The organism is Actinoplanes xinjiangensis, from assembly GCF_003148685.1.
Taxonomy (GTDB): Bacteria; Actinomycetota; Actinomycetes; order Mycobacteriales; family Micromonosporaceae; genus Actinoplanes; species Actinoplanes xinjiangensis.
Genome location: NZ_QGGR01000046.1, coordinates 1 through 51,218, shown reverse-complemented (window position 1 = coordinate 51,218; position 51,218 = coordinate 1). Strand labels below are relative to the sequence as shown.

The 51,218-nt window shown below is 71.4% G+C and carries 45 protein-coding genes and 1 pseudogene; 19 read left to right on the top strand and 27 right to left on the bottom strand.

Annotated features, from left to right (window positions below; genetic code table 11):
• Positions 1-1,349, bottom strand: a 1,349-nt coding sequence (locus BC793_RS46265; protein WP_146246762.1) for a phosphoketolase family protein, incomplete at its 3' end; no start/stop codon positions are given.
• A gap of 283 nt (positions 1,350-1,632) precedes the next feature.
• Here BC793_RS46265 and BC793_RS46260 point away from each other — a divergent pair.
• The 3 genes from BC793_RS46260 to BC793_RS50045 all read left to right on the top strand — a co-directional run bounded on the left by BC793_RS46260 (position 1,633) and on the right by BC793_RS50045 (position 7,325).
• On the top strand, positions 1,633-1,977 hold the full coding sequence (locus tag BC793_RS46260) for a hypothetical protein (protein ID WP_109603021.1): 345 nt from the start codon (positions 1,633-1,635) through the stop codon (positions 1,975-1,977).
• 7 nt (positions 1,978-1,984) lie between these two features.
• Positions 1,985-5,227 carry an NACHT domain-containing protein gene (locus BC793_RS46255; RefSeq protein WP_109603020.1) on the top strand — a complete coding sequence of 1,081 codons (3,243 nt, stop codon included), beginning with the start codon at positions 1,985-1,987 and terminating at the stop codon, positions 5,225-5,227.
• 109 nt (positions 5,228-5,336) lie between these two features.
• On the top strand, positions 5,337-7,325 hold the full coding sequence (locus tag BC793_RS50045; RefSeq protein ID WP_158319569.1) for a hypothetical protein: 1,989 nt from the start codon (positions 5,337-5,339) through the stop codon (positions 7,323-7,325).
• A gap of 73 nt (positions 7,326-7,398) precedes the next feature.
• Here the strand turns inward: BC793_RS50045 and yicI are convergent, their stop codons facing one another.
• The 6 genes from yicI to BC793_RS46220 form a co-directional block, all read right to left on the bottom strand.
• Entirely contained in the window at positions 7,399-9,657 is a 2,259-nt protein-coding gene (gene yicI, locus BC793_RS46245; protein WP_109603019.1) for an alpha-xylosidase, read from the bottom strand.
• Positions 9,658-9,668: 11 nt separating this feature from the next.
• The gene (locus BC793_RS46240) at positions 9,669-10,553 is read right to left on the bottom strand and encodes a carbohydrate ABC transporter permease (RefSeq protein ID WP_109603018.1); all 885 of its coding nucleotides are present in this window, start codon (positions 10,551-10,553) and stop codon (positions 9,669-9,671) included.
• Positions 10,550-11,449 carry a carbohydrate ABC transporter permease gene (locus BC793_RS46235; protein WP_109603017.1) on the bottom strand — a complete coding sequence of 300 codons (900 nt, stop codon included), beginning with the start codon at positions 11,447-11,449 and terminating at the stop codon, positions 10,550-10,552. Before BC793_RS46235 ends, BC793_RS46240 begins: the two co-directional genes overlap by 4 nt.
• A 65-nt stretch (positions 11,450-11,514) precedes the next feature.
• Complete coding sequence (locus tag BC793_RS46230) at positions 11,515-12,822, bottom strand: extracellular solute-binding protein (protein WP_109603016.1); 1,308 nt, start codon at positions 12,820-12,822, stop codon at positions 11,515-11,517.
• A gap of 100 nt (positions 12,823-12,922) precedes the next feature.
• Positions 12,923-13,939, bottom strand: coding sequence for a LacI family DNA-binding transcriptional regulator (locus BC793_RS46225; RefSeq protein WP_109603015.1), 1,017 nt, complete (start codon positions 13,937-13,939; stop codon positions 12,923-12,925).
• 89 nt (positions 13,940-14,028) lie between these two features.
• Positions 14,029-16,929: a glycoside hydrolase family 3 protein gene (locus BC793_RS46220; RefSeq protein ID WP_109603014.1), complete on the bottom strand. Its 2,901-nt coding sequence runs from the start codon at positions 16,927-16,929 to the stop codon at positions 14,029-14,031.
• A 179-nt stretch (positions 16,930-17,108) separates the two neighbouring features.
• On the opposite strand from BC793_RS46220, the gene BC793_RS46215 reads away from it, so the two are divergent.
• Entirely contained in the window at positions 17,109-18,452 is a 1,344-nt protein-coding gene (locus tag BC793_RS46215; protein WP_109603013.1) for an FAD-dependent oxidoreductase, read from the top strand.
• Positions 18,453-18,458: 6 nt separating this feature from the next.
• Here BC793_RS46215 and BC793_RS46210 read toward each other — a convergent pair whose 3' ends face one another.
• Positions 18,459-19,019 (bottom strand): CG0192-related protein, encoded by a 561-nt coding sequence (locus tag BC793_RS46210; RefSeq protein ID WP_109603012.1) that lies wholly within the window; start codon positions 19,017-19,019, stop codon positions 18,459-18,461.
• Positions 19,020-19,076: 57 nt separating this feature from the next.
• On the opposite strand from BC793_RS46210, the gene BC793_RS46205 reads away from it, so the two are divergent.
• On the top strand, positions 19,077-19,862 hold the full coding sequence (locus BC793_RS46205) for a hypothetical protein (protein ID WP_109603011.1): 786 nt from the start codon (positions 19,077-19,079) through the stop codon (positions 19,860-19,862).
• A 154-nt stretch (positions 19,863-20,016) separates the two neighbouring features.
• Here the strand turns inward: BC793_RS46205 and BC793_RS46200 are convergent, their stop codons facing one another.
• From BC793_RS46200 to BC793_RS46190, 3 genes are read right to left on the bottom strand one after another with little or no spacing between them, the layout of a single operon-like run.
• A complete protein-coding gene (locus BC793_RS46200) occupies positions 20,017-21,174 on the bottom strand; it encodes an acyl-CoA dehydrogenase family protein (protein ID WP_109603010.1) in 1,158 nt (385 codons plus the stop codon).
• Between the two features lie 16 nt (positions 21,175-21,190).
• Positions 21,191-21,940 (bottom strand): 3-oxoacyl-ACP reductase FabG, encoded by a 750-nt coding sequence (gene fabG, locus BC793_RS46195; RefSeq protein WP_109603009.1) that lies wholly within the window; start codon positions 21,938-21,940, stop codon positions 21,191-21,193.
• 14 nt (positions 21,941-21,954) lie between these two features.
• On the bottom strand, positions 21,955-23,103 hold the full coding sequence (locus BC793_RS46190; RefSeq protein ID WP_109603008.1) for an acyl-CoA dehydrogenase family protein: 1,149 nt from the start codon (positions 23,101-23,103) through the stop codon (positions 21,955-21,957).
• An 87-nt stretch (positions 23,104-23,190) separates the two neighbouring features.
• On the opposite strand from BC793_RS46190, the gene BC793_RS46185 reads away from it, so the two are divergent.
• On the top strand, positions 23,191-23,811 hold the full coding sequence (locus BC793_RS46185; protein ID WP_109603025.1) for a TetR/AcrR family transcriptional regulator: 621 nt from the start codon (positions 23,191-23,193) through the stop codon (positions 23,809-23,811).
• A gap of 147 nt (positions 23,812-23,958) precedes the next feature.
• On the opposite strand, the gene BC793_RS46180 is transcribed toward BC793_RS46185, so the two are convergent.
• The 5 genes from BC793_RS46180 to BC793_RS46160 form a co-directional block, all read right to left on the bottom strand.
• Positions 23,959-24,921, bottom strand: a complete 963-nt coding sequence (locus BC793_RS46180; protein WP_146246761.1) for an S-4TM family putative pore-forming effector — start codon at positions 24,919-24,921, stop codon at positions 23,959-23,961.
• A 95-nt stretch (positions 24,922-25,016) separates the two neighbouring features.
• Complete coding sequence (locus tag BC793_RS46175; RefSeq protein WP_109603006.1) at positions 25,017-26,192, bottom strand: ABC transporter permease; 1,176 nt, start codon at positions 26,190-26,192, stop codon at positions 25,017-25,019.
• Entirely contained in the window at positions 26,189-26,857 is a 669-nt protein-coding gene (locus BC793_RS46170) for an ABC transporter ATP-binding protein (RefSeq protein WP_109603005.1), read from the bottom strand. The genes BC793_RS46175 and BC793_RS46170 overlap by 4 nt, the downstream gene beginning before the upstream one ends.
• Complete coding sequence (locus tag BC793_RS46165) at positions 26,854-27,909, bottom strand: efflux RND transporter periplasmic adaptor subunit (RefSeq protein WP_203896643.1); 1,056 nt, start codon at positions 27,907-27,909, stop codon at positions 26,854-26,856. The genes BC793_RS46170 and BC793_RS46165 overlap by 4 nt, the downstream gene beginning before the upstream one ends.
• Entirely contained in the window at positions 27,906-28,346 is a 441-nt protein-coding gene (locus tag BC793_RS46160; protein ID WP_109603004.1) for a hypothetical protein, read from the bottom strand. The genes BC793_RS46165 and BC793_RS46160 overlap by 4 nt, the downstream gene beginning before the upstream one ends.
• A 99-nt stretch (positions 28,347-28,445) precedes the next feature.
• Between BC793_RS46160 and BC793_RS46155 the strand changes: the two genes are divergently transcribed.
• Both BC793_RS46155 and BC793_RS46150 read left to right on the top strand, forming a co-directional pair.
• A complete protein-coding gene (locus tag BC793_RS46155; protein WP_109603003.1) occupies positions 28,446-29,102 on the top strand; it encodes a response regulator transcription factor in 657 nt (218 codons plus the stop codon).
• A complete protein-coding gene (locus BC793_RS46150; protein WP_109603002.1) occupies positions 29,099-30,283 on the top strand; it encodes a sensor histidine kinase in 1,185 nt (394 codons plus the stop codon). Before BC793_RS46155 ends, BC793_RS46150 begins: the two co-directional genes overlap by 4 nt.
• Here BC793_RS46150 and BC793_RS46145 read toward each other — a convergent pair.
• Complete coding sequence (locus tag BC793_RS46145; protein WP_109603001.1) at positions 30,222-31,235, bottom strand: LLM class flavin-dependent oxidoreductase; 1,014 nt, start codon at positions 31,233-31,235, stop codon at positions 30,222-30,224. The genes BC793_RS46150 and BC793_RS46145 overlap by 62 nt on opposite strands.
• Positions 31,236-31,371: 136 nt before the next feature.
• Here BC793_RS46145 and BC793_RS46140 point away from each other — a divergent pair, with 136 nt between their 5' ends.
• On the top strand, positions 31,372-32,235 hold the full coding sequence (locus BC793_RS46140; RefSeq protein ID WP_239170718.1) for a L,D-transpeptidase: 864 nt from the start codon (positions 31,372-31,374) through the stop codon (positions 32,233-32,235).
• A gap of 211 nt (positions 32,236-32,446) precedes the next feature.
• On the opposite strand, the pseudogene BC793_RS46135 reads toward BC793_RS46140, so the two are convergent.
• Positions 32,447-32,675: pseudogene (locus tag BC793_RS46135) on the bottom strand (helix-turn-helix domain-containing protein); the annotation flags it as partial.
• Between the two features lie 322 nt (positions 32,676-32,997).
• Between BC793_RS46135 and rho the strand changes: the two are divergent.
• On the top strand, positions 32,998-34,083 hold the full coding sequence (rho, locus tag BC793_RS46130) for a transcription termination factor Rho (protein ID WP_109602999.1): 1,086 nt from the start codon (positions 32,998-33,000) through the stop codon (positions 34,081-34,083).
• Positions 34,084-34,213: 130 nt separating this feature from the next.
• Positions 34,214-35,716: a PP2C family protein-serine/threonine phosphatase gene (locus BC793_RS46125; protein ID WP_109602998.1), complete on the top strand. Its 1,503-nt coding sequence runs from the start codon at positions 34,214-34,216 to the stop codon at positions 35,714-35,716.
• A gap of 124 nt (positions 35,717-35,840) precedes the next feature.
• On the opposite strand, the gene BC793_RS46120 is transcribed toward BC793_RS46125, so the two are convergent.
• From BC793_RS46120 to BC793_RS46095, 6 genes are all read right to left on the bottom strand, one after another.
• Positions 35,841-36,701, bottom strand: a complete 861-nt coding sequence (locus tag BC793_RS46120) for a hypothetical protein (RefSeq protein WP_146246760.1) — start codon at positions 36,699-36,701, stop codon at positions 35,841-35,843.
• A 220-nt stretch (positions 36,702-36,921) separates the two neighbouring features.
• The gene (locus tag BC793_RS46115; RefSeq protein ID WP_109602996.1) at positions 36,922-37,311 is read right to left on the bottom strand and encodes an ATP-binding protein; all 390 of its coding nucleotides are present in this window, start codon (positions 37,309-37,311) and stop codon (positions 36,922-36,924) included.
• On the bottom strand, positions 37,304-37,633 hold the full coding sequence (locus tag BC793_RS46110) for an STAS domain-containing protein (protein ID WP_109602995.1): 330 nt from the start codon (positions 37,631-37,633) through the stop codon (positions 37,304-37,306). Before BC793_RS46110 ends, BC793_RS46115 begins: the two co-directional genes overlap by 8 nt.
• Positions 37,634-37,715: 82 nt before the next feature.
• Positions 37,716-38,477, bottom strand: coding sequence for an N-formylglutamate amidohydrolase (locus BC793_RS46105; RefSeq protein WP_109602994.1), 762 nt, complete (start codon positions 38,475-38,477; stop codon positions 37,716-37,718).
• Between the two features lie 38 nt (positions 38,478-38,515).
• Entirely contained in the window at positions 38,516-39,517 is a 1,002-nt protein-coding gene (gene glnII / locus BC793_RS46100; RefSeq protein WP_109602993.1) for a glutamine synthetase, read from the bottom strand.
• 163 nt (positions 39,518-39,680) lie between these two features.
• Positions 39,681-40,511, bottom strand: a complete 831-nt coding sequence (locus BC793_RS46095; protein WP_239170717.1) for a LysR family transcriptional regulator — start codon at positions 40,509-40,511, stop codon at positions 39,681-39,683.
• Positions 40,512-40,585: 74 nt separating this feature from the next.
• Between BC793_RS46095 and BC793_RS46090 the strand changes: the two genes are divergently transcribed.
• Genes BC793_RS46090 through BC793_RS46080 form a run of 3 tightly spaced genes read left to right on the top strand, consistent with a single transcriptional unit; the run spans position 40,586 to position 43,859 of the window.
• On the top strand, positions 40,586-41,248 hold the full coding sequence (locus tag BC793_RS46090) for a type 1 glutamine amidotransferase domain-containing protein (RefSeq protein WP_109602992.1): 663 nt from the start codon (positions 40,586-40,588) through the stop codon (positions 41,246-41,248).
• A gap of 43 nt (positions 41,249-41,291) precedes the next feature.
• Positions 41,292-42,149 carry a universal stress protein gene (locus BC793_RS46085; protein WP_109602991.1) on the top strand — a complete coding sequence of 286 codons (858 nt, stop codon included), beginning with the start codon at positions 41,292-41,294 and terminating at the stop codon, positions 42,147-42,149.
• A gap of 54 nt (positions 42,150-42,203) precedes the next feature.
• Entirely contained in the window at positions 42,204-43,859 is a 1,656-nt protein-coding gene (locus tag BC793_RS46080) for a methyl-accepting chemotaxis protein (RefSeq protein ID WP_109602990.1), read from the top strand.
• Positions 43,860-44,246: 387 nt separating this feature from the next.
• Here the strand turns inward: BC793_RS46080 and BC793_RS46075 are convergent, their stop codons facing one another.
• A complete protein-coding gene (locus BC793_RS46075) occupies positions 44,247-44,714 on the bottom strand; it encodes a response regulator (protein ID WP_109602989.1) in 468 nt (155 codons plus the stop codon).
• Positions 44,715-44,878: 164 nt separating this feature from the next.
• Between BC793_RS46075 and BC793_RS46070 the strand changes: the two genes are divergently transcribed.
• Together BC793_RS46070 and BC793_RS46065 are read left to right on the top strand one after the other, a co-directional pair.
• Entirely contained in the window at positions 44,879-45,799 is a 921-nt protein-coding gene (locus tag BC793_RS46070; protein ID WP_109602988.1) for a siderophore-interacting protein, read from the top strand.
• Between the two features lie 52 nt (positions 45,800-45,851).
• Positions 45,852-46,154, top strand: coding sequence for a protealysin inhibitor emfourin (locus BC793_RS46065; protein ID WP_109602987.1), 303 nt, complete (start codon positions 45,852-45,854; stop codon positions 46,152-46,154).
• A 3-nt stretch (positions 46,155-46,157) separates the two neighbouring features.
• On the opposite strand, the gene BC793_RS46060 is transcribed toward BC793_RS46065, so the two are convergent.
• Positions 46,158-47,657, bottom strand: a complete 1,500-nt coding sequence (locus tag BC793_RS46060) for an alkaline phosphatase D family protein (protein WP_109602986.1) — start codon at positions 47,655-47,657, stop codon at positions 46,158-46,160.
• 181 nt (positions 47,658-47,838) lie between these two features.
• On the opposite strand from BC793_RS46060, the gene BC793_RS46055 reads away from it, so the two are divergent.
• From BC793_RS46055 to BC793_RS46045, 3 genes are all read left to right on the top strand, one after another.
• Positions 47,839-48,387 (top strand): hypothetical protein, encoded by a 549-nt coding sequence (locus tag BC793_RS46055; protein WP_109602985.1) that lies wholly within the window; start codon positions 47,839-47,841, stop codon positions 48,385-48,387.
• Between the two features lie 87 nt (positions 48,388-48,474).
• Positions 48,475-50,007 carry a tyrosine-protein kinase domain-containing protein gene (locus BC793_RS46050; RefSeq protein WP_109602984.1) on the top strand — a complete coding sequence of 511 codons (1,533 nt, stop codon included), beginning with the start codon at positions 48,475-48,477 and terminating at the stop codon, positions 50,005-50,007.
• A gap of 103 nt (positions 50,008-50,110) precedes the next feature.
• On the top strand, positions 50,111-50,344 hold the full coding sequence (locus BC793_RS46045) for a hypothetical protein (RefSeq protein ID WP_109602983.1): 234 nt from the start codon (positions 50,111-50,113) through the stop codon (positions 50,342-50,344).
• Positions 50,345-50,506: 162 nt separating this feature from the next.
• Here BC793_RS46045 and BC793_RS46040 read toward each other — a convergent pair whose 3' ends face one another.
• Positions 50,507-50,944, bottom strand: coding sequence for a CBS domain-containing protein (locus BC793_RS46040; RefSeq protein WP_109602982.1), 438 nt, complete (start codon positions 50,942-50,944; stop codon positions 50,507-50,509).
• Positions 50,945-51,218: the final 274 nt, after the last annotated feature.

Genomic DNA, 51,218 nt, shown 5'->3' with positions numbered 1-51,218 from the left:
ACGGCGCCGAGCCGGTTGCTGTTGGTCTCGTCGGGGCAGAACAGCCGGAAGCTGTCCGGGTTGCGCGAGTAGATGTCGCGCATCATCTCGCCGAGTTTGCGGGTCGACTCGGCGCGTCCCTGGGCGGGCTGCTTCACGTCGACCGCGTAGTCGCGGAAGTCGGGCAGGTCCAAGTCGGAGGTGAGCAGGCCGCCGTTGGCGTGCGGGGTGGCGCTCATCCGCAGATCCCCGGGCGGCGCCAGGTCGCGGATGATCTGGGCCGGTGCGCCGGAGGCGTCGAAGAGCTCTTCCGGCTTGTACGAGCGCAGCCACTTCTCCAGCTCGGCGAGGTGGTCGTCGTTGCCCTTGACCCCGGACAGCGGGACCTGGTGCGAGCGCCAGGTGCCGGTCACGGTGATGCCGTCGATCTTCTCCGGGCCGGTCCAGCCCTTCGGCGTGCGCATCACGATCAGCGGCCAGCGGGGGCGGCTGCCGTCCCACGTACCGCCGCGGGCCTCACTCTGAATGCTCCTGATCTTGCCCCACGCCTCGGCGAGGACCGCCGCGAACCGGTGGTGCATGCCCGGCAGGTCGGAGCCCTCGATCTCGATGACGTCGTAGCCGTGTCCCTCGAACAGCCTGCGCACCTCGGCCGGGTCCTTGCGGGCCAGCACCGTCGGGCCGGCGATCTTCGCGCCGTTGAGGTGCAGGATCGGCAGGACCGCGCCGTCGTGCTCCGGGTTGATGAAGGAGACGCCCTTCCAGGACCCTTCGAGGGGGCCGGTCTCGGCCTCGCCGTCGCCGACCACCGCGATGGCCAGCAGGTCCGGGTTGTCCATGACCGCACCGAACGCGTGCACCAGCACGTAGCCGAGTTCGCCGCCCTCGTGGATGCTGCCGGGCGTGGTCACGCTGACGTGGCTGGGGATGCCACCGGGGCTGGAGAACTGCCGGAGCAACCGCAGCAGACCGCCCTCGTCCAGACCGACCTTCGGGTACACCTCGGAGTAGGTGCCCTCCAGATAGCCGGCGGCGACCAGCGCCGGACCGCCGTGACCCGGGCCGGCCAGATAGATGGCCTGCTGCCCGGTCTGCTTGATCAGACGCGACACGTGGGCGTAGACGAACGACAGACCGGGGCTGGTGCCCCAGTGACCGAGCAGCCGCGGCTTGATGTGCTCCGAGGTCAGCTTCTCCCGCAGCAGCGGATTGCCCTGAAGGTAGATCTGCCCGACGGTCAGGTAGTTGTTGGCCCGCCACCAGGCGTCGAGGCTCGCGACCTCGGCATCGTCCGGAGCGGCGAGCTTCCGCACCAGTTCCTGCTGGTCGAGCGTGGCGGCCCGGTTGTCCGAAACGGCGGTCACGGTCATTCCTCTCGACGAAGTCTTTCGAGTTCCTGACTGGTCACGATCAACGTATCGACGGCGTGAACGGGCGACACGGGCCTTTCGGCCCCTCCGGACGGGACGTTACCCCCGCCGATGGTTCGCACACGCGCCCGAGAACGACGGTCACGGAGTGGCCCCTACCCCCCTGGGAAAACTTCTACCAGGATTCGGCGGCGCTCCGGGTCACCCCGGCAGAATGGCACCTGAACCCGGTGCCACCGGCCGGGACGGCCAGGGAGCCGGACGGCGTGCCAGACTCGATGTGATGACGAACCCCGGAGACCCGCACATCCACGTCGAGGGCGGACCGCTGCGCGCACGCGCAGCCGAGCGCAACCTCCTGGCGTCCATGTTCGGGCTGGTCGGTGACCTTCCGGCCGAGGTGACGACCGCCTGCGGGCTGCGGGCGCCGTTCGCCATGACCTCCGCCGAGCCGGGCTCGGTCACCTGCCTGCCGTGCCGTGAACACGCCGCCGGACAGCACCGCCACTTCGCCGACCAGGTCGCCACGCTGGGCGCCGGGCCGGGCTCGCCGCTCAGCGGCGTGGAGGCCGCCCGCGCGGCCGCCGCCCATCACGACCTGGCCCGCCGGTTCGACGCCCCTCCATGATGGGACGATGGGACGGTCACTGAGTTACGCGGACGCCGCCCGTCTCCTCGGCGGCACGGACAGCAGGGTCGTCACCGCCCTGGAGAAGACCGCCGGCTGGCTGATGCTCGGCGCCGCCCCGGCCCTGGCCGAGGTCCTGAGCTGGTTCGACGCCAAAGCCGAACTCAGCCGCCTCAGCCACCAACTGGTCCGGGACCTGTCGGAACGCCGTAGCGGCCTGTCCCGGTACGGCCGTACCGAGCGCATCGAGGCCGCCCACACGGTCATCGTGATCGCCGCGTTCTTCGAGAGCCTCGCCGAGGTCGCCCTGCCCACCGGGCTGACCAGGGCCGAGCAGGTCGCTCTCGGCGCGGGCGTCCCGGCCGGGCCGGACGGGTTCGTCACCCAGATCATGTCGGCCGGGGATCTGGTGCCGCGCCCGGAACAATCGCCCGCCGACTTCCGGCAGAGCATGGAGCGCTACTACCGGGGGCTCGCCGACGCGGTCGACAGGTTCCTCGGCGGTCTCGCCGGCACCGGTGACCTGCCCCGCGACGAACGCGACCGGATGACCCGGGCACTCCACGACGCGGCGGGCCGGGCGGTGGCCCGGTACGAGGACGCGCTGCTGCGGCTCACCACCGACTTCCCGGAGGTCGCCTACTGGGCCGACCGGCGCGAGCAGCGGAGCGCCCGGGCCGCGCTCACCGGGATCGGGACGGTGCTGGAGGCCATCCACACCGGCCGCGCGCCGGACGAACGCCGGGCCGGACTCGCCGCGGCCTACCGGGACGATCTGCGCCGGCCGCTGGTCAACGCCGGTGACGTGGCCGCCGGCATCACGGTGCCCACCCTCGACGAGGTGTACCTGCCGCCTCGTTTCCGCGTACCCGACGTGGCCCGGCCGTCCGGCTTCGGTCACGACGACTGGTGGGAGCCGTATCCGGTCCGCGACGATCTGCGTGACTTCCTGATCGGGCACCTGACGTCACCTCGGGCCACCCGCGCGCCGCTGCTGGTGCTGGGTCAGCCCGGCTCCGGCAAGTCGGTGCTCACCCGGGCGCTGGCCGCCGGGCTGCCGGCCGCCGAGTTCCTGCCGATCCGGGTGGTCCTGCGCGACACCCCGTCCCTCGACCAGATCCAGGACCAGGTGGAACACGCCATTCGGGCGGCCACCGGCGAACGGGTCGACTGGCCGGCGCTGGTCCGCTCCGCCGGGGACGCGCTGCCGGTGATCATGCTCGACGGGTTCGACGAACTGTTGCAGGCCACCGGCGTCAACCAGACCGACTACCTGGAGAGGGTGGCCGCCTTCCAGCGGCGCGAGGCCACCCAGGGCCGGCCGGTCGCGGTCATCGTCACCAGCCGCATCGCCGTCGCGAACCAGGCCCGGCCACCGCAGGCAGCCCTCGCGCTGCGCCTGGAGCCGTTCGACGATCGGCAGATCTCCGACTGGCTCGACGTGTGGAACCGGCTCAACCAGGCGGACCTGCGCCGCCGCGGACTGGTCCCGCTGGGCACGGCGACCGTTCTGGCGCACCGGCACCTGGCCGAACAGCCGCTGCTCCTGCTGATGCTGGCGCTCTACGACGCCGACCGGAACGCCCTTCAGCGCGACAGCGCCGACCTGCGCCAGGACGAACTCTATGAGCGGCTGCTGCACAGCTTCGCGCTCCGCGAGATTCACAAGCAGCGGCCCGGCCTGTCGACCCGGGACCGGGAGGCCGCCGTCGAGGACGAACTGCGCCGTCTCGCCGTGGTCGCCTTCGCGATGTTCAACCGCTCCGTCCTGTGGATCAGCGAAGCCGACCTCGAAACGGACCTGACCGGCCTGCTCGGCTCGGCGCCCCCGGCCAGGGAGGGCCTGCGCACCGCGCTGCGGCCGGCGGAGCTGACGCTCGGCCGGTTCTTCTTCATTCACCGCGCGCGGGCCACCGACCTGGAGACGTACGAGTTCCTGCACGCCACCTTCACCGAGTTCTTCGTGGCCCGGCTCACCTGGCAGGTGCTCCGCGACGTGGCCGCGCAGGCGGGCGCCGCCATCTCACCGTTCGGTCCCGCACCGGTCCACGACGACCTGCTGCGGGCACTGCTGTCCCACGAACCGCTGAGCCGCCGCTCGACCGTCATCGGGTTCCTCAGCGAGATGGCCTGGGCCGCCGGCCCCGCGACCCGGGCACCGCTGAGGGATCTGCTGCTGCGCCTCTTCCACGGGCTCGGGCACACACCACCGTCGCCGCACTACGCCGGATACCGCCCGTCCCGTCGTGGGGAGCCCGCCCGGCTGGCCGCCTACAGCGCCAACCTGCTTCTCCTGATCGCCTGCACCGGCGACCAGGTCCGCGCCGGCGACCTCTTCCCCGGTCACCGCGACGTGGTGGCGGCGTGGGGTGGCCAGGCCCTGCTGTGGCACTCGCAGCTGTCCCCCGGCAGCTGGCAGAGTTTCATCGAGCGCCTGGCCGTCGAGCGGGTGTCGACGGACGCCGGCCGGGACATCCGCGTCACCCTCTACACCGGCCGCTGGTTCCCGCCGCCGGTCGACCTGTCCTGGACCCTCGGCTGGTCGCCGGACCCCGGCGAACCGTCATGGCTGCGGATCGGTGCCGCCACCGACGAGCAGGAACGCCGTCGTACCACGAATTTCCTCTTCCAGACCGCGGGCGACATCACCCAGCACGCCCTGGACGCACTGGCGGTCACCTCCGACTGGCACCTCGACAGGTTCGTCGCCCTGCCCGGCGGCGGCATCCAGCTGCCGATGACGGCCATGTTCGCCCTGTGGGCCGACCCGGCGCTCGACACGTACCACCGCTGTCTGCGGATCGCGACCTGCGAGGCGCCCGAGTGGGCGCACCAGATCCAGCTCCGCTGCGCCGAGACCATCCTGGACAATCTGGCGATCGGGCACACCGTCCGCCCGCCGGAGGCCGTCGAGATCCTGGAACGGTTGCACGACCCGCTACCGCCGTTCTGGACCGGCCGGCTGACCTCCGGTTTCCTGCGCTGCATCCTGGAGAACCTCGGTGCCGGACGCGTCCTCGACCGTCGTCTGGCAGCGCTGGCCGGGGCGATCCTGATGCCCGACCTGGGCGGCGCCGACCCGGTGCTCGCCGCCGACACCCTGGCCCGCCTGCACGAACTCGACCTGCCATTACCGCCGCTGGCCGAGCTGTCGTCGCCGTGGAAGTTCACCACCCTCGTGCGCCGGGTCTCCAAGCGGCGCCCCGACCTGGCCCTGCGCCTGGCCCCGCTGGCGCCCCCGGACCGGTGACGGCTTCATGGACCCCGTATACGGCGCGTGGAAACCAGTGTGGAGAATCGCTGTGCACATCGTGAACTCGATGTCCCGTGAGGGGCAGGACTCGGAGTGACGTCTCCCCATGCTCGATCTTCCCCGGCCACTCCGGTGGGCGGACCGCGCCGCCTCCATGCCCTACATCAAGGGCGGCGGTGAGGCCCAACTGGACTCCCTGCGCAGCCTGCTCCTGGATGCCCGGCGGGACGGCGGGGACCCCGCCGTCGTGCAGGCCGCCGACCGCACCCGGCCCCGCGGCTTCCTCGAGCGGGGCGGCCGCGGCCGGTGGCGGGTCACGGAGGCCGGCGAGTCATGGCTGGAGACGGCGGACAACGCGTTCCTCATCGGCGTGTTCCACTCCGAGATCCGTTTCCTCGGCGAACTGCTGGAACAGCTGTCGGCGGGCGAGCTGACACACACCCAGCTCATGGACATCGCCCGAACGGAGTACGACCTGTCGTGGGGCTCGCCCGATCAGGTACGGCGGCGGACCACCTGGCTTCGCGCCGGCGGCTTCGTCGAACTGCGGTTCGACAACTATCTCCTGATCACCGGCGACGGTCGTGACCTGCTCGGCCGGTTGGAGAACCGTCCGCCCAACTCGCTGAGCGCCGAGCCGGAGCGGGCCCGTACGGTCCCGGAGATCCCGGCGGGCGCGCCCGAGATCACGGCCTTCCTCGGATCGCTCGACGAGGAGGCGCTGCGGTGCCGCCGTCGGCTCATCGGGTATTTCCCCGGCGGCTCGTCCGGGCCGGAGACCATGCGCAGGCTCGTGGCGGCTGCGGCACCGTCGGTGTCCCGGGACGAGTGGGTGGCTCTCTGCGGGGAACGGTTCGCGATCGGTGAGACGTCCGCCCTGCAGTCGCTCGCCTCGTTCCGCGGCGTCGGGCTCGTCAAACGCACCGGCCCGGACAGCGACGCGGTCACGCCGCTCGCCCAGGCGTGGCTCGACTCCGGCACCGATCTCGACGTCATCCGGATCCTGCACGGCAATATCAGGTTCTTCGGCGAGATCCTGGCCTTCCTCGACACGACCGGCTCGTCGGCCGAGTTGGCGTCGAAGGCACTCGAGTTCGACATCCCGCCGCCGGACCTCCAGCGCCGGATCGGGCTGCTGCTCGCCACCGGACTGATCGAGGAGGCGGGGGTCCGGCGGTACCGGCTCACCCCGCTCGGTCAGGCGATGGTGCGTGAGCTGCCGCTCGAACCGGACGGCGGGCCGGTTTCCCCGCCGGCCGCCGCCACGCCCGCCGCCGGCGATCAGCGTGCCGTGGAGGCGCCGTCGCCGGACGCGCTGGAGACCGAGTTGCGCGTCGCCGCTCGTGCGGCGACCGACTTCACCCGGCTCGAGCGCGCCATCGCGTCGGCGTTCTCGGTGCTGGGCTTCCAGGTCGAGCATCTCGGCGGCCAGGGGCGAACGGACGTCCGGGCGGTGGCGCCGTTGCCGGGGGCTGACCGGTTCGTCGTGATCGCGGATGCCAAGGCCTCGGCCAGGGGCCAGGTGGCGCCCTTCGACGTGGTCACCCTCCGCGAGCACAAGGAGCAGCACGGGGCGGACTTCGTGGTGGCGATCGGGGAGAGTTTCACCGACCGCAAGAACATCGAGCGGGCCCGTTCCGAGGGTGTCGGCCTGTTGAGCGTCGAGGTGCTCTGTACCGCCGTCCGGCTCGCTCGCGAAGGCGTGATCGGGGCGGCGGATCTCCGGTCGCTGCTGTCGGGCACCGGGCTGATCGACGGGACCGCGCTGCAGCAGGCCGCCGGTGCGAGGCGTCGCACCTTCAAGATCGTCAAGCTGGTGCTCGCCACACTGGCCGCGGAGGCGGTCGGCGACGACGAGGTGACCAAGGGGTCCCTGGCACCGTCGGACATCTACATCGAACTCCGCAACCAGGACGGCGCGCCGTCCCTGCAGGAGATCGAGATGGTGCTCGGTCTTCTCGCGAGCCCGCTCATCGCGACGGTGGCCGGGGTGTCGGGCAAGTACGTTCTCACCGAACACGTGACCATCGCCTCCGCCCGGATGGCGTTCCTGGGCGCGCTCGTCGCCGGGGCCGCCGTCACCGAACTCAGCTGAGCCGGGTCACCCGTGGCGGCGCCGGGCGGGGACGCCCGGCGCCGCCGGTGGGCGGGCCGGGCGTCTGCGGCTGTCAGCCCAGGGTGAGGGTGCAGCTGTCCTCGTCCGCCGCCAGGTCGGTGACGGTGTCGCCGAGCCGGACGCGCCAGGGCAGGGCGTCGCCCATCCGGCCCACCACGATGTCCGCGCCCTCGCGGGAGACGGTGAAGACCGTGTCGGCGCCGGTCGGGCCGGGGACCACGACCGCGGTCCGGCCGTCGGCCGGCTCGAACAGGTGCAGGGTCACGCCCTCGCGGTAGTCGTAGTCGGGGCGGTCCTGACGGGCGCCGACCGCCAGGACGGTTCCCGGGCGGACCAGCAGCGGGGCGGTCTCGAAGCCGTGGGTCTCGGTCACCCAGCGCGGGCCCTCGATCGTCGCGGCGGTTCCGGGGGCCGGCAGGTAGCGGGTCCATCGGCCTTCGGGGACGTAGTAGGAGACCTCGCCGCCGGCCGTGAAGACCGGGGCGACGAGCAGGTCGGGGCCGAGCATGTACTGCCGGTCCAGGTAGGTGACGGCCGGGTCGTGCGGGAACGCGACCGGCATCGGGCGCATCACCGGCAGGCCGGTGAGGTGGGCTTCGCGGGCGGCGCCGAAGATGTACGGCATGAGGCGGTACTTCAGGTGGGTGAAGGACCGCAGCACGTCGACGGCCTCCTCGTCGAACAGCCACGGCACCCGGTAGGAGGAGCTGCCGTGCAGGCGGCTGTGTGACGACAGCAGGCCGAACGCCACCCAGCGCTTGAAGACGGCCGGGTCGGGCATGCCCTCGAAACCGCCGATGTCGTGGCTCCAGAAACCGAAGCCGGACGACATCAGGGACAGGCCGCCGCGCAGGCTCTCCGCCATCGACTCGTAGGTGCTGGAGTTGTCGCCGCCCCAGTGCACCGGGAACTGCTGGCCGCCGACGGTCGCCGAGCGGGCGAACAGGACGGCCTCGCCGTCGCCCTTGGCCTCGCGCAGCACCTCGAAGACGACCTCGTTGTAGAGCTGCGTGTAGTAGTTGTGCATGCGTTCCGGGTCGGAGCCGTCGTGCCACACCACGTCGGTGGGGACACGTTCCCCGAAGTCGGACTTGAAGGCGTCGACGCCCATCTCGACGAGCGCCCGCAACTTGCCCGCATACCATTCGCGGGCGGCCGGGTTGGTGAAGTCGACGAGTGCCATGCCGGCCTGCCACAGGTCCCACTGGAAGACGTCGCCGTTCGGTCTGCGGACCAGGTAGCCGTTCGCCCGGCCTTCGGCGAAGAGCGGGGACCGCTGGGCGATGTACGGGTTGATCCACAGGCAGGTTCTGAGTCCCCGGTCGGCGAGGCGTTTGAGCATGCCCGGCGGGTCGGGGAACACCCGCGGGTCCCATTCGAAGTCGCACCAGTTGAACTCGCGCATCCAGAAGCAGTCGAAGTGGAACACCGACAGCGGCAGGTCCCGGTCGGCCATCCCGCCGACGAACTTGTTGACCGTCTCCTCGTCGTAGTCGGTGGTGAACGACGTGGTCAGCCACAGGCCGAAGGACCAGGCCGGCGGCAGCGCGGGCCGGCCGGTGAGCGCGGTGTACCTCCGGATGACGTCGGCCGGGGTGGGCCCGTAGATCACCAGGTAGGACAGGCTCTGCCCGGCGACGCTGAACTGGGTACGGGTGACCATCTCGGAGCCGACCTCGAAGGACACCTTGCCGGGGTGGTCGACGAGGACGCCGTACCCGCCGTTGGTGAAGTAGAACGGGACGTTCTTGTACGCCTGCTCGGAGCTGGTGCCGCCGTCCTCCTGCCACACGTCGACGGTCTGGCCGTTCTTGACCAGCGGCCCGAACCGCTCCCCCAGCCCGTAGACGACGTGCCCGACGCCGAGGTCGAGCTGCTCGTGGATGTAGTCGCCGTCGGGCCCGGAGACGACGCCCATGCCCTTCCAGCCGCTGCCGGTGAGACGGCGACCGTCGGCGAGGAAGTCGAGCGCCCAGTTGTCGCCGTCGGAGAACCGGGCGGTCAGCGCACCGGACGTGATCGACCGGCTGTCGACGGACACGTCACCGGGTTCGCCGGAAATCGCGAAATTCGGGGACTTGGAGCGCTCTCCCTGGAAGTGCGAGACGGTGACCCGGATGACGTCGGGCGCCGGTGCCGTGCACTCGACGGTGATCAGGGCGGAGTTCAGCGTGTCACCGCGGTGCGTGATCGGCCTGGTGGCGGCCCAGGCGGTCAGCGAGTCCGGCCCGGTCGCCGTGTCCTGCAGATGGGCGGGGTGCAGCACGGTGACGCCTGCGCGTTTACGCCAATAGCCGTCGGTGAACTTCATCGAAAAGTCCTTTACTTGATGGCGCCGGCGGCGATGCCGCGCGTGAGGGTCCGCTGGAAGATCAGGAAGAAGAGGATCGCGGGGAGGATGCCGATCAGGGCGGAGGCGCTGGTCGTGGTGGCGTCCATCATCCGGTCGCCCTGGAGGACGCCGAGGGCGACGGGAACGGTCTGGTTGTCGTTGGAGATTAGGAAGACCAGCGGCAGGAAGAACTCGTTCCACGTCCAGATGAAGAAGAACGTGAACAGCACCGCGAGGGTGGGGCCGCTGACCGGCACGACGACCCGCCACAGGGTCCGCCACTTACCGGCGCCGTCGACGGAGGCCGCGTCCAGCAACTCCCGGGGGAACTCGGTGTAGACCGAGGTGAGCAGGTACGTGCCGAACGCGCTCTGGATGACCGTGAAGATGATGATGATCGCGAACAGGCTGTCGTAGAGTCCCGCCTCCTTGGAGATGTAGTAGAGCGGGTAGACCAGCACCTCCTGCGGCAGCAGGTTCGCGACCAGGAAGAACACCAGGAACCAGACGCGGCCCTTCACCCGGCCGATGCCGAGGGCGTACGCGTTGAGGATCGACAGCACCACCCCGAGGACGGCCACGACCAGACTGATGATGAAGCTGTTCCAGAGTTTCCGGCCGAAGTTCACCCGGTTCCAGAAGTCGACGATGCCGTCCCAGTAGAGGCTGCCGGGGAACGACAGCGGTCCGTTGGCGGCGTAGTCGGCGGGGCTCTTGACCGCGTTGACGGCGATCACCAGCAGCGGCCCGACCAGGAGCAGGAGCAGGACGAGGAGCGCGGCCAGGACGAGCCAGCGGACCGGGTTGCGGTGTTTGGCGGCGTCCGGGGCGGCCGTCCCGGGCGTCTTCGTCACCGGCTGGACAACGGCGGTCATCGCAGTTCCTCCGAACGGTGCTGGAGACGGAGGAACAGGAACGCGAGGACCACGATCAGCACGGTGAGCACCGTGGAGATCGCCGATCCGTACCCGACCTGGGCCTTCTCGAAGAAGTTCTTGTAGGCGAAGTACGACGGCACGAGGGTGGCGTTGCTCGGGCCGCCCTTGGTGAGCACGAAGACCTGGCCGAAGATCTTCAGTGCGGCGATCGTCGTGGTGATCAGCACGACGTAGAACTCCGGCCTGATCATGTACACGGTGATCTTGCGGAACCGCTGCCACCAGGTCGCCCCGTCGAGGTCCGCCGCCTCGTACAGCGACGGGTCGATCCGCGACAGCCCGGACATGAACATGACGACCGGATAGCCGATCTGGAACCAGATCATCACCAGCATCACGCTGTACAGCGCGTAGTCGGGATCACCGAGCCAGTTCCGGGCCAGCCCGCCCAGCCCGACCGCTTCGAGGATCCGGTTGAGCGCGCCGTAACCCGGGTGCAGGATCCAGCTCCAGATGATGCCGGTGACCGCGACCGGGATGACCTGCGGCAGGTAGTAGCCGGAGCGGAACAGGCCGGCCCAGCGGTCACCGAACCTCTTGCCCACGTAGTCGAAGAGCACCGCGGCCAGCACCAGTCCGAGCAGCGTCGGGATGACCGCCATCGCGAACACGAGCAGCCCGATGTTGCCGAACGACTGCCAGAACAGGGTGTCGCCGAACAGCCGGGTGTAGTTGTCGAAGCCGACCCAGCGCGGGTCGCCGACACCGGTCCACTTGGTGAAGCTGACGTACACCGTCATCACCAGCGGCACCACGATCACCGCGAGCGAGGCGAGCACACCGGGAATCAGATACAGCGCGTAACCACGTTCGCGCGACGAACGTCCGGCCATGCCGGGGCCCCTTCCCTTCACGATGCGGGCGGCTGGTCACCGCCCGCATCGCGGCTGACGCAGGATCATTTGCCGAGGTCGGCCAGATTCTCGTTGTACGGCTTCGCGATCTCGTCCAGGAACGCGTCCGGCGTCTTCGAGCCGTTGATCAGGCCCTGGGTGCCCGCCACGAGGACGTCGTAGTAGCCGGGTGCCGGCCAGTCCGGGTAGAAGGCCAGGCCGTCAGCGGTGGAGATCCGGTTGAAGGTCTCGACCAGTTCCCGGTTCTTCGGGTCGGTGATCGCCGCCGGGTCGGCCGCGACCGGGACGCCACCGCTGTTGCCGAGCAGCGCCTGCACCTCGGGCTGCATGGTGATGTCGATGAAGTCGTACGCCAGCGCCTTGGCCTTGCTCTTCTCCGGCACCACCCAGAGGTTGCCGCTGGAGCCGGGGTGCAGGGTGTTGCCCGGGAAGAGGAAGGTGCCCCAGTCGAAGTCCTTGATCTCCGAGGCGAACCGGCCGTACCACCAGGAGCCGGAGATCAGGATCGGGAACTTACCCTGGGTGAAGGAGACGCCCATGTCCTCGGCCTTGATGCCGGCCGAGTCCTTGCTGATGTAGCCCTTGGCGACCCAGTCGGCGAAGGTCTGCGCGCCGTAGGTGAACTGCGGCCCCTTGAAGTCGACCTTGTTCGTGTAGAGCTGGTAGTCGTTGACGAACGCGCGGTCCGATTTCGACAGGGCCAGCTCGTAGAAGATCTGCTGGGCCGGGTATTCGGCGCCACCGACGGCGAGCGGGGTCACCTTGTTCGCCACGAAGGTGTCCATCACCTTGGTGAACTCGTCGAACGAGGTCGGGACGGCCAGTTTGTACTGGTCGAACATCTTCTTGTTGTAGTAGACGGTCACGAACTCGCCGTAGTTGGGCACGCCGAAGACCTTGCCGTTGCCCATGATGCCGTCTTCGTCGTACTTCGCCGTGGTCTGCAGGCTGGAGCTCAATTTGGAGTCCCAGCCACGCTTGGTGAACTCGTCGGAGAGGTCGGTGAGCAGGCCCTGCTTGGAGAGCAGGCCGGCGGTCGCGTTGCCCTTGTTGTATTCCAGGATGTCCGGGGCGCTGTCGGAGTTGAGGATCATCTGGGCGTTCTGCTGGATCTGCTCGAAGCCCTTCTCCTCGAACTTCACCTCGACGCCCGGGTGGCCGGCCTTGAACAACTCGATCGCCTTGTTCCAGGCGATGCCCATGGCGCTGTTGGGACCCTCGTAGTGCCAGAGGGTCAGGGTCTTGGCGTCCGCACCCTCGGTCGAGGAGTCGTCACTGCCGCACGCGGTGAGACCGAGGGTTGCTGCCAGCAAGAGCGCACCGGCCGCGAGACCGGATCGTGATCGGAGCATAACCGTTCCTCCCGAGGGGAATGAGAGCGGGAAGTCCTCGTCGTCGAAGCGCTTCGACGATCGGCCTTGTCGAGACGCTATGGAACGAGCCCGGTTCATGTCAACGGTGTGACGTGGAGATTTCGCGGCAGGAGTCCCGCTCGACCAGGCTGGGCGCCAGCAGCCTGGTGTACTCGACGCGACGGCCGTCGAGCAGCCGCATTGCCGTCTCCACCGCGAGAGTCCCGACGTCGTGCGCCGGGATGTCGATCGAGGTGAGGTGGATCGGCATCGCCGTCGCCACGTCCCGTGGGCAGACGGCGACGATGGAGACGTCGTCGGGCACCCGGCGGCCGGTGGCGTGCAGCAGGTCGAGCAGGGGCCGCAGCGCCTCCTCATTGTGCACCACCAGGGCGGTGATCCCGTCGAGTTCGGCGTCGAGGTCGGCCAGGCAGGTCCGCACGCCCGCGGCACCCGGCTCGCACGGGTGCGTCACCGTGCGCAGCTCCAGCTCCGCCGACGCCTCCAGGAAACCGGCGAGGAACCGGTCGGCGTAGGTGGTCTGCCTCCGGTACACCGCCGGGGACGGGCCGACCAGCCCGATCCTGCGGTGCCCGTGCCCGGCCAGGTGGGTGAGCGCCTCCCGGGCGGCCGCGGCGAAGTCCAGGTCGACGCAGGCGATCCCGGTGTGGTCCGACGGCAAGCCGATCAGCACCGACGGCTGCTTGAGCTTGCGCAGCGCCGGGATACGCAGGTCGTCGCGCTCCAGGTCCATCAGTATCAACGCGTCGACCATGGTGCTGTGCGCGACCCGCTCCAGCCCGGCGGTGCCCTCGTCCTTCGTCAGAAGCAGAACGTCATGGTTGTACGACCGGGCGGCGGTCACCACGGCGGTCGCGAACTGCATGATCACCGGCACGTTGACGTCCACCCGCAGGGGGGCGACCAGGGCGAGCACATTGGTCTTGCTGCTCGCCAGGGCGCGGGCGCCGGCGTGCGGGTGGAAACCCAGCTCGGCGATCGCGGCCTGCACCCGGGCGCGGGTCTCCGCCGAGATCGGGCGGCGGCCGCTCAGCACGTAGGACACCGTGCTCGGCGAAACCCCCGCCGCCTTGGCGACATCGTTGATCGTCGGCATAGTGCCTCCCCAGGTCGCCACAGCCTCGCCTTCCGCCGATCCTACTGATCAGCGGGGGTGCGCCCGGACGGGCACACCCCCGCCCGGTGTCAGCCGATCGAGAACGTGGCCAGGCGCAGACCGGGACTCGGCAGCAGGTAGACGGACTGCCGGCCGGAGAAGCGGGCGAGCGTGGCGGTGACGGTCGTGTAGTCGTACACCCCGCCGGTGCCGGTGACGGTCGCGGTGCCGAGCAGGCGCCCGGACGGTGAGCCGAGGCGCACCTGGACGGTTCCGCTGCCGGAGGCACGGGCGGTGAACGTCGTCCCGCCGCGCAGCCTCGCGTCCCGGAACGCGATCCAGTCCCCCGCCGCCGTGGCGCCGACGACGGTCCCGCGCGCTTTGGTCTCGTCGAGCAGACGCGCCCCGGAGTAGTCGTCGAAGGTCTCCGCGCGGGTCGGCCGGGACAGGTCACGGGCCGGGATGGTCTCACCCCGGACCGCCCACGTCGCGCGCTGCCGGATGTCACCGGACGACGCGCCGAGCAGGATGTCGTGGACCGCGGTCTCGACCACCCGGCGCTGCCGGGTCTGATCCCAGCGGGCCAGGTCGGACGGTTCGAGCGTGAACGTGACGGTCGTCGACTGCCCGGGGTTCAGGTGGATCTTCTGGAAGTCCCGGAGCTGTCTGATCGCCGTGGCGTCGCGGGAGGTGCGCTGATGGGTGTAGAGCTGGACCACCTCGTCACCGGCCCGCCTCCCGGCGTTGGTGATCGTGACGCTGACCCGGCCGTCCCGGACCGACGGGACACCGTAGCGGAACGTGGTGTACGACAGCCCGTGCCCGAATGCGTAGAGCGGCGTGGACCGGTTGTACAGGTAGGTCTGGCCGGTCTTGATGATGTCGTACCGGAGCAGGTCGTCCGGCAACTGCGCGGTCGAGCGCGGCCAGGTCTGGGTGAGCCTGCCGGACGGGTTGACGTCGCCGTAGAGCACGTCGGCGACGGCATGCCCCGTCTCGGCTCCGGCGTGGGTGGTCCAGAGGATGCCGGGGACGTGCCGCTGCGCCCAGTTGATCGTCTGCGGGTAGCTGCTCTGGAGCACCACGACGGTCCGCGGGTTGGCCGCCCGCACCGCCTTGATCAGGGCCTCCTGGCGGGCGCCGAGGCCGAGCCCGGTCCGGTCGTGGACCTCACGGCCGGCGACGAACGGGTCGGTGCCGACGACGACCACGGCGGTCTGCGCCTTCTTCGCGGTCGCGGCGGCCCGGGCGACCCCGTCGACCAGCACCTCTCTGGTGAACCGGGTGGCCGCCGAGGCGGTGCCCAGCGTCAGGTTGCCGTCGGCGCCCACGGTCACGTAGTCGGTGTCCGGGAACCACGACTCCTGGGTCTCGTAGCCCACGTAGTGCAGCACGACCGTACCGTCGCCCTGGTCCTCGATCTTGAACTGCTCCTGCACGAACCAGCCGGCCGGATCGGTGGCCTGGGTGACGAACGGGCCCCAGCCGTAGCCGACCAGCCGACCGTTGGCGACGCTGCGCAGGGTGGAGACGCCGTCGCCCCAGTCGACCGTGTCGAACTGGGCGGCCGTCGACGCCGTGGTCGCGGTCAGGCTGACGCTGCCGGAACCGGCGGTCACGTAACGGCCGGTCGCCACGTCCTTCAGGGCGATCCGGTCGGCGCCGGTGCCGGTGGACACCGTGGACGCGCGCTCGGTGATGCCGTCGAGGATGCTGACCCGGTACGGCAGCTGTCCGCCGTACCAGTCGCTGTAGAGCTTGTCGGCGGTGGGACCGACGACCGCGACCGAACCGCCCGGCTGGAGCGGAAGGATGCCGTTGTTCTTGAGAAGGACCGCGGCCTCCGCGGCGGTCTCGCGGGCCAGCGCGCGGTGCGCCGGGCTGTCGATCACCGAGGGCGAGATGCCGGCGTACGGGCCACCGTCCGGATCGAACTCGCCCAGCCGGAAACGGATGCTCAGTGCGTTGCCCGCCGACTCGTCGACGTCGGCCTCGGTGATCAGGCCCTGCGCGAGCGCGTCCTTGATCGCGGTGACCGTGGGCACGGCGTTGGTGTCGTCGACCGTGAAGCTGTCCAGGCCGGCCTCGAGGGTGGCGGCGTTCGCCTCGGCCTGGGTGGCGTAGTAGGCCTGCGAGCCGGTCAGGTTGGTCGGCGCCCACGCGTCGCTGACGTTGAACAGCCGCCGTCTGCTCCAGTCGCGGACCAGCGTGCCGAGGTCGGGGTCGACGGTCGCGGGCCGGCCGTTGATCAGGTTGTAGGCGGCCATCACCCCGGTCGCGGCGTCGTTGCGCAGCGCGATCTCGAACGGCTTGCGGTCGTACTCGTTGAGTACCCGCTGCGGCACGTTCGACGAGGTCCGGTCACGCAGGGTCTCGTTGTTGTAGGCGGCGTAGTGCTTGAGGGTCGGCGCGACCTTGAGATGGTCCGGGTCGTCGCCCTGCAGCCCGTCGCCGTAGGCGGTGGCGATCACGCCGGACAGCAGCGGATCCTCGGAGTAGCCCTCCTCGTTGCGGCCCCAGCGCGGGTCACGCAGCGGGTTGACCACGGGCGCCCAGGCGTTGAGGCCCCAGATCGTCGGGTCCTGCGCGTGGAAGCCGCGCAGTTCGTCACCGACGGCGTCGCCCACGCGGGTGATCAGCGCCGGGTCCCAGGTGCTGGCCAGGCCGACCGCCTGCGGGAAGACGGTCGCCGTCGCGTCCACCTTCGCCGAGTTGTTGTGGTAGTCGTTGGACCAGGCGACCCCGTGCAGGGCCTCGGTGCCGGCTTTGAAGACGTTCAGGCCCAGGCGCGGGATGGCCGGCTGGTACTGGTGCAGCAGCGAGATCCTCTCGTCCAGGGTGAGCCGGCCGAGCAGGTCGTCGAGCCGCGCGGCCAGGGGAAGGCCCGGGTCGCGGAACGGAAGTGCGGGGTCGGCCTGTGCCGCTCCCGGAGCCACGGGGAGGACCAGGACGGCGGCCGCAAGCGCGGCGAGACCGCGTCTGAGACGCATGGCAGTCTCCTTTTTCCATAAGGCATGAAGAATCGATCGAAGCGCTTCGACGATTGATGCGGAGAAACGCCCGGTGACAAGGGGTGCGGTGAGGTCACCATAGATCGGCGCTGATGGACCGGGCAACCACCGGGCGCAGCTTTCCGGAAATCCTCCGGCAACAGAGGCAGAATGACCGGATGCGATTGATCGTCATCGGCGGCGATGCGGCCGGAATGTCCGCCGCATCCCAGGCCCGGCGCCGGCTCGGCCCCGGCGAACTCGAGATCACGGCGTACGAGCGGGGCGAATACACGTCCTACTCGGCGTGCGGGATCCCGTACTGGGTCGGCGGGCTGGTCGACGGGCCGGACGGGCTCATCGCCCGCGACCCGGCCGCCCACCGGGACAACGACATCGACGTCTACACCGGACACGAGGTCACCGGCATCGACCTGAAGGCGCGGACGGTCACCGTCCACGACCGCGCGGAGAGCTTCGACCATCTCATGTACGCGGCCGGCGCCACCCCGGTCCGGCCGGCGTGGGCCGACACCCCCGCGCGGGGCGTCTTCGGCGTGCAGACCCTCGGTGACGCCGCGGCCCTGCAGAAGTGGCTGGAACCCGGGCGGGACAGCGCCGTCGTGATCGGGGCCGGATACATCGGTGTCGAGATGGCCGAGGCCCTCCAGCGCCGCGGCCTGCGCGTCACCCTGGTGGAACGGTCCGGCCAGCCGATGTCCACGGTCGACCCGGACATGGGGGCGCTCGTCGCCGACGCGATCCGCGGGCTGGGCGTCGTGTTGCGTACCGGCGTCACCGTGCAGGGCCTGGAGACCGACGGCGGGCGGGTCCGCGCGGTCGTCACCGACGACGGGGTGCTGCCCGCCGACGTCGTCGTCCTCGGGCTCGGCGTGCGGCCCAACACGGCGCTCGCCGACGCCGCCGGGCTGCCCCTCGGTGTCACCGGCGCCCTCGCCACCGACCTGCGGCAGCGGGTCACCGGCCCGGACGGCATCGTCGACGGCGTATGGGCGGCCGGCGACTGCACCCAGGTCACCCATCTGGTCAGCGGGCGGCCGTCGCACATCCCGCTCGGTACCCACGCCAACAAGCAGGGCCGGGTCGCCGGCATCAACATCGGCGGCGGGTACGCCACGTTCCCCGGCGTCATCGGCACGGCCGTCACCAAGATCTGCGACCTGGAGGTGGCCCGTACCGGGTTGTCGTCGAAGGAGGCCGAGGCGGCCGGGTTCCGGTTCGTGACGGCGACCGTCGAGTCGACCAACCGGGCCGGATACTTCCCCGGAGCGGTGCCGATGACCGTCAAGGTGATCGCCGAGAAGGACACCGGGCTGCTGCTCGGGGCCCAGATCGTCGGCAGGGCCGAGGCGGCCAAGCGGATCGACGCGTTCGCGGTCGCCGTGTGGAACCGGATGACGGTCACCGAGATGACCGCCCTCGACCTCGGTTACGCCCCGCCGTACGCCCCGGTCTGGGACCCGATCCTGATCGCCGCCCGCAAGGCGTCCGACGCCCTCTAGCTCCCTCTAGCTCAGGATCACCAGGACCGCCGGGGAGCCGTCGCCGTCCCAGGTGCCGGTCAGCGTCGCACCCATCGCCATCACCGGCCCGATCGTCCGGACCACGGTCAGGTCGCCGGACACGTCGCCCGGCTCGGCGGTACTGCCGCGCAGCCGCAGCGACGGCTCCCGGCGGACCGTCGCGCCGTCGGCGAGCACCTCCTCGGCCGCCTCGTGCCCACCGGACCGGATCGTCTCGGCGACCACCGCCCGGTAGACCGGGTCACCCTCCGCGTCGTAGACCCAGCGGGGGCCCAGCACCGAATGCTCGGTGGTGCCGACCAGCCACTCGTCGGCGCCGGGCAGCGGCGCGCCCCGGTAGGTGAGCGGCACGTGCAGCATCGGCCCGTCACCGGCCCGCACGATGAGCGTCTCGACACCGACCGCACCGGCCGGGTCGTCGAACCGGGCCGCCGCCACCCGCTCGGGCTCGACGGCCGGACCGTCGAACCAGGACCGGGTGGGCAGCCAGACCGCGAGCAGCTCGAGTTTGCCGGGAACGATCGTCGCCTTGTGCAGAATCGCCATGCCCGCAGCCTAGAACCCCACCTCGACAGCACCCGCCGGTGAGGGCAGTCTGGGCGGATGAGGGTCCTCTGGGCGATTCCGGCCACCGTGCTGCTGGCTGCCGTGCTGGTACCGGCCAACGACGGCTTCTACCTGACCTGGATCAACTACGACCCGCAGGGCGAGGGCCAGCAGTGGGAGTGGCGGTACAACCGGGAGGTCATGCGCAACACCTCCGGCTACCTGTACGGGCACCTGCTCGCCCTCCTCACCGGAATGTGGCTGGCACACCGCCACCGGTATCCCGTGGCGCTGGTGATCGCGGCGGGCACCGGGACGGCGATGGCGGCGGCCGCGTTCCTGACGGCGCGCGCGCTCGGCGGTGAACGGCTGCGGATCGGCGGGGACGGGCGGGTGCTGTGGGAGCCCGCCGTCGTCGGCGAGGTCCAGCACGGTCCGCTGCTCCTGGCGTTCCCGCTCTATGCGCTTCTCGGCGTCGGCCTCGGCGTCCTGCTCGCGGGCTGGCTCCCGTCGCGGCAGTCCCGCACGGCCGGGACGCTGGTCCTGGCCGTCGGCTGGTCGGTGGTCAGCGTGGCCGGGCTGATGCAGATCGGCCGGCTCGACTTCCCGGCGGCGTGGCTGTGGGTGGTCCCGCCGCTGGCGGCGGCCTGCGCCATCGGCATGGCGTCACTGTCGCTGAGCGCCGGGGAGGCCTCCGCGGCTCACGTCGGCGACTGGGGGGACACGGCGTCGGGCGCCCTGGTCACCGGCCTCGCGGCGTGGACCGCGGTGGTCATCGTGGCTGCCCTGGTCCACCGGCACGACACGGCGACGGTACGGGCGGAGCCGGGTCCACCGGCGTAGCCCCGCACCCGGAGGCGGGGTTGCGTGGGCCCGGTGACCGTCGCACCGGCCCGGCGGTCGCGTCGCGGTCCGGGCCACCGCGGGTGTCGCGCGGTGGCCCGGGGACTGCGTCGGCTCCGGCGGGCGTGGTGGCCCGTACCGGATGAGGTTGTTCTTAGAGGCCCATGTCCTTGGCGATGATCATCTTCATGACCTCGGACGTGCCGCCGTAGATCCGGTTGACCCGGTTGTCGGCGTAGAGGCGGGCGATCGGGTACTCGTTGATGAAGCCGTAGCCGCCGTGCAGCTGGAGGCAGCGGTCGATGACCCGGTGGGCCACCTCGGTGCAGAACAGTTTCGCCGACGCGGCCTCGGCCGCGGTCAGCTCACCGGCGTCGAGCGCCTCCAGGGCCCGGTCGGCGACCGCCTGCGCGGCGTCCACCTCGGCCTGGCAGGCGGCCAGCTCGAACTTGGTGTTCTGGAAGCTGGCGACCGTCTGGCCGAAGACCTTGCGGTCCTGCACGTACTGTTTGGCGAACCGGATCGCGGCCGCCGCCTGCGCGTACGCGCCGAAGGCGATGCTCAGGCGCTCCTTCGGCAGGTTCTTGCCGAGGTAGTAGAAGCCCTTGTTCTCCTCCCCGAGCCGGTCCTCCACCGGCACCTTCACGTCGACGAACGCCAGCTCGCCGGTGTCGGAGGTGCGCAGACCCAGCTTGTCGAGCTTGCGGCCGACCGAGTAGCCGGGCAGCGACGTGTCGACGTTCAGCAGGGTGATGCCGTAGCGGCGGTCGTCGGGCTTCGACGGCGAGGTACGGGCACAGACGATCACCCGGTCGGCGAGGACCCCGCCGGTGATGAAGGTCTTCGCGCCGTTGAGCACGTAGTGCGTGCCGTCCTCGCTCAGCTTCGCCGTGGTGCTCATGCCGGCCAGGTCACTGCCGGTGCCGGGCTCGGTCATGGCCAGCGCATACATCGTGTCGCCGGAGACGAAGTCGGGCAGCCAGCGCCGCTTCTGCTCGTCGGTGCCCAGGTCCAGAAGGTACGGCAGGCCCAGCGCGACGTGCGCCCCGGCAGCTCCGAAGGAGACGCCGGCACGCATCGTCTCCTCGGTCTGGACCGCGGCGAACTTGAAGCTGTCGATGCCGGCGCCGCCGTACTCCTCCGGCACCTCGATGCCGAACAGGCCCAGCTCGGCGAGCTGCTTGTAGAAGTCGCGCGGGACCTGACCGTCGACGAACCACTGGTCGTAGCGGGGCACGACCTCGGCCTCGATGAACGCCCGCAGCATCTGGCGGAACGACTCGTGGTCCTCGTTGAAAACAGTGCGGCGCATCTGTCGCTATTCCCTTCTAGAGACGGCGTCCGCCGTCCACATAGATCGTCTGCCCGGTGATGAAGGATGCCGCGTCACTGGCGAGGAACGCGACGACCCGGGCCACGTCCTCCGGCCGGCCGACCCGCCGCAGCGGGGTGATCTCGGCGGCCTTGGCCCGCATGTCGGCGGCGGAGATGCCGACCCGGGCGGCGGTCGCGTCGGTCATCTCGGTGACGATGAAGCCGGGCGCCACCGCGTTGACGTTGATGTTGAACGGGCCCAGCTCCATCGCGAGAGTCCTGGTCAGACCCTGAATGCCCGCCTTCGCGGCGGAGTAGTTGGCCTGGCCGCGGTTGCCCAGCGCGGACACGCTCGACGTGTTCACGATCTTGCCCGAGCGCTTGGCGACCATGTGCCGCTGAGCGGCCCGGCTGCACAGGAACGCGCCGCGCAGGTGCACGTTCATCACCACGTCCCAGTCGGCGACGGACATCTTGTGCAGCAGGTTGTCACGGAGCACCCCGGCATTGTTGACCAGCACGTCAACCCCGCCCAACTCGCCGGCGACCTTGTTGACCACCGCATCGACCTGGGACTCGTCGGCGACGTCGCAGCCGAACGCGACAGCGGTCCCGCCGGACGCCGTGATCCGGTCGACGACCTCGGCACAAGCCTGCTCGTCGAGGTCGAGCACGGCGACGGACGTGCCCTCGCGGGCGAACTGGATGGCGGTGGCGGCGCCGATACCTCTCGCTGCACCGGTGACGATGGCGACGCGACTCATTTCAACCTCCGTGGTCAGAACGCGCTGATCCCGGTCAGCGCGCGGCCGATGAGCAGTTTCTGGATCTGGCTGGTGCCCTCGTAGAGGGTCGTGACCCGGGCGTCGCGCATGGCCTTGCCGACCGGGAACTCGTCGACGTAGCCATACCCTCCGAAGATCTGGATGGCCTGATTGGCGGCCTTGACAGCGGACTCGGTGGCGAACAGCTTCGCCATCGAGGCCTCGGTGCGGTAGGGCAGACCGCGGTCGACGTGATCGGCGGCGCGCCAGACGAGCAGGCGGGCGGCGTCGGTCTCGACCGCGATGTCGGCGATCATCTCCTGGACGAGCTGGTAGCCGGCGATGGGCTTACCGAACTGGCTGCGCTCCCTGGCATACGCGACGGAGGCCTCCAGGCAGCCTCTGGCGAGCCCCACGGAGCCCGCGGCCACCGCTATGCGGCCCTTGTCCAGGGCGGCCATCGCGATCTTGAAACCTTCGCCGATCCCGCCGAGCCGCGCGTCGGCGCCCACCCGGACCCCGTCGAGGCTGATCGACGCGGTGGCCTGACCGCGCAGGCCGAGTTTGCCCTTGATCTCGGTTCTCTCCATGCCCGGCGAGTCGGTCGGGACCAGGAAGGCCGTGATCCCCTTCGGACCCGGGCCACCGGTGCGCGCGAAGATCAACGCGACTCCGGCCCACGTGCCGTTGGTGATGAAGATCTTCTCGCCGCTGATCACCCAGCCGTCGCCGTCACGGACCGCCCTGGTGATCAGGGAACCCGCGTCGGAGCCGGTGCCCGGTTCGGTCAGGCCGAAGCAGCCGAGCATCTCGCCGCCGCAGAGCTTCGGCAGCCAGGCCGACTTCTGCTCGCCGGTCCCATACGCCTGGATGCTCTTGGCGACGAGGCCGAGCGAGACCGAGACGATCCCGCGGACCGAGGTGTCCCCGCGGCCGAGTTCCTCCATCATCAGGCAGTACGTCAGGAAGTCGCCGCCCGAGCCGCCCCACTGTTCGTCGATCCCGAGGCCGAGGAAGCCCAGCTCGGCGAGCTTGCCGACGATCTTGGTGTCGACCTGCTCGGTCCGGTCCCACTCGGTGGCGTGCGGCACGACCTCGCGGTCCACCCAATCCCGGGCCAGGTCCTGGAACTGCTGCTGTTCCGCCGTCAGGCCGAGGTCCATAGCGGCTCCCGTAATTGAACGCTGTCAGGTTTCTCGGGCCATGCTAACTTAACAGCGTTAGATAAACCAAGCCCCGTGGAGGACCGCATGCCCCGGCCGACGACGCCGCTGCTCAGCCAGGCCGGCATCCGCGCGTCCGCACTGGAGATCATCGACCGGGACGGGCTCGACGGGCTGAGCATGCGCAAGCTCGCGGCCGCCCTGGGCGTCTCGGCACCCGCGCTGTACTTCCACTACCCCACCAAGGAACACCTGCTCGACGACGTGGCCAGCGAGATCATGGAGAAGGTGGACGTCTCCGCCTTCACCCACGGCTGGCGGGACGGCCTGCTCACCTGGGCGCGCTCCTACCGGGCGGCGCTCGCCGAGCATCCGAACATCGTGCCGTTCCTGGCCCGCGGCCCCGGCCAGCGCGACGCCTCCCTGCGCCGCGCCGACGCCATCCACGGCGGCCTGGTCGCCGCCGGCTGGCCGCCGCGGGAGGCCACCATGATCGGTGCGTCCACGAAGTACCTGGTGCTGGGTGCGGCGATGGGCAGCTTCTCCCGCGGGTTCGTCGACGACGTGCAGGTCTACCTGGACCGCTACCCGTCCCTGGGGGACGCCCACCGGCTGCGCGAGCACGCCGACAGCGTCGACCGGGACAGTTTCGAGTTCGCGCTGATGATGTTCGTCGACGGCCTCGCCGCCCGCCTCACCCACGGCTGACCCCGCCTTTCGGGCCGGTCCTTTTCGGGCTGGTCCTCACCGCTGTCTCACGCCCGCCGAGACAGCGGTGACAGCCAGCTGGATCTTTTCGGCTGGCGCCCACCGCTGTCTCGCGCTCGTTGAGACAGCGGTGAGAGCCAGCCGGGGTTATGGACGGCGGTAGGCGCGGATGGTGAGGCCGGCGTCGACGAGGGCGCGGCGCGTCTCGGCCAGGCCCGCGGTGAAGTCGCTGCTGTCCTGGAGGTAGTAGCGGCGGAAGAACCAGGACGGCACGCGCGGCGCCCGGCGGCGGGTCAGGAACAGCTGGTCCTGGACCTGCCGGGCCATCAGCCACAGCTCCTGGCGGGTGGCCGGCTCCTGACTCAGTGGAGCGGCGTGCAGGGAGCGCGACCGGGACCACCGCCCGACCCTGCGGCGGTCGGTGAAGATGCCGCGCTGCTCGCGGAACGTGTCCCAGCCGAGCATCAGCAGACCGAGCGACGGTACGCACCACTGCACCAGGAAGTCGGTCACGGTGGAGCCCCGGAGCATCGCGGTGAGCAGACCGAACGCCGTCCAGGCGAGGAGAGCGGCCAGGACCGCGCGGGCGTACCTGCGGCGGACCCGGCCGCCCCAGGCGAGGTTCTGCTGCTGGCGGGCGAGCACGTCGAACGGCGCCGGCAGGTTCGGCATCGCGTACGAGACCCGTAGCGAGTCCTCCGAGCCGCGGAACCGGCTGCTGAGTTTGTGCACGTCCTCGGCCGGCACCTCGTCGCCGGCGAGCACGTGGTTCCAGGGCAGGTGGAACAGCCGTACCTCGAACGTCTCCTGGAGCAGCGCGGCCCGTTGCAACTCCCGGTGCGCCCACGAGGCGAGGCCCAGCGAGTAGACAAGTGCCCAGAGCGCGCCGGCGACGGTGACCGTGATGCTCAGCGACCGGGTGAACGGGGTGGCGTTGAGCGATCCGGCCAGGACGGCGACGAGCCCGGTCACGGCCAGGGTGAGGGAGATGCCGATCCGCAGTGCGGCCAGCCGCCGTACCCGGGCATGCGACACCGCGGTCGCTCGGAGTAGGTGACAGAGCGTCGGGTCCAGTTGACGCTGCCGCACCACGGATCTGCGATCGGACATGCGCGCCACCGCCTGTCCAGCGAACTGATGTGGTACGCCAAGATTATCCCCGAAAATCAGCTACGTTCATCTATTTCTCCAGATAGCGGGTATGTTCACGGGGTCGCAAGAGCTTCCGTGGGGGCGAGGCGGGCGGCGCGTACCGCCGGGTAGAGGCCGGCCACCCCGCCGATGATCAGCGTCGTGCCCACACCGCCGCCGAGCGCCCACGACGGGATCACCCACGGCCACAGCCGATACGTGGCGTAACCGGCCGTCACCGCCGCCCCGAGCAGCACTCCCCCGGCCCCGCCGAGCGCCGACAGCAGCAGTGACTCGGCGAGGAACTGGAGGCGGATCTGCCCGCGGGTGGCGCCCAGCGCCCGCCGCAGTCCGATCTCCGGCCGCCGCTCCAGCACCGAGATGACCATCGTGTTGGCCACCCCCACCCCGCCCACCAGCAGCGCCACCGCGCCGACGCCGAGCAGCAGCCCGGCGAACGCCTGCCCGGTGGCCTGCTTGGCGGCGAGGGCGTCGGACGGGCGGGACACCTCGACCTCGTTCGGCGCCGGCGGGTTGGCAGTCGCCGCGAGCAGCCCGCGCACGGTCGCCAGGCGGGATTCCGCGGACCGGGTGTACACCGTGGTGGCGTGCCCGTCGAAGGCCAGCCACCGGGCCGCGGACGGCCAGCCCACCAGGGCCGCGCTGTCCAGCTCGGCGGCGAGCGGGACGGGGTCGAGGATGCCGGTCACGGTGAACCGGACTCCGCCGATCACGATCTGGATGTCCGGGCCGGGGGCGCCGATGCCGAGCCGTTCGGCGGCCGCGGAACCGAGCACCACCGCGGGGAAGCTGCCGGTGGCGGTGGTGAGCCAGGCGCCGTCCCGGATCGTCGCGCCGACCGTGCCGGGCAGATCCTCCCGGGCCGCGTACGCGATCATGCCCCCGGTCTGCACGGAAGGGATCTTCTCCGAGCGGTACACCTTGGCGTCGCCGATCCGGCCGATCGCCGAGACCGCCTCGATCCCGTCGATCCGCTCGATCATCGGCTCGGCCTCCAGCGGCAGCTCCGCCTCCGCGCCGAGCAGGGTCTGCCCGGGTCCGACGGTCAGCAGATTCGTGCCCAGCGCCGACAGGGTGCGGTCCAGCTCCGCACCGGACGACGAGGAGATGCCGACGACCGCGACCATCGCCGCGATCCCGATGGCGATCCCCAGGGCGGACAGGAACGCCCGCATCGGCCGGGTCCGCAGCCCGGCGCCACCCACGCGTACCACGTCGGTGAATCTCATCGGGCCACCTCCCCGGTCCGGATCCGGCCGTCGCGCATCAGGATCTGCCGGGGTACGGACGCCGCGATCTCCCGGTCGTGCGTGATGATCACGACCGTGGTACCGGCCGCGTTCAGCTCCGCCAGCAGGCGCATCACCCCGTCGCCGGAGTGGGAGTCCAGGGCCCCGGTCGGTTCGTCGGCCAGCAGCAACGGCGGGCGGCCCACGACGGCCCGCGCGATCGCCACCCGCTGGCGTTCCCCGCCGGACAGCTCGTGCGGATCGTGCCGTAACCGGTGTCCCAGGCCGACCCGTTCCAGCGCCCCGGCGGCCCGGCGGCGCCGTTCGGTCCGCCGTACCCCCTGATAGAGCAGCCCGTCGGCCACGTTGTCCAGTGCGCTCGTCCCGGCCGCCAGGTGGAACTGCTGGAAGACGAACCCGATCCGGGCGGCCCGCAGGGCGGCGAGCCGCCGGTCGGGCAGCCCGGCCACGTCGTGCCCGTCGATCCGCACGATGCCGGAGGTCGGCCGGTCCAGCGTGCCGATCAGGTGCAGGACGGTCGACTTGCCGGAACCGGACGGGCCCACGACGGCGACCATCTCGCCGGCGGAGATCGACAGGTTCACCCCGTCCAGGGCGGTCACCCCACCCGGGTACGCCTTCGTCACCTCGATCAGCTCGATCACCGCGGCGCCCCGACCGTCGTGCCCTCGGCCAGGCCGTCGCCGGTGATCTCGACCCGCCCGTCGGCGAACAGCCCGGTCCGTACCGGTACCTGCCGGGTGCCGGCACCGTCGACGACCTCGACCGCGAAGCCGCCGTCCGGTGCCGCCATCAGCGCGGCCACCGGCACGGTCAGGACGTTCCGGCGCTCGGCCGCGGTGAAGGTGACGTCCACGGCGGCGCTTCCCAGCGCGGCGGCGGTCTTCGGGTCGGTGAGCGCGATCTGGGCCTCGACCTCGGTGGTGGGCCCGTCGTCGCCGGCCCCCGGCTCGATCACCGTGGCCACCTCGGTGACCCTGCCCGCGGCCCGCCGTCCGTCCGGCAGGGTGACCGACACGGTCGCGCCCGCCTTCGCGACCGGGCCGTCGGCGACGTCCAGCCGTACCGTGATCACCCTGCTCGTTCCGGTCCAGGTGAGCAGGTCACGGCCGGGGGCGACGGACTGGCCGGCCTCGGCGATCAGCGAGTCGACCCGGACCGGGCCGGACGCGAACACCACCTGGCCCAGCCGCAGCACCCCGGTCTCCGGCAGGCCGTTGTCCTCCTGCCACTGTTCGACCGCGTCGGCGGTGGCGCCGGTGTACTCGTCGTCGGCCGTGAAGCCGTCGTAGCCGAGAGCCGCCAGGTTGCGTTCCAGCTGGGCCACGTCGCGGCCCTCGTCGCCCGGGGACAGGTCGCGGTAGGCCGGGACCGGGCCGTACATCAGCACCGCCGGGTCGTCGTCGATCCGGTGCAACGGCCGGCCACGGGTCACCTGCGCGCCGCCGGCCGGCAGCCACGTGACGGTGCCGGCGGTCCGGGCCGCGGTGGTGCGGGTGGGGCCGTACCCCAGCTCGCCGTCGGCCTCCACCGACTCCCGCAACGTGCCCCGGGTGATCGTGGTGATGGCCGGCGGCAGCCGGTCGCCGTCGTCGGTGCCGCCACCCGCTCCCGGCCGTGCCGCCAGGACCGCCGCCGCGCCCGCCGAGGCGACCGCCACCACCCCGGCGACGATCTTCACGGCCCGGCCGCTCACCGCGGGACCCGCATCAGCGACGCGCAGGCCTTCTCGGCGGCCTCGAAGTCCGGGTCCTCGGCGGCGCCCGGGTCCAGGCGCACCATGCCGCCCTCCGGGTCCGGGAACGCGTCGACGCCGTTGTCGCGCATGCACTGGGCGTACTCCCGCATCGTGGCGTCGCGGGACGGGTCGGGCGCGGCGCCGCCGGCCATTCCCTGCGGCGCCCACTCCCGGCACGCCTCCATCGCGTCCTGCACCTTCCGCTGGTCGCTGCCCGGGCCGAACTTGAGCGTCATGCCCTTGCCCGGCTCCGGGTCGGGCACGTCCAGGCCCTGCTCGCGCAGGCACTCGGCGAACCTGAGGTTGCGGGCGTCCGGGTCCGGGGAGGTGGCGGGGGCGGGTTCCGCGGCGCTTGCGCAGCCGCCGAGCACGAGGACGAGGGCCAACCACGGCATGAGTCTCTTCATGGGCCACAGCCAACGCGGGACGCTGTTTCCGCGGCGTTCGCGGAAACGCCAACACCGCGGAAACACCGCGGATGACACGATCGGCGGATGCGGATCCTGGTGGTGGAGGACGAGCGGATGCTCGCCGACGCGATCGCCGAATGGCTGCGCGAGGAGGCACACGCCGTCGACGTGGCCGGTGACGGTGCCGCCGCCCTCGAACGCATCGGCGTCAACGACTACGACGTGGTGATCCTGGACCGGGATCTGCCGCGCGTGCACGGCGACGAGGTGTGCCGGCGGATGGTCGCCGACGGCCGGGCGACCCGGGTGCTGATGCTGACCGCGGCCGCCGGGGTCGGTGACCGGGTGGCCGGGCTGTCGCTCGGCGCCGACGACTACCTGACCAAGCCGTTCGCCATGCCGGAACTGGCCGCCCGGGTTCTCGCGCTGGGCCGCCGCACCCGGCCGGGCGCCCCGCCGGTGCTGCGCCGCGCCGGGATCACCCTCGACCCGGCCCGCCGCGAGGTCACCCGCGACGGCCGGTACGTGTCGCTGTCGAAGAAGGAGTTCGCCGTGCTGTTCGAGCTGCTGCGCGCCGACGGGACCGTGGTCTCCGCCGAGCACCTGCTGGAGAAGGCGTGGGACGAGCACGCCGACCCGTTCACCGGCGCGGTCCGGCTCGCGATCCTCAAACTGCGCCGCAAGCTCGGTGACCCGCAGATCATCGACACCCTGCCCGGCGTCGGGTACCGGATCGCATGAGACTCCCCCGGCCCACGCTGCGCCTGCGGCTCACCCTGGTCTGGTTCGGGTTCTTCCTGGTCGCCGGCCTGGCCCTGCTCGGGGTCACCTACCTGCTGTTCCGCAACCAGCTGCCGTGGACGCTCACCCCGCCCGCCATCGGGGACGGCCACAACCTCAAACGCGTCATCGTCAACAACGACGTGGTGCTCACCGGCGAAGCCGCGGACCGGCTCATCGACGCCCAGGTCGCCGAGGTCAGCCGGTCCTTCTTCCAGCAGGGCGCGCTGGCCTTCCTGTTCGTGGCGATCGCCGCCGGGGCGTCCGCGTGGGTGCTCACCGGCCGGATGCTGGCCCCGCTGCACCGGGTCACCGCCACCGCCCGGCGCATCGCCGCCGAACGTGGCCTCCAGCAGCGCATCCACCTGCACGGCCCGGACGACGAGGTGAAGGAACTGGCCGACACGTTCGACGGCATGGTCGAACGTCTCGAACACGCCTTCGACTCGCAACGGCGGTTCGTCGCCAACGCCTCCCACGAGCTGCGCACCCCGCTCACCCTCAACCGGGCGCTGGTCGAGCTGGCCATGCACCGCCGGACCGCGTCACCGGACGTGATCCGGCTCGGCGAGGACCTGTTGCAGATCAACACCCGGCACGAGCGGCTGATCAACGGCCTGCTGCTGCTCGCCCGCTCCGATCAGGAGCTGCCCGCGACCGCCCCGGTCGACCTGGCCGACGTGGTGTCGCACGTGGCCGAGCAGACCGGGGCCGAGGCGCAGGCGGCCGGAGTGAAGCTCACCGTGGTCGCCGGGCCGGCCCCCACCGAGGGCGACGGCCTGCTGCTCGAACAGCTCGTCCGCAACCTGGTGGAGAACGGCATCAGACACAACGATCCGGACCCGGGCGGATGGGTACGGGTGGAGAGCGGCCCGACCGCGACGATCACCGTCAGCAATTCCGGCCCGGTGATCCCGGTCTACGACGTGGCGGCGCTCTTCGAACCGTTCCGCCGCCTCGACGGCGACCGGGTGACCTCCGCCAGGGGCGCCGGCCTGGGACTGTCGATCGTCCGGTCGGTGGCCCGCGCCCACGGCGGCACGGTCGTGGCCCACCCGCGGGACGGCGGCGGGCTCGTCGTCACCGTCCGGCTGCCGGGCTCCAGCCCAGCGCCGGACCCAGACGGGTCGCCATGTCCGTGAGGATCTGCACATAGTCGTCGTGCTCGAAGGTGAACGGGAGCGCGAACGCCACCTCGTCGATCTCCCGGAAGGCGGCGTGCCCGTTCAGCCGCTCGGCGATCTCGGCCGAGCTGCCGACGATGTCCGGGGCGAACATCATCCGGGCCGGGCCCTGCGGCGTCAGGGTGCGCGGGAGACGCTTCGCCGCATACTCCCGGTATCTGGTGACCTGGGCCGGGGAGGCGCTGTCGGTGGGGATCACCACCAGGCCCTGCGAGACCCGGGCCCGGTCACCGTCCGGGTGGTGGGCCCGGAACGCCCGGATGTGCGCGAGCTGGATCTGCTCGAAGTCCTGCGGAAGCGGTTCCTCGGCCTTCACCACACTGCTGGTCAGGAAGTTCATGCCGTGCTCGCCGGCCCACTGCGCCGAGCGCACGCTTGCGCCGCCGTACCAGAGGCGGGACGCCAGACCCGGGGAGTGCGGCTGGACCCGGTCGGAGAACTGCTCGAACCCGTCGAAACCGGCGAACGACGTGACCGGCTCACCGCGTACCGCGGCGAGGAGTCTCTCGACCCGGGTGTAGCTGAAGTCCTCCGCGTCGGCGGTGTCCGGGTAGAGGGTGTCCCTGACCCGGTCGAACCGCATCGGCGGCCCGACGCTGACCCCGGGGTTGAGGCGGCCGCCGGAGAGCAGGTCGACGGTGGCCAGGTCCTCGGCCAGGCGCAGCGGGTTCTCCCAGCCCAGCGGGATGACCGCGGTGCCCAGCTCGATGCGGCTGGTGCGCTGCGACGCGGCGGCGAGCACGGCGACCGGCGAGGAGATGCCGAACTGGAGATGCCGGTGGCGCAGCCAGGCGCTGTCGAAGCCGAGGCTCTCGCCCAGCTCGATGATCTCGAGGGTGGACTCGTGGCCGCGGCGCGGATCCGCCTCGTCGAACAGCCCGATGGTCAGGAAACCCAGCCTGCGCAGCATGTGATCACCTTAGCCCCGGCAATCCCCTCCTTGGCAGTGGGAGTTACCGGCACCACTCGGCGCACCGTCCGTCCTGCCGGTGCAGGGACGGATCGGCCGATTATCCACCCGAACGGGACACCGCTACCCTTGGCTGATGCCGATCAGCCGGAGCCGCCGAAACCTGCTGATGCTGACAGCGATGGTGCTCGTTGTCGCCGCCCTGGTGGGGTTCCGCCTGACGCGCGGCGGCGGGCCGGGCCCGGCGGATCCGGCTCAGCCGATCGTCGCCGCCGACACCCCGCGCGCGTCGGCAGAGCCGCCGGCCGCCGTGCCGCCGGCCGCGCAACCACCCGCCGACCTGCCGGTCATCGCCTACGCGAAGGGTCCCCGCGGCCTGCCCGCCGACCCGGAGCCGGAATCGGTCGTCCCGATCACCGAGGCGCTGCGGCCCGGGACGAAGACGGCGCTGTACGACGCGCCCGGCGGCCGCCCCCGCGCCTACCTGCCGCCCCGGATCAGCGGCCTGCCGGTCGTCGTCCCGATCGTCGCCCGGGAGAACGGCTGGGCCGCCGTCCTCGCGCCGTCGTCCAACCGCACGATCGGCTGGGTGCCCGAGACCGGCTGGACCCCGGAGCCCCTGCGTGACCAGATCGTCGTGAGCCTGGCCGACCGCCGGATGACGTGGCTGCGCGAGGGCGCCGAGCAGGGCCGGTGGACCGTCGCGATCGGTACCGAGCGCACGCCGACCCCGCACGGGCGCACCTTCGTGCTCGGGCGCACGGGCACGTCGGGCGCCGTCTACGCCGGGCTGGACGCGCTGGTGCTCGGCTCCGTCCCGGAGGAGCCGGAGAAACTCGCCGCCAGTCTGCGCGGTGCGCACACCGGCATCCACGCCTGGACGAACCGGTCCGCCTTCGGCCGCGAGGTGTCCAACGGCTGCGTGCGCACCCCGGCCGCCGGCATGCGTGAGCTGCTCGCACAGGTCGACCCGGGCACCCCGGTGATCGTCACAGCCTGACGGTCACCCGATCGTCGCAGCCTGACGGTCACCCGATCGTCGCAGCCTGACGGTCACCCGATCGTCGCAGCCTGACGGTCACCCGATCGTCAGAGCCTGACGGTCACCCGGGAGGAGGCGCAGACCATCCAGCGGGACGCCGCACAGCGCGGGCCGTTGGTGCGGCCGGCCGACAGGTGGGTGACGAACCGGGAGGCGGGCGCCGGAGCCTGCCGCAGCATCTCCTTGCGCACCTCGTCGAGAAGGTCCGGCATGGGCAGGCCCAGCGCCCGGCAGATCGCCGCCAGCACCTCCGACGACGCCTCCTTCGTGCCGCGCTCCACCTCCGAGAGGTACGGCAACGACACCCCGGCCGCCGCGGCCACCTCCCGCAGAGTGCGGCCCTGGCCGAGCCGTATCCGGCGCAGCACCGCCCCGATGACCCGCCGCAGCAGTGGCATCCCGGTCTCCCTCCCCGCGTGTCCGTCCGCAGCCATCATCGCTGTAATCGTCGCGCAGTGCTAAGGTAGGGCCAGTCCGATCCCGGATGCAGGCGAATTCACATCGCCCCCGGTGATCATTCTTCCCCCGGCTGTCGCGGGGCACTCACGGCTTTTCCGGCCGGCAGATCCTCGCTTCACAGCGCCACCACCGGCGTTCCCGCAACGCCTTCCACCGGCGTTCCCGCAACGCCTGTCCCGGCGCTCCCCGCGACGCCTTCACCGGTTTTCGCGACGCCCTCACCGGCGATCCGTGCCGCCTCCACCCGAATCGAGTACTCCCATGTCCGAACCCGTACCCGTCGACGCTCTCGTCGACATCACCGACGACCGCGCCCTGCTGCGCCCGCACGGCTGGGCGCCCTCCCCCGACGATCTGCCGCTGGCCCGCGGGGAGACACGCCGCCTGCGCCTGCGCCGCGGCGACCGGGTCACCGGTTTCCGGTTCCCCGACCGCACACTCCAGCTGACCTCGGTGAACAACCGTCCACCCGGCCCGCGCCCGGACTTCTACCAGGCCACGTCGGTGCACCCGCACGAGCGCCTGCGCCTGGAGACCGACCCGCACCGCCTGACCACCCGCGTGATCGACCTGCTCATGCCGATCGGCAAGGGCCAGCGCGCCATCATCGCCGCGCCGCCGAAGGCCGGCAAGACCACGATCCTGCACGACATCGCCGGCGCGATCACCCACAACCACCCCGACTGCCACCTGATGGTGCTGCTGGTCGACGAGCGCCCCGAAGAGGTGACCGACATGCGCCGTACGATCAAGGGCGAGGTCGTCGCGTCCCCCTTCGACCGCCCGCCGCACGAGCACATCGCCGTCGCCGAACTCGCCGCCGAACGCGCGAAACGCCTGGCCGAACAGGGCGAGGACGTGATCCTGCTGCTCGACTCCCTGACCCGGCTGGCCCGCGCCTACAACCTGGTCGCCCCACCGCGCGGGCGCACCCTCTCCGGCGGCCTGGACACCGGCGCCCTCCACCCGCCCAAGCGCCTGCTCGGAGCGGCCCGCGCCCTGGACGGCGGCGGCTCCGTCACGATCATCGCCTCGGCTCTCGTAGAGACCGGTTCCGCGATGGACAATCTGATCTTCGAGGAGCTGAAGAGCACCGGCAACGCCGACCTCAAACTCGACCGCACGCTCGCCGACGCCCGCGTCTTCCCGGCCGTCGACGTCGCCGCCTCCGGCACCCGCCACGACGAGGCGCTGCTGCACCCCGCCGAACTCCCGCTGGTCACCCAGCTGCGACGCGCCCTGACCAGCACCAACCCCCGCGACGCGATGCCCGGCTTCCTGCGGCGGCTGCACTCCAGCACCTCCAACGCGGCGTTCCTGCAGACCCTCAGCCGGTACGGCCAGTAGGAGCACCGGGGCCACCACGCGACGCGGGCGTCCCCTCGCGGCCCCGGCGCGTCCGCCGGGCCGGCTGCCCGCCTCCCGCTGACGGCACGGTGGCGCGCCCGTGCGAACGTTCCACCGATAGGCTGCCCGGATGGCGGTTGAGGCCGTGGTGCGGGAGCTGCTCGCCGCGATTCCGGTGGGCTGCACCTGGTTGGTGCCCGTCCGCGGGCCGGACGACACGATCGTGGATTTCCGGATCGCGGCGACCGGTGACCGGATCCGGGACGTGTTCGGCCGGGGGACGCAGCGCATCGACAGTCTGATCAGCGAGCTGTATCCGCAGTTGACCGGCGGTCCGCTGTGGAATCTGTACGTCGAGGTGATGTCGACCGGCACACCGGGCCGGATGGACGAGTTCCGGTTCGAGGAGAGCCGTTCCGGGGTGATCGCCGAGTCCCGGTTCGAGATCAGTGTCTACCGGGTGCTGGGCGGGCTGCTCGTCTGGTGGCAGCGGGTCGACGAATATCAGCGCCGGCTGGAACACACCGAGGCGCTGGGCAGTCTCGGCTGGTCCGAGTACGACCTGACGACCGGCCGCACCGACTGGTCCCCCGGGATGTATCCGATCTTCGAGCGGGATCCGGCGGACGGGCCGTTACCGCGCACCGATCAGGCGCGGGCGATGCTGCCGGAGGACCGGGGTGTCGCCGAGGCGGCCTGGCAGACCCTGGACAGCGGCGGCACCTCGGACGTGACGGTCCGGTTCGACATCGGCGGGCGGGTCAAGCACCTGCGGATCCTGTCCGATGTGGCCCACGACGCGTCCGGCACACCGGTGAAGATCTACGCGGTGGTGCAGGACGTGACGGCGCGGGTCGACTCCCGTACCGAGATCGAGTCGTTGAGCGACCGCCTGCGGACCCGGGAGATCACCGCCCTGGCCGAGCATCGCCTGGCCGGGCAGTTGCAGAACATGATCCAGCCGGTGCCGCGGTCCCCGTTCCCGCTGGCCGGCCTGGAGGCGATGGTCAGCTATCTGCCGGCGGAGAGCGCGGTGCGGGTGGGCGGCGACTGGTACCACGCGCAGACCCTGCCGGACGGCCTGGTCGCCCTGGCGATCGGCGACGTCGCCGGCCACGGTCTGGAAGCGGCCAGCGGCATGGCACACCTGCGGTTCGCCCTGGTGGCGTGGCTGTCGATCGGCATCCGCGAACCCGGCGTGCTGCTCGGCCACATGAACCGCCTGTGTGCCCAGCTCGGCATCACCGGCACCGCGCTGGTGGCGATCTACGACCCGCGGACCCGGGAGTTGCCGTGGGCCAGGGCCGGCCACCTGCCACCCCTGCTGGGCCGCGACGGCCGCAGCACCGCCCTGAAACACCCTCCGGGCCTGCTGCTCGGCGCGGAGCCGGAGACCGGCTTCCCGACGGAGAGCACCTGTCTGGAGGCCGGCGACCTGGTCCTCTTTCACACCGACGGCCTGGTCGAACGCCGCGGCGCAGGCACCGACGGCCGTTGCACGGAGATCCGTGACCACCTGTCGGCGGTCTCCGCCGACCCGGGCGCGGAGCCACTGCCGCGCCTCCACCGCCTGATGCACGCCCCAAGCCCGGACGACGACACGTGCACCCTCGCCGTCCGCGTCCTGCCTTAGACCGCGGCGAAATCCGGTGGGTACCGGCTTAAACCGCGGCGAGATCCGGTGCGTGCCGGCTTAAACCGCGGCGAGATCCGGTGCGTGCCGGCCCAAACCGCGGCAAGATTCGGTGCGTGCAGGCTTAAACCGCGGCCAGATCAGGTGCGTGCCGGGCGGCGAGGCGGGTCCAGGCCGGCGTTCCGCCGGGCAGGGGCCATGCTCGGGTACGCGCTTCCGCCCGCGTCGCCTCCCACAGGTCCGTCCCTAGCCGCTGTCCGAGAATGGTCAGCGCGGCGGCGGTACCCGGGTAGCGCCGCATCCGTGCCTCGCTCGCCAGGTACCGGTCGACGAGTGCCCGCTCCGAGGCGGCGGTCGCCTCGGGGTCGACGAGGGTGAGGGCGAGCATCGGCGGGTCCCGGCCCTCGGCGAGTGACGCGGCCAGCCGGTCGTGCCCGTCCACCACCACGTAGCCGACCAGACCGCTGACCCACCAGAGCAGCACCGGCGGTAGGGAACCGTCGTGGATCCGCTTGCGGTAGGCCTTGACCCGCCCGTCGTCCGCGGCGGACAGGGTGCGCAGGGGCAGCACCGGCCAGTCGCCGACCCAGTCGAGGTAGCCCCGGTCGGCGCCGAGCACCTCCCACCGCCACAGTCCGGATCGCAATCGCGGGACGTGCGAACTGATCAGCCATCGGCCGGCGTGCAGTGGGCCGTACCGCGAACGGGCGAGCTCTGACCGGAAGTGATGGGCCCACCGCGCCCACCATGCCGTGTCGCCACCGGCGGCGGCCCCGGCCGTGTGGGCGGCCCGCAGTGGCGCGACCGGTGACCGGTAGTGGCCGGTGCGCACGTAGTCGGCGCCGTAGTGATCGTCCTCGACCCGCGCGATGATCACCGGATCGTCGCCCTGACGGATCAGCAGCAGGCTCCGGCCGGCCGCCTCGATCCGCAGCGCCGGGCGCCCGGTCGCCGTGACGTCCAGCAGCAGGTTCGCCTCCTCCACGCCGACCATGATGGACCATCCGCGGGCGGGCCCGGCACGAATTACGCGCCCCCTCCGGGGTGAGGACCCGGAAGCCGCCCGGTGAGGACCCGGAAGCTGGCCGGTGAGGCCCGGGAGGCCGGGAAGGCCGCCCGGATGGCTGCCGGACCGGTCGGGGGCGGGTGCGGCTGGAGACCCAGGTGGCGGCGGGGCCCGTAGGTTCCGGCGGCGACCGGGGAGCTCAGAGGTTGAGGCAGATCCGCACGAGCGTGCCGCCGGGGACCGCCGTGGTGTAGACGGCGTCGCAGACCCGCTCGACGATGGCGAGGCCCCGGCCGCGGATCGCTTCGGCGCCGGGCATGGAACGGCCGAAAGGGCGGGACTGCCCCTGGTCGACGACGTCGCAGACGAGCCGGCCGTCCTCGACCCAGACCCGGATGTGGCCGCCGCCGCCGGTGTGCTGGAGCGTGTTGGTGGTGAGTTCGCTGACCGCGAGGGTGAGCACCTCGACGCGGGTCTCGGGCAGGCCGAGGGCGAGCGCCCGCTCGGTGACGAAGGCCCGGACCCGGCGCAGGTCGTCGGGGACCTCGTAGAACATGCCGTCGACGGCCTCGGCGGAGAGGTCAGACATGGCGGCGCTCCTCCGCCGGGGCGCGCAGCAGGGTGTCGAGGCCGGTGATCTCGAGGACCGAGGCGACCGGGCCGGCCGCGTTGATCACGTAGATGTGCCCGCCGGTCTGCTTGGCCGCGTGATGGGCGACGACGAGGCTGTGCACGCCGCTGGAGTCGATGAACGTGAGCCGGGCCAGGTCGACGAAGACGGCCCGGGCCCGGTGCACGGCGTCGAGCAGGACCGCGGTCAGGTGCTCCCGGGCCGCCAGGTCGCACTCGCCGGTGAGAGACACGGTGATCCGGCCGCTCGCGGCAGAGGTCCTCGCCTCGAAATTCGCCATCGATCGCCGTATCCTTCCCGGCGGCCGTCCGCCTGCACCGGCCATCATGTCATCCCGGCCAGGAAATCGGGGTGACCGCCGGTCACCCCGTGCGGGGGACCGCATCGACGAGAGCGGCCAGCGCACGGGCGATGCAGTCGAGACCGCCGGTGGGCGGGCCACCGGGTTCGATCATGTACTGGTCGCGGCGGACCTCGATCATCAGCGCCCGGACCGCGGGGTCGCGGTGGTAGTGCCGCAGCGGGACGTAACAGCCGGCGAACGGGGTGTTCAGCGCGGTCTCCCCGAACACGGACCGGGCGGCGGCGATCAGCGGCTCCGGGGTGTGGTACGGGTCGGTGCCGAGGCAGACGGGTGGGCGCGGCCCGTCCCCGTGCAGCTCGTAGGGCAGCGCCACGGTCGGATAGGAGTGCACGTCGAGCACCACCGCCTGCCCGGTGGCGGCGAGGCGTTCCTCGACGAGGGTGGTCATCGCCGCGGCGTACGGCTGGAAGATGCTCTCCATGAGGACCGCGTCGCGGGCCGGGTCGTCGGCGCGCAACCGGCGCCCGGCGTGCCCGTGGGTGTAGACCGGGCCCATGCCGGCCGACAGCATCTCGTCCTCGGCGAACCGTTCGGGGTCGACGACGAGCCGGGACAGCCGGTTGACGAGGGTCCACGGGCGGCGGCGCGCCAGGCCGGCCGCGATGCCGGCGATCAGATCGGTGTGCGCGTCGGTCAGGTGGTCCAGTTCCTCGGCGATCCTCTCCGGAAAGAGCCCGGATTCGACGAGGCGCCGGGAGGAATGGGGAACGTGCAGGATCACCGGCGAGACGGCGTCGCCGGGCAGAACGTCGAAAGCCACCGCGCGAGAGTACGCGCGGTGGCTTTCGAGGGAATCGATCAGGCCAGCTCGGAGCAGATCGTGTCGATCAGCAGGCGGGTGACCACGTACGGGTCGACGTTCGCGTTCGGGCGACGGTCCTCGATGTAGCCCTTGCCGTCCTTCTCGACCTGCCACGGGATGCGCACCGACGCGCCGCGGTCGGACACGCCGTAGCTGTACTCGGTCCACGGGGCGGTCTCGTGCAGGCCGGTGAGGCGCTGGTCGATGCCGGCACCGTAACCGTCGACGTGCTCCTGGCGCTTCTTGCCCAGTGCCTCGGCGGCGGCGATGATCGCGTCGTAGCCCTCGCGCATGGCCTTGGTGGAGAAGTTGGTGTGCGCGCCGGCACCGTTCCAGTCGCCCTTGACCGGCTTCGGGTCGAGGGTGGCGGAGACTCCGTGGTCCTCGGCGATGCGGTAGAGCAGCCAGCGGGCCACCCACAGCTCGTCGGCGACCTGCGGCGCGGCGACCGGGCCGATCTGGAACTCCCACTGACCGGGCATGACCTCGGCGTTGATGCCGGACAGGTGCAGGCCGGCGGCGAGCACCGCGTCCATGTGCTCCTCGACGATCTCGCGGCCGAAGACCTCGTCCGCGCCGACGCCGCAGTAGTAGCCACCCTGCGGGGCGGGGTAGCCGCCGCCGACCGGGAAGCCGAGCGGGCGACCGTCCTTGAAGAAGGTGTACTCCTGCTCGATGCCGAAGATCGCCTCCTGGTCGGCGTACTTCTCGGCGACCGCGCGGAGCGGGGCACGGGTGTTGGTCGGGTGCGGAGTGCCGTCGATCAGCTCGACCTCGCACAGCACGATGATGTTGTCACCGCCGCGGATCGGGTCGGGACAGACGAACACCGGCTGGAGCACGCAGTCGGACTTGTCACCGGGCGCCTGGTTGGTGCTGGAACCGTCGAAGCCCCAGATCCCGGGCTTCTCGCCGGCGGCCAGGATCTTGGTCTTGGAGCGCAGCTTCGCGGTGGGCTGGGTTCCGTCGACCCAGAGGTACTCGGCCTTGACAGCCATGGTGCGTTTCTCCTCAAACTGGCGTACTCGGGGCGTACTCCACATAGCCTGTTTCAGTGAGGTAAATACTCGCTAAACCCAGGCGCAGCGCGAGGACGATAACCGCCCCAGATCAACTCCTTGTTTCCGATCCCGCACCGTGGATGGGTGATCCCGGTAACCTTCACCAGTTCCGGGCGGCCGCGAGGAGGACGGCCCGGATCTCGGCGAGATCCGGCGCGCCGGCCCGGGTGGCCAGATACAGCGTGTTGATCGGCGGATCCTCGGTGGGCATCAGATCGACGAGCGCCCCGGTCCGCAGTTCCTCCTCCACCAGATACCGTGGCAGCACGGTCGCGCCGATTCCGGCGACCGCGGCGGCCCGCAGCCCCCGCAGGTCCGGCACGACCAGGACCGCGCGCTTCGGCGGCGGGGTGCCCAGCACATGCCGCCACCAGCGCCGGATGATCGGCAGCTCCTCGGCGTAGGCCAGCAGGTGGGAGAGATCCACACCGGGCGCGGCGACCAGCACGAACTCCTCGTCGCACAGCGGCTCGGCGTGCAGCCCCGCCCGGCGCGGCCGGATCGCGCTGACGACCAGGTCGAGCCGCCCGTCGGCCAGTTCGGTGAGCAGGTCGTCGGCCAACCCCAGGCGCACCCGCACGTCGGTGCCACCGGCGATCACCCCGGCCAGCGCGGGCAGCACCCGGGCGCTCATCAGCTCGGCCGGCCCGCCCAGGTGCACGGTCCGGCCGGCCGCCGGCGACCCGAGCAGCCCGGACGCCACCGCGGTGAGGGCGTCCATCGGCCCGTCCAGCCGCCGGGCCAGATCGTCGGCGGCCGCGGTGGGGGTCACCCCCCGGGCGCCGCGGACGAACAGCGGCTGACCGATCCGGCCCTCCAGGGTGCGCAGCTGCCCGGTGACGGTGGGCTGGGCGAGGCCGAGCGTCTCGGCGGCGCGCGTCATGGTCCCGGCGCGGTAGACGGTCAGGAAGGTATGCAGCAGGTCGAGCACGTCATCAGTATTCCTATAACTGACTTCAGATTTCCTGTTGGTTCCCGATGGCTCGGCAGGGGCATGGTTCAGGCATGACGACGAACACGATCCTGATCGGCCTCACCAGTCACGGCGACCTGGGCGGCCTGCGTTCCACCGGCTACTACCTGCCCGAAGCCGCGCACCCGTGGCGGGTCTTCACCGACGCCGGCTACACGGTCGAGTTCGCCTCGGTGGCCGGCGGCGAGCCCCCGGTCGACGGCGCCGACCTGTCCGACCCGGTGCAGAAGGAGTTCACCGAGCAGGTCTCGCTCAAGCAGACCCCGACCTTCGCCGGGCTGGACCCGGCCGGCTATGACGCGGTCCTGTTCGCCGGCGGGCACGGCGCCATGTGGGACTTCCCGTCCGACCCCGCTCTCGCGGGTTTCGCCCGTGCCCTCTACGAGCGCGGCGGCGTGGTGGCCGCCGTCTGCCACGGCCCGGCCGCCCTCATCGGGCTCACCCTCTCCGACGGCACACCCCTGGTCGCCGGTAAGCGGGTGGCCGCGTTCACCGACAGCGAGGAGAACGCCGTCGGCCTCACCGAGGTCGTCCCGTTCCTGCTGCAGAGCCGCCTCGAGCAGCTCGGCGCGCACCACAGCGGCGCCGACGACTGGCAGCCGCACGTGGTCACCGACGGCACCCTGGTCACCGGCCAGAACCCGGCGTCGTCGACGGGTGTCGCCGAAGCCGTCGTGGCAGTCTTGAAGAAGTGAGTCCGACCCACGACGATCAGGGGAGGACTCAGGAGGAGGCGCCGTGGCCACCCAGAGGATCGTCGTGGGTTATGACGGCTCGCCCGACGCCCGTAAGGCCGCGCGGTGGGCCCTCGACGAGGCGCGGCGAACCGACGCCACAGTGGAGCTGCTCTACGCGTACGAATGGCCCAGTTATGTCCCCGCCGCGGCGATGATGCCCGCTGCCGCCGTCTATCCGGACGCGGACACCGACGACGCGGTCGGGGAGATGCTGGGCCGGGCCCTGGAGACGGCCGCCGTGACCCACCCCTGTGTCCGGTTGCGTACCCGCGTCGAGCACGGTACGGCGGCGGTCGCCCTGGCCCAGCGCAGTGCCGAGGCCTCGCTCGTGGTGGTCGGCGGGCCACGGCACTCCGCGGTGCGGGCGCTGCTCGGCTCGACCAGTGTCTCGGTGAGCACGCACGCCCGCTGCCCGGTCGTGGTGGTGCGCGGCGAGCCCCGGGACACCGCCCCGGTGGTGGCCGGAGTGGACGATTCGCCGGCCGCCGCCACGGTTCTCCGGTTCGCCTTCGAGCAGGCCGCGGTCCGGGGGGTGCCGGTCCGGGCGGTGCACGGCTGGCCGGCGCCCGGCGGCGACCTGCTCTGCGACGCGAACCTGAGCGCCGTCGCGGCCGAGCGGCACCGCCTGGAGGCGGTGGTCGACTGCTGGCGCGGCCGGTTCCCGCACGTCCCGGTCACCGCCGAGGTCCTGGTCGGTGCGCCCGGCGAGGTGCTGGCCGAGGCCGCGGCGGGCGCCCAGCTCGTGGTGGCCGGGGCGCGGACCCGGCGGGTGCTGCGGGTGCCGTTCTCCGCGTCGATCGGCCGGCACCTGCTGCACCGGGCCCGGTGCAGCATCGCCCTGGTACACGGCCTCCGCTGACCGACCTGGGCATTCTGCCGAAAATCACCCGGAACGGCTCCTACAGTGGGGGCCATGCAGGCGGACACCATCACCACGCCGACCCGGCGCACCATGCTGGAACGCGTCCTCGGCGATCGCAGTCTGCTGCTCAAGAGCACCATCGCCGCCGCGTGCGTGGCCCTCGTCGCGGTGGTCGTCACCGCGGTCGCCCTGTCCCGGATCGCCACCCTGCGCGACAGCCTGCAGGACATGAAGGACCAGCACGTCGACAGCATGGAACTGATCGCGAACATGCGGCACGGGCTCACCGAGTGGTTCCGCAGCGCCCTCAAATACAACGCCGGCGTCAGCGGCAACGACCCCGGCCTCAAACAGACGGGTCTCGACGACAAGGACGTGGCGGCCGCCCGGATCGACGACGCCCTCGCCGCCTACCGCGAGATCGCCACCGCATCCGGCGCCACCGACCGCCTGGCGAAACTGGACGCGTTCGCCGAGGCCGTCGAGTATCACCGCGGCCTCAGCAACGTGATCATCTTCCAGGAGGCGCCGCCGTCCGGGTTCCAGATGCCGGCCCCGCAGGACATCCTCCCCGCGTTCAACAAGGGCGACGCCGGCATGGCCGACGCCATGAACGATCTCCAGGCGGCCGAGGAGGCCGGCGCGGACGCGATGGCGAAGGAGGGCAACGACGCGTACCACCGGGCCCTCTGGATGACGCTCGGCGGGCTGGCCCTCGGTTTCGTGATCGCCGGTTTCGTCGGCATCGGCGTGATGCGGCTGATCAAACGTCAGCTGGCGACGGTGTCCACGGCCCTGCGCGCGGTGGCCGACGGCGACCTGACGGTGCCCGCCGAGGTCCGCTCCCGCGATGAGCTCGGCCAGATGGCCGAGGCCACCAACCGCGCCCGGGAGGGTCTGCTCACCAGCGTCCGCCAGCTCAACCACGGCGCCGAGGTGCTCGGCGACGTCACCCAGCGCCTCACGTCGATCACCACCCGCCTGGACGCCGAGGCCCGCGAAGCCTCCGAACAGGCCGGCCTGGTCGCCGGAACCGCCGGCGAGGTGTCGGCGAGCGTCCAGTCGGTGGCCGCCGGTTCCGACGAGATGGGCGCCTCCATCCGGGAGATCTCGGAGAACGCCAACAACGCCGCCCAGGTCGCCTCCAGCGCGGTCGGCGTCGCCCAGACCACCAACGACACGGTCGCCAAACTGGGCACGTCGTCGGAGGAGATCGGCAACGTCGTCAAGGTGATCACCGCGATCGCCGAGCAGACGAATCTGCTCGCCCTGAACGCCACCATCGAAGCGGCCCGGGCCGGTGAACTGGGCAAGGGCTTCGCCGTGGTCGCCACCGAGGTCAAGGACCTGGCCCAGGAGACCGCGAAGGCCACCGAGGACATCGCCCGCCGCGTCGAGGCGATCCAGGCCGACACGTCCAGCGCGGTCGTCGCCATCCAGGAGATCTCGCGCATCATCTCCGAGATCAACGACTATCAGGTGACGATCGCCTCCGCCGTCGAGGAGCAGACCGCCACCACCAACGAGATGTCCCGCAGCATCGGCGAGGCCGCCAACGGCAGCTCGGTCATCGCCGGCAACATCAACGCCGTCGCCAGCGCCGCCCACGCCACCACGGCCGCCCTCGGCGAGGCCGAGTCCTCGGTCGGCGAACTCACCCAGGTCGCCGGCGAACTCCGCGAGGTCGTCCAGCGCTTCCGGGTCTGACCCGCCGATCTTGCCCGGCTGGTCCTCACCGCTGTCTCAAACGCCGCGAGACAGCGGTGAGGACCAGCCGGGAAGATCTGGCTGGCTGTCACCGCTGTCTCAAACGCCGCGAGACAGCGGTGAGGACCAGCCGGGGAGATCTGGCTGGCTGCCACCGCTGTTTCGGCGCGCCCGAGACAGCGGTGTGGACCAGCCGGGGCGCGATCCACCGTTGTGGCCCGGTGAGAGGCGGTGCAGGGGGCGGCGGCCGGGGCGCTGAGGGTGGCCGCGCCCGGGCGGTGGTCGCGTGTCGGCACAGGCACGGGGCGGGTGGCCGTACAAGAAGGAGATCGCCTGCCCGGAGCACCGCCGAAGCGGGCCGGGCAGGCGAACCTGGACCGGAGACGATCAGGGGTGGGCGGGCACCAGGTGCTGGACGCGGCGCAGGAGCTCGGCCGGGCTGAACGGTTTGACCAGGTAGTCCTCGGCGCCGACCATCTCGCCCAGGATGACGTCGGAGGCGTTCCCGCGGCCGCTGACGATGATCACCGGGATGTGGGCGGTCTGCGGGGACGAGTGCAGCTCGTAGCAGAAGCCGAGACCGTCCAGGCCGGGCATGGAGACGTCGAGCAGGACCAGCGACGGGCGCTCGTTGACCGCGAGCGACATGGCGGTACGCCCGTTGTCGGCCTCGAGGACGCGGTAGCCGGCGGCGCGCAGCTTGACCGCCACGAGGTCGCGGACGTCGCCGTCGTCGTCGGCGATGAGGACGGTGGGCGGCTGGAGGGCCGCTGCCCAGTCGTCCGCGGGCCACGGCAGGGCGTCGGCGTCGCTGAACGTCAGTGCCGTGGTCGTGGCGGACGGGGTCTGGGGCATGTCATCTCCTTCTTGCTGGGACCGTTCTGATCGGCGTGAACTCCCCGGACCGCAGAATCACCACGGTTGCGATCGTGGTGCGAAGGCAGAGAGGCGGCAGGGGCCGGTGGTGACACCGACGGACCGAGCGGTTAGGTTAGGGTTACCTAAACAAGGAGGCGACCGTGACCCAGACCGTCGTGCCGACCGAGGTGTCCCCGTTCCGGTTCTTCCCGGTCGAGGTCGCCCGCATCGTCCGGCTGAGCCCCAACTTCGTGCGGGTGACGTTCACCGGCGAGGATCTGGCCCGGTTCGCCGACAACGGGTGGGACCAGCGGATCAAGCTCATCCCGCCGCTGGAGGAGTCCGGCCACGACCACCTGCCGACCGGCCCCGACTGGTACACGCGGTGGCGTTCCCTGCCGGACGCACAGCGCAACCCGATCCGGACGTACACGGTGCGCAACGTCCGCGCCGAGCAGCGTGAGGTCGACGTCGACATGGTGCTGCACGGGGTGAACGGCCCGGCGTCGCGCTGGGCGGTGGCCGCCCGCCCGGGTTCGAAGATGTGCATCATGGGGCCGAACGCCGAGTTCACCGGCAGGTCCGGCGGCATCGACTTCCACCCGCCGGCCGCGACCCGCCGGATTCTGCTGGTCGGCGACGAGACGGCGGTCCCGGCGATCGCGTCGATCCTGTCCCGCCTGCCGCAGGACGCGGTCGGTCACGCGCTGCTGGAGGTGCCGGAGAGCGGGGACCGGTTCGACCTCGCGAAGCCGGCCGGGTTCACGGTGACATGGCTGCCGCGCGACGGTGCCGAGCACGGCGTCACGCTGGTCCCGGCAGTGCGCGAGGTCGCGCAGCAGCTGCTCGGTGACTGCCGGACCCCGGCGGCGGCCGACCTGGAGGACGTCGACGTCGACCACGACATCCTCTGGGAGGTGCCGGAGGAGTCGGCGGGCACCCCGGACGGGTTCTACGCGTGGCTGGCCGGCGAGGCCGCGGTGATCAAGACGCTGCGCCGCCATCTGGTGTCCGAGTGTGGCGTCGACCGGCGCGCGGTCGCGTTCATGGGCTACTGGCGCCTGGGCCGCCCCGAGTGCTGAACTGCCCTTGATCTGACAGCGCCCGGGGCGGCCGGGTGACACCGTCGGAGGGGTGACCCTTCGTGTACGAGCCGAGCTGCGCCGATCGGGTGGATTCCGGGCCCGGTCGCTGCGCGTCGTCCTGGACTCCGACACCCTCCCCCGCGACCAGGCCGCCCAGCTGACCAGCCTGGTCGAGCAGATCGACCTGACCCGGGTGGGCGCGCAGATCGGTGCCGCCTCGAACGCCGACCTGACCCGGTACCAGCTGGCCGTCGAGTACGGCGGGCGGCACTGGCGCGGCACCGTGGCCGAACCGTGCGTACCGGTGGAACTACGCCCTCTCCTGCGGTTCCTGACCAGTGCCGCCCGCTGACGCTCACACCCGGTGCAGGCCGGGCCGCCCGGCCTCGACCACGAACGACGCATTCGTCGACACCGGCGCGCCCGGCCGGCTGACCCGCGGCAGCACCCGGAAGTCGGCCCGGATCCGATCCTGCCCGATCGTGACCATCGTGTACCCGCGCCGCTCCGAGTAGTGCCTGATGTGCGGGTTGACCCCGGGCCACGGCACCTCCCGCAGCGCGGTGCCGTCCCCGTTCGAGCTGACCGACGTGCAGATCAGCTCGGTGCCGATGGTCGCCGAGCCGGGATCGCGGTAGTCGAGTTTCAGGTCGTTCGCCAGCGCCGCGTGCACGTCCCCGGTCAGTACCAGCGGGTTGCGCACCCCGCGCTGCAGCCAGCCTCGTTGCAGCCGGTCGCGGGCGCCGCGGTACCCGTCCCAGGCGTCCATGTTGGCCGCGCCGGTCTCGTCGGCGTACCGGGCGAAGAACACCTGCTGGCCGAGCACGTCCCAGGTGCCGTAGTGCCGGGCCAGACCGTCGAGCAGCCACTTCTCCTGCGCCGCACCGGTGATCGTGCGGTTCGGGGCATCCGCGGCCGCGCACACCTTCCAGTAGTCGCCGCACGGCTGGTCGTCGCGGAACTGCCGGGTGTCGAGCATGTGGAAGGTGGCCAGCCGGCCCCATCCCACCCGGCGGTAGAACGAGGCCGACCGCAGTGGCATGTTCTCGTAGTACGCCCGGTACGCCGCCGCCCGCCGGGCGCGCCACTGCGCCGTGGTCAGCGCCGGGCGGCTGTTGCCCCGTACCAGCTTCGCGTAGTTGTTCTCCACCTCGTGGTCGTCCGGCACCACCAGCCACGGTGCGGCGGCATGCGCGGCCCGCAGATCCGGGTCGGTACGGTACTGCGCGTACCGCCGCCGGTAGTCGGCCAGCGTCACCGTCTCCCCGCCGGCGTGCGACCGGACCCGCCCCGGACTCCCGCTCTCCTCGTAGATGTAGTCGCCCAGGAACAGCACCAGCCCCGGGTTCTCCTCGGCGATCCGGCGGTACGCCGTGTAGTAGCCGTTCTCGTAGTTGGCACATGAGGCGACCGCGATCCGCAGGTCCGGGCCGAACGTGCCGGCGGCCGGGGCGGTACGCGTCCGCCCGACCGGCGAGATCTGCCCGAACGCCCGGAACCGGTAGTAGTAGACCGCGCCGGGCTGCAGTCCCCGGGCGATGACGTGGACCGAGTGCGCGTCGGCCCAGCGGGCGTTCACCGTGCCCGAGGCGACGATCCGGCTGAACCGTGCGGTGGTGGCCACCTGCCACTGCACGGCGATGGGTTTGCGGGGCATACCGCCGTGCCCGTCGGCGTTGAGCGGCCGGACCGCGAGCCGCGTCCAGAGCACCACGCTGGTCGGGGCCGGATCACCGGAGGCGACGCCGAGCCTGAACGGATTCAGGGGGCCGGCCGTGGCGGAGGAGGACAGAACGAGCGATCCAGCGGCTGCGGCGCCACCGAGAATGAAGTAACGGCGATCGATGCGCGTCATGATGCGTACGATCGGGGCGCCGCGTGAATGCCACCGCCGCCGCCCGGCTACCCCCGATGACGCGAACCACAAGAAAGCGCAAGCAATCGCCGAACGCCCGGCCGCCCTGGACGAAACGGGACTTTGCCGGGCACTTGCCGAAACGCTCAGACCCGGCCGTGACCTGCCGAACGTCGCCGACGTGAGCAACCCCCGCTACGCCCTGCGCTCCGCCATGTTCGTGACGGTGTATCTGGCCGGATTCCTGATCGCCCCGCTGGTTCCGGTCTTCCCGTTGGCCCCGCTCGTGGTCGGCGGCGTATGGCTGACCGCGCAGGCCGGTTACCGGCGCCGCCGCTTCGACGTGATCATGCTGGCCACCGCCACCGCGGTGGGTGCCACCCTGCAGGGCGCGGGCCTGCTGCTGTCGCTCGCCATCGTGGGGTGGGCGGTCCTGCCGTCGCTGCTCTTCGCGATCCTGCTGAATCTCTGGCTGCCCGGCTACTGGCGGGGCCACGGCGACCGGTTCCGCCGGCCGAGCGCCGCCGTCCTCCCGCTGGCCGGGATCGCGGTGCTGACGGCGGGCGCCGGGATGGTGATCTGGGCCGTCATCGACGTCGGTTTCGAGGAGTCCGCCGTCGTCGTTCCCTTCGTCCGCGACGTCATCGCGTTGTTCCTGGCGCCGTTCGCCGTCAACGCCTACCGGCGCCTCCGTTCCCCGCGCCGGAGCGGGCTGACCGTCGTCCGCTGAGAATCGCCGTAATGATCGAAGCGGAGAGTCACCCGCGGTGAGAGAATTCCCGGCCTGAGAGTCAGGCAACGGGGAGGACCACCAGCGATGACGACCTATGGGCGGGGCACACGGGTGCTGCGAAGATACGGCCTCTGGGTACTGGTCGTGATCACCGCGACCGTCACTGCCGCCTGGGGCCTGCACCGGTCGGCCCGGCCCGTCTGGGAGTCCGCGGCCACCGTCCTGATCGAGACCCGACAGGACCTGGAGACGGAACGCCGGATCATCCTGTCCGACGCGGTGGCACGCCCGGCCGCCGGACGGGTCGGGCAGGACACCGGCACGTTCCTGACCGGCCTGGCCATCGAGGTGCCACCGGGCGCGAACGTGCTGCGGTTCGTCTACACCGCCGACGACGCGTTCAGCGCACACCTGGGGGCCCGGGCGCTCGTCGAGTCGTACGCCGCCTACCGCTCCGGGGTGTCGGTGCTGAGCGAACCGAACCTGCCCACCACCCCGGCCGCCCGCCCGCTCCCCTGGTACCTGGCCGCCGGTGCCGTCGCCGGGCTGCTGCTCGGCACCGGCACCGCGTTCCTGCGGGCCCGTACCCGCCGTACGATCCGCGACCGTGACGACTACGCGGCGCTGACCGGCTCGCCGGTGCTGGCGACCGTGCCCCGCCACCGGCGCCCCGGCGGCGTCCCGATCGTGGTCCGCGAACCCGGGTCGCCGGCCGCCGAGTCCTATCGCTACCTGCGGGCCCGCCTCCAGCCGTCACTGCGCCCGACCGGCGCGACCACGATCCTGGTGACCAGTCCCGGCGACCGGCAGGGCCGCACCACCACCGCCGCCAACCTGGCGGTGACTCTCGCCCGGTCCGGCCGTAACGTCGTCCTCGTCGACGCCGACCTGCGCAACCCGCGGCTGCACCACGTCTTCCAGACCACCGGGGACCACGGCCTGACCACGCTGCTCGACGGCGACACCACCGTCTCCGAGGTGCTGGAGGAGACCCCGGAGCCGCGCCTGCGCCTCATTGCGGCCGGTCCCCGCGACGGCGAGCACGTCGACCTGCTGGACGGCGCCCAGTTGGCCCGGGTGCTGCGGGCGGTGCAGAAACACGCCGACGTGATCGTCCTCGACTCGCCGGCGGTGCTCAGCGCCGCCGACGCGATCGCCCTGGCCGCCCTGAGCGACCGGGTGCTGCTGGTCGGCAACTTCGCCCGTACCAGCCGTCAGACGGTCCGCCGCGCCCTCGCCGAACTCGCCGACGTCGTGCACGGCAACGTCAGCCCGGTGCTGGTGAACGTGCCGAAGAGCGGCGGCGCCCTGGTACCGCGGGCCCGCACCCGGCCACCCACGGCGCCGCCACCCGCCCGCGACCGCCTGTTGTCCGACGCCGACGACGTGGCGCCACCCGCGGTGACCTCGCACTCCTACGTGGACGTGGAGGCGGAGGACATCAAGGACGACCCGCTGGCCGACTACCACGCCCGCACCAAGACGGTGGCCGTCCCGGTCATCTACGGCTCCCGGCAGGCCACCACCACACCCGACGACGACGAACGCGAGGACGCCGAGCCCGAGGGGACTAGTCCTGTCGGATCGGTGACAACGCCCGCGGCGGTGTCGGATTAACGTCGGCGCTGAAGCGTGAATGAACCGTGACGCAGGGTTGGATCCCGGCATACAACGGGCATACGGCCGCCAAGCCCTGCGAGTCTTACCGGAGAGGTGAGCTATGACCACGAACCAGACCACGATCAGTGAAGTCCCCGCCGACATCAACGGCACGTCCGAACCCACGCGCCGGCGAGTGACCGAGACGGTGCGCAACCATCCCAAGAAGACGGCGACCGCGACCACCCTGGTCCTGGCCGCCGCGGCAGCCGCCGCCGTGCTCCTGAGCAGGCGTCGCTCCGCCAAGGTCACGACCCGCGGCCGCAATCGTCTGGCCGCGTTACTGCACCGCTGACCCACCGAACCCGGCGCCACCGTCCGCATGGACGGTGGCGCCGGCCGTTCCCCAACCCGGGCCTCACACGCGACCCGCCGGCCGGTTCTACCCGGCCCTCACAGCCGCGCCGACCGGTTCCATCCGGCCCTCACAACCGCGCCGACCGGTTCTGCCCGGCGTTCACACCCGCTCGCCGGTGATGTAGCCGGTCAGGGTGCTTCGTTCGTCCTCCAGCTCCCCGATCCGGTTCTTCACGACGTCGCCGATGCTGACGACCCCGCGCAGCACACCGTCCACCACGACCGGCACGTGCCGGAACCGCCGCTCGGTCATCAACCGCTCGACCTCCTCCAGCTGTGCCTCCGGCGCGACCGTCCGCACCTGGGTGGTCGCGATCGCACTCACCGGTTCCGCCAGCACCGCCGCACCGCGGGCCGCGAGGGCCCGCACGACGTCCCGCTCACTGACGATCCCGTCCACCACCGAACCGTCCCGCGACACCACAGCCGCGCCGATCCCGTGTTCCGCCAGAACGGCCAACAGCCGTTCGATACTCGCATCCGGTCTGACGGTGACCACCTGCTCGCCCTTGACTCGCAAGATGTCGCTGATCCGCATCGTCCCTCCCTCGCACTGGTCCTGCACCGGTCGGCCCCGCGTTACCCCCCTCTATGCCGAACCGGAGCCGTCCCTGTCAAGAAGGACACCCTTTTTCGGTACGCTCCACCCCTCACCAACCGCAAGATCACCCACTCGGCTGCGCCGCGACCGCCGGCGGAGTCCCGTCCCGGAAACACAGAAAAGGCCCACCCGTTACCCGGGTGGGCCTTTCCTTACGTTGAGTCCGGCGGCGTCCTACTCTCCCACACCCTCCCGAGTGCAGTACCATCGG

Excerpts from the sequence above, each read along its gene's own strand:
- glnII (WP_109602993.1), bottom strand. The coding sequence starts at position 39,517 with ATGGCTGTCAAGGCCGAGTACCTCTGGGTCGACGGAACCCAGCCCACC.
- BC793_RS46145 (WP_109603001.1), bottom strand. The coding sequence starts at position 31,235 with ATGCTGCGCAGGCTGGGTTTCCTGACCATCGGGCTGTTCGACGAGGCG.
- BC793_RS46080 (WP_109602990.1), top strand. The coding sequence starts at position 42,204 with ATGCAGGCGGACACCATCACCACGCCGACCCGGCGCACCATGCTGGAA.
- BC793_RS46140 (WP_239170718.1), top strand. The coding sequence starts at position 31,372 with ATGCCGATCAGCCGGAGCCGCCGAAACCTGCTGATGCTGACAGCGATG.
- BC793_RS46240 (WP_109603018.1), bottom strand. The coding sequence starts at position 10,553 with ATGACCGCCGTTGTCCAGCCGGTGACGAAGACGCCCGGGACGGCCGCC.
- BC793_RS46150 (WP_109603002.1), top strand. The coding sequence starts at position 29,099 with ATGAGACTCCCCCGGCCCACGCTGCGCCTGCGGCTCACCCTGGTCTGG.
- BC793_RS46255 (WP_109603020.1), top strand. The coding sequence starts at position 1,985 with ATGGGACGGTCACTGAGTTACGCGGACGCCGCCCGTCTCCTCGGCGGC.
- fabG (WP_109603009.1), bottom strand. The coding sequence starts at position 21,940 with ATGAGTCGCGTCGCCATCGTCACCGGTGCAGCGAGAGGTATCGGCGCC.
- BC793_RS46060 (WP_109602986.1), bottom strand. The coding sequence starts at position 47,657 with ATGACGCGCATCGATCGCCGTTACTTCATTCTCGGTGGCGCCGCAGCC.
- BC793_RS46260 (WP_109603021.1), top strand. The coding sequence starts at position 1,633 with ATGACGAACCCCGGAGACCCGCACATCCACGTCGAGGGCGGACCGCTG.
- BC793_RS46110 (WP_109602995.1), bottom strand. The coding sequence starts at position 37,633 with ATGGCGAATTTCGAGGCGAGGACCTCTGCCGCGAGCGGCCGGATCACC.
- BC793_RS46190 (WP_109603008.1), bottom strand. The coding sequence starts at position 23,103 with ATGGACCTCGGCCTGACGGCGGAACAGCAGCAGTTCCAGGACCTGGCC.
- BC793_RS46090 (WP_109602992.1), top strand. The coding sequence starts at position 40,586 with ATGACGACGAACACGATCCTGATCGGCCTCACCAGTCACGGCGACCTG.
- BC793_RS46180 (WP_146246761.1), bottom strand. The coding sequence starts at position 24,921 with ATGTCCGATCGCAGATCCGTGGTGCGGCAGCGTCAACTGGACCCGACG.
- BC793_RS46230 (WP_109603016.1), bottom strand. The coding sequence starts at position 12,822 with ATGCTCCGATCACGATCCGGTCTCGCGGCCGGTGCGCTCTTGCTGGCA.
- BC793_RS46225 (WP_109603015.1), bottom strand. The coding sequence starts at position 13,939 with ATGCCGACGATCAACGATGTCGCCAAGGCGGCGGGGGTTTCGCCGAGC.
- BC793_RS46215 (WP_109603013.1), top strand. The coding sequence starts at position 17,109 with ATGCGATTGATCGTCATCGGCGGCGATGCGGCCGGAATGTCCGCCGCA.
- BC793_RS46205 (WP_109603011.1), top strand. The coding sequence starts at position 19,077 with ATGAGGGTCCTCTGGGCGATTCCGGCCACCGTGCTGCTGGCTGCCGTG.
- BC793_RS46220 (WP_109603014.1), bottom strand. The coding sequence starts at position 16,929 with ATGCGTCTCAGACGCGGTCTCGCCGCGCTTGCGGCCGCCGTCCTGGTC.
- BC793_RS46160 (WP_109603004.1), bottom strand. The coding sequence starts at position 28,346 with ATGCCGTGGTTGGCCCTCGTCCTCGTGCTCGGCGGCTGCGCAAGCGCC.
- BC793_RS46210 (WP_109603012.1), bottom strand. The coding sequence starts at position 19,019 with ATGGCGATTCTGCACAAGGCGACGATCGTTCCCGGCAAACTCGAGCTG.
- BC793_RS46200 (WP_109603010.1), bottom strand. The coding sequence starts at position 21,174 with ATGCGCCGCACTGTTTTCAACGAGGACCACGAGTCGTTCCGCCAGATG.
- rho (WP_109602999.1), top strand. The coding sequence starts at position 32,998 with ATGTCCGAACCCGTACCCGTCGACGCTCTCGTCGACATCACCGACGAC.
- BC793_RS46075 (WP_109602989.1), bottom strand. The coding sequence starts at position 44,714 with ATGCCCCAGACCCCGTCCGCCACGACCACGGCACTGACGTTCAGCGAC.
- BC793_RS46040 (WP_109602982.1), bottom strand. The coding sequence starts at position 50,944 with ATGCGGATCAGCGACATCTTGCGAGTCAAGGGCGAGCAGGTGGTCACC.
- BC793_RS46235 (WP_109603017.1), bottom strand. The coding sequence starts at position 11,449 with ATGGCCGGACGTTCGTCGCGCGAACGTGGTTACGCGCTGTATCTGATT.
- BC793_RS50045 (WP_158319569.1), top strand. The coding sequence starts at position 5,337 with ATGCTCGATCTTCCCCGGCCACTCCGGTGGGCGGACCGCGCCGCCTCC.
- BC793_RS46050 (WP_109602984.1), top strand. The coding sequence starts at position 48,475 with ATGACGACCTATGGGCGGGGCACACGGGTGCTGCGAAGATACGGCCTC.
- BC793_RS46115 (WP_109602996.1), bottom strand. The coding sequence starts at position 37,311 with ATGTCTGACCTCTCCGCCGAGGCCGTCGACGGCATGTTCTACGAGGTC.
- BC793_RS46175 (WP_109603006.1), bottom strand. The coding sequence starts at position 26,192 with ATGAGATTCACCGACGTGGTACGCGTGGGTGGCGCCGGGCTGCGGACC.
- BC793_RS46155 (WP_109603003.1), top strand. The coding sequence starts at position 28,446 with ATGCGGATCCTGGTGGTGGAGGACGAGCGGATGCTCGCCGACGCGATC.
- yicI (WP_109603019.1), bottom strand. The coding sequence starts at position 9,657 with ATGAAGTTCACCGACGGCTATTGGCGTAAACGCGCAGGCGTCACCGTG.
- BC793_RS46045 (WP_109602983.1), top strand. The coding sequence starts at position 50,111 with ATGACCACGAACCAGACCACGATCAGTGAAGTCCCCGCCGACATCAAC.
- BC793_RS46125 (WP_109602998.1), top strand. The coding sequence starts at position 34,214 with ATGGCGGTTGAGGCCGTGGTGCGGGAGCTGCTCGCCGCGATTCCGGTG.
- BC793_RS46185 (WP_109603025.1), top strand. The coding sequence starts at position 23,191 with ATGCCCCGGCCGACGACGCCGCTGCTCAGCCAGGCCGGCATCCGCGCG.